This is a genomic window from Streptomyces sp. NPDC018045 (assembly GCF_044327445.1).
GTDB lineage: Bacteria > Actinomycetota > Actinomycetes > Streptomycetales > Streptomycetaceae > Streptomyces.
The window spans coordinates 115344-171703 of record NZ_JBIRFL010000008.1 but is presented as its reverse complement, the minus strand read 5'-3'; the positions used below and the strand labels follow the sequence as shown (position 1 = coordinate 171703).

Sequence of the window (56360 nt, the reverse complement as noted above, 5' to 3'; positions counted from 1 at the left end):
ACGGGGCGCTGCTCGGGGACAGTGCGGTCCTTGGGCGGATACGGGCGGCGGCGGCCGCCGGGATGCTGCCGCGCCTGGAGCCGGCCGGTCTGCGCACCGGGCCGCCGGTCGCCCGGATCGGCAAGATCGTGTGCATCGGGCTGAACTACCACGACCACGCGCGCGAGACCGGCGCCGCCGTCCCGGCCGAACCGATCGTCTTCATGAAGGCGCCGGACACGGTCGTCGGGCCCGACGACCCGGTGCTGGTGCCGCGCGGCAGCGTGAAGACGGACTGGGAGGCCGAACTGGCCGTCGTCATCGGCCGTACCGCGCGCTATCTGGAGACCGACGAGGAGGCCCGCGCCGCCGTCGCCGGGTACACCATCGCGCACGACGTCTCCGAACGGGAGTTCCAGATCGAGCGCGGCGGCCAGTGGGACAAGGGCAAGAACTGCGAGACGTTCAACCCGCTGGGTCCGTGGCTGGTGACGGCGGACGAGGTGCCCGACCCGCAGGCGCTGGGCGTACGGCTGTGGGTCAACGGCGCGCTGCGGCAGGACGGCACGACCGCCGAGCAGATCTTCCCGGTGGCCGAAGTGGTCCGGTACGTGAGCCGGTTCATGACCCTGTATCCGGGCGACGTCATCAACACCGGCACCCCGGCGGGCGTGGCGATGGGCTGCCCGGACCCCAAGCCGTATCTGCGCGCCGGTGACGTGGTGGAGCTGGAGATCGATGGTCTGGGGCGGCAGCGGCAGGTGCTGAAGGACGCCTGACGGCCACTCGGGCGCCGGTGCCGGCGGGGTGGCCGGTGGCCGGCTGTCGGCTGGACAGGGGGACTCGCCGTACGGGTGGGTGGGCTGACCGGCTGCCCGGTCCGCCTGTGCACATAGTGCGTATATGCCTGCAAAAAAGACAAAACGGACCCAGGTGGTGGGTGCCGCCGCACTGGGGGCCGTGGCCGCCGTGCTCCTCGGCCTGGTCGCGGCGCTCGGCTTCGCGGCCCCGCTGCCCGGCGGCCTCGGCCCGTGCCGGGGGAGCCAGTGCCCGTCCTCGTACGCCGATCCGAACAACGGGCCGGTGGCCGGGCGGGACGAGAACATCAACATCTTCGTCGGCGGGGACTTCCGCGTCGGCGGCTCGGCCGCCGAGGCCGAGGGCAAGATCGTCACCCTCGGCAGCTTCGACATGAACAAGACCGGCGGCTCCAGCGTCTACAACGTGGGCATCGTCGGCGTCGGCTCCCGGGTGCCCCCGCCCAACGGCTCCGACTTCCTGACCGTGGGCGGTGACGTGACCATCGCCCCCGGCCAGCGGCTGCTCGCCGAGGAAGGCAGCACGCACGGCGTCGTCGCGTACGAAGGCAGGCTGACCGGCACGGTGATCCCCCAGTCGGACCAGCGGCCGGGCGTCGCCGACCCGTACCGCGGGCTGGTGCCCGCCCTGACGGCGAGCAGCCGGTGCTACGCCCGGACCGGCGACGGGCAGCGGCCCGTGACCGGCACCGCCGTCAACCAGGGCTACTCGACGGTCTTCACCGGCGACGGCAGGTCCGCCCTCCAGGTCTTCAACGTCGACTTCGACCTGGTGGGCCGCAACGGCGGCGCCCAGGGCATCACCTTCACGGGCATCCCGGAGGGCGCGACCGTCCTGGTCAACGTGCTCGGCGACGCCCGCACCATCAACACGTACATCGGACACGACCTCCGGCCGCCCGGCCTCCGCGAGCGGCTGCTGTGGAACTTCCCGGACGCGAACACGGTCGAGTTCAAGGGCGGCGCGCAGTTCCAGGGGAGTGTGCTGGTCGGCAAGGAGGGCAGTACGACCACCGTTTCGGTGCCGGGCATGAACGGCCGGTTCTTCACGGTCGGTTCGCTGGTGCACACCTCGACGTCCGGCGCGGAGATGCACAACTACCCGTTCAACGGGGACCTGCCGGACTGCCGCGAGCCCAGCCCGAGCCCCACACCGAGCCCCACGGAGCCGTCACCGAGCCCCACGGAGCCGTCCCCGAGCCCCACGGAGCCGTCCCCGTCGCCCACGGAGCCGTCACCGAGCCCCACGGAGCCGTCCCCGTCGCCCACGGACCCGAGCCCGTCCCCGACCGACCCGAGCCCGTCCCCGACCGACGAGCCGTCACCCACCCCCACGGACCCCACGCCGACCGACGAGCCGTCACCCACCCCCACGGACCCCACGCCGACCGACGAGCCGTCACCGTCACCCACGGACCCGAGCCCGTCGCCGACGGACCCCACGCCGACCCCCACCCCGACGGACCCGACACCGTCCCCGACCGGGCCGACACCGTCCCCGACGCCTTCGCCGACCGAGCCACTGCCGACGCCGACGCCGACGCCGACCGCACCGTCACCGACTCCCACCGACCCGACACGGCCGCCGTCGCCGACACCCCCCGACCCGACCCCGGAACCGACGGAGCCGACGCCCAGCCCGACCGATCCGACCCCGGAACCGACCCGCCCGACCCCGGAGCCGACCGAACCAACTCCGGACCCCACCGACCCGACTCCGGACCCCACCGACCCCACTCCGGAACCGCCCACTCCGGAACCGACCTCCACCGAACCGACCTCACCCCCGTCACCGACCACCACCGTGACCCCGGTTCCGACCCCGGAGCCCACGGACTCCTCCTCCGGTGGCCCCGTGCCCGGTCCGGGGCCGACGGATGACGGGGACCAGTTGGCGCACAGCGGCGGCGCCTTCCGGGATCCGCTGTTCATCGGCGCGGCAGTGGCCGCCGTCGTCAGCGGTGTGGTGCTGGTGCTGATCATCCGCACCCGCCGCCGCTCCGGCTGACCTCCGGGTCAGTCCGCCGGCCGCTGCTCGATGTAGCGCCCCAGGGCGTCGACCACCAGCGCGTGGTCGTCGCCCTGGGGGAGGCCGGAGACCGCGACCGTGCCGACGACTCCCGTACCGCGCAGCCTTACGGGGAAGGCGCCGCCGTGCGCGGCGTAGCGGTCGGGGTCGAGCCGGGACGATTCTTCGAACGTCCGGCCCTTGGCGCGGAAGCGGGCGCCGACGAGGTACGAGGACTCCGCGTACCGCTCGACGACGCGGCACTTGCGCTCGATCCACGCGTCGTTGTCCGCCGACGTTCCCGGCAGGGCGCAGTGGAAGAGCTGCTGCGTGCCGCGCCGGATGTCGACGGTCACGGCCGCGCCGCGTTCGCGCGCCAGGTCCGTCAGCAGGCAGCCGAGCCGCCAGGCGTCCTCGTTGCCGAAGCGGTCCAGGACCAGGCGGCGCTCCTGTTCCTCCAGTTCGCGGACCTGGTGACGGGCCGCCTCGCGCTCGTCCGTCCCGTTCGGTGCAACCGTGCCGTTCACGCCGCTCATGCCGTCTCCTCGATCCGGACCGCGCGGCCCTCGGCCGCCGATGTCCTCGCCGCCTCCAGGACGCGCAGCGAGGCTGCCGCCTCCCTGGCGCTCACCGGCGGCTCGCCGCCGGTACGCAGCGCCTCCGCGACGGCGGCGTAGTACGCGGGGTAGGCGCCGGGCAGGGTCGGCACCGGGTCGCCGCCGCCGGTCGGCGGGGACTCCCCCGAGCCGATCCGGCCCCACGCCGACTCCGGCTCCACGCCCCAGCCGGCCGGGTCGTCGCCCGGCCGGCGCCCCTCGCGCAGCGCCGCTTCCTGCGGGTCCAGGCCGTACTTCACGTAGCCCGCGCGGCTGCCCAGCACCCGGAAGCGCGGGCCGAGTTGGGCGGTGGTCGCGCTCACCCACAGGTGCGAGCGGACGCCGTTCGCGTGGGTGAGGGCGAGGAACGTGTCGTCGTCGGCCTCGGCGCCCGGGCGGCGGACGTCGGCCTCGGCGTAGACCAGGGTGACCGGCCCGAACAGGGCGAGTGCCTGGTCGGCGACGTGGCTGCCGAGGTCGTACAGCAGCCCGCCGATCTCCGCCGGGTCGCCGGACTCGCGCCAGCCGCCTTTCGGCCGCGGCCGCCAGCGTTCGAAGCGTGACTCGAAACGCCGCACATCGCCGAGCGCGCCCTCGGTGACCAGTTGGCGCACCGTACGGAAGTCGTTGTCCCAGCGGCGGTTCTGGAAGACGGAGAGCAGCAGGCCGCGCTCGTCCGCGAGGGCGGCCAGCTCATCGGCCTCGGCGGCCGCCCCGGCGAGCGGCTTGTCGACGACGACCGGCAGCCCGGCCTCCAGCGCGGCCCGGGCGAGCGCGACGTGCGTCTTGTTGGGGGACGCGATGACGACGAGGTCCAGTTCGCCGGCGCGGTCCAGCACCTCGTCGGGGGTGGCGACCGTGCGGACCCGGGGGTGTTCGGCGCGGGCCTGAGCCTGCCGGTCCGGGCTGCCGGTGGAGACGGTGTCCAGCACCAGGCCGTCGGTGGCGGCGATCAGCGGGGCGTGGAAGACCGAGCCGGCCAGGCCGTAGCCGATCAGGCCGACGCGGAGGGGTGTGCCGGGGGAGTCGTTCATGCCACCCACTTAAGCAACGCTGTTGCCAAAGTGCAAGCAATGCGGACAATGGACGGGTGACCAGCAACGACCCCGCTGAACGTGTCGCCGCACCGGCCTTCGCGCCGCCCGGCGGCGGAGCCGGCCTGCCCGCCCTGCGCGGCCACAACACCGCACTGGTGCTCGGCCTGCTGCGGACGGCGGGACCGGCGGGCGTCAGCAGGCTGGAGCTGGCCGCGCACACCGGCCTGACCCCGCAGGCCGTCAGCAAGATCACCGCCCGGCTGCGGGCGGACGGCCTGGTGGCCGAGGCGGGCCGGCGCGCCTCCACCGGCGGCAAACCGCGTACGGTGCTGTGCCTGGTGCCCGGGGCCCGGTACGCGATCGGGCTGCACCTGGACCGCGACGAGCTGACCGCCGTCCTCACCGACCTCGCGGGCCGTACCGTCGCGGAGCGCACCGCCCCGCTCGACCTCGGCGCGGGCGCCCCCGCCGTGCTCGACGCGGTGGCCGGACAGCTCGCGGCGCTGCCGGACGAGGCCCGCTCACCCCGCGTCCTGGGCGTCGGCGCCGCCTGCCCGGGGCCGCTCGACCACGCGGCCGGGGTGCTCCGCCGGGTCACCGGCTTCCCCGACTGGGACGGCTTCCCGCTGCGCGACGCGCTCGCCCACCGGCTCGGCCTTCCCGTCGTCCTCGACAAGGACACCAACGCCGCGGCGCTCGGGCTGGCCCAGCGCGAACCCGGCGGCCGGGGCTCGTTCGGCTATCTGCACCTCGGTACGGGCCTGGGCGCCGGCCTGGTGCTCGGCGGCGCGCTCTACCGGGGGGCCAGGACCGGCGCGGGGGAGTTCGGCCACCAGGTGCTGCACCTGGACGGGCCGCGCTGCGGATGCGGCAAGCGTGGCTGCGTCGAGGCGCTGTGCCTGGACCGGGCGGCGCGCGGCGAGCCCGCCGAGGCGGCGCGCATCCTGGGCGTCGCCGCGGCCAACCTCGTGGAACTGCTCGACATCGACCGCGTCCTGCTCGGCGGCCGTACGGTGCTGGCGTCTCCCGGCACGTACGTACGCGGCGTGGCCGACGCCCTGGCCGAACAGGCCCGCACACGCGGCGACGGCCGTACGCCCGCGGTCCCCGTGGCACTGGCCGAGGGCGGCGCGCGGACGGTCGCGGACGGCGCGGCGCACCTCGTACTGGCACCGCTCTTCGGGTCGCCGGGGACACCATTCGGCGCGGGAGCGGCCCCGGGATCGCGCTGAGCGGCCTCGGGACCGCGTGGGAGCGGCCCCGGAACCGCGCTGAGCCGCCACGAAACCGCGCTGATCGGCCGCGGGACTGCGCAGGAGCGGCCCCGAACCGCGCTGATCGGCCGCGGGACTGCGCTGAATGCGCGGCATTCGGGCGATCAGGCGGCCGCACCGGCGGCGTCGGTGCCACGGCGGCGGTGCCGCATGGCAAGGTCCGAAGCCGACCGGTCATACGAGCGGCAGGAGCGTCCGTGATGTCCGTGCGTCCGCCCCGCGCGTTGCCCCGCGCCACCCTCGCTGCGGCCTTGCTGGCCGCGACCCTCCTGATCGGCACGCCACCGGTGTACGGCGGCCCGGCGACGGCGGCCCGTACGGCGGCCGTCCCCGCCGCTGCCGGCGCGACCGCACCGCGGTCCGAGCCCCGCGCCACCGACGCCCCGGCCCGCCCCGACGCCCCGGCCGCCCGCCTCGACGCCCCGGTCCGCCCCGGCCCCCCTGCCCACCTGGCCGACACCGGTGCGCCGGGGGTGTCCCGCGTCGGGGCCGCCGCCCTGGTGTTCCTGTCCGCCGGCGCGCTGCTCGTGGCGGCGGCCCGCCACCTCCGCCGGCGCTGACCCCGGCGCGAGCGCCCGGCTCCGCCGGTCCGCGCCGTGCCGGGAGGGCGAGGCGCTGCCGACCCGGCCCCGCGCGCGGCCCCGGCCCCCGGGCGCTCGGCGGGGTCAAGATCGTGGCGGCTGACTTAGGCTGGGGGCGTCGGCCATACGTACGAGACGCAGGTCACCCGCAGGGTTGCGCGGCGCGTACGGGACCCGCGACGGCGCGGGCCCGGCCGGCACCCCTGGCAGACACGCACGGCGGGAGACCGGCAGTGGCAGAGCGCAAGCCGATCGAGTCATGGCTGACCGACATGGACGGGGTGCTGATGCACGAGGGCATCCCGGTGCCCGGTGCGGACGCCTTCATCAAGCGGCTGCGCGAATCGGGCAAGCCCTTCCTCGTCCTGACCAACAACTCCATCTACACCCCGCGTGATCTGCACGCCCGGCTGAACCGGATCGGGCTGGACGTGCCCTGGGAGTCCATCTGGACCTCCGCGCTGGCCACCGCCCAGTTCCTGGACGAGCAGCGGCCGTCCGGCACCGCGTACGTCATCGGCGAGGCGGGTCTGACCACCGCGCTGCACGACATCGGCTACGTCCTCACCGACCACGAGCCGGACTACGTCGTGCTCGGCGAGACCCGTACGTACAGCTTCGAGGCGCTCACCAAGGCCATCCGGCTGATCAACGACGGCGCCCGGTTCATCGCCACCAACCCGGACGAGACCGGCCCCTCGGCGCAGGGCGCGCTGCCCGCGACCGGCTCGGTGGCCGCACTGATCACCAAGGCGACGGGTGTGGAGCCGTACTTCGTCGGCAAGCCCAACCCGCTGATGATGCGGCACGGCCTGAACGTCATCGGCGCGCACAGTGAGACCTCCGCGATGATCGGCGACCGGATGGACACCGACGTGCTGGCCGGCCTGGAGGCGGGCATGGAGACGTTCCTGGTGCTGACCGGGCTCACCGGCAAGGGCGACATCGAGCGCCACCCGTTCCGGCCGTCACGGGTCGTCGACTCCATCGCCGACCTCGTCGAACTGGTGTGACCCGGACGGCCGTACGCCGCCTCCGGACCCTCACCCGGACGGCGCAGCCACGGCCCTCACGGGATGCGGGATCCCGCCGCCGGGCGGACCTTCGGAAGTGTTCGGAGGTTCACCATGCGCTCACCGGGATTCACTCTCTGTGCCGCCCTGGCGGTGACGGTGCTGTCTCCGGGGCCCGCGCTCGCGTCCGCCGGCCGGGTACCGGGCGCCACGGCGGGCACGGTCGCGGTCACGCCGTCCGCCCTCGCGCCGGGCACCGAGGCGGCCCTCCAGGTCACCGGCTGCACCGGCCGCGCGGGCCGGGCGACTTCGGACGCGTTCGTCGACGCCGTGCCGCTGGCGCGGGTCGCCGCGGGGATGGTGGGCGACGCGCGGGTGCGCTCCACGGCCGACCCCGGCGCGTACGCCGTCTCCGTCCACTGCGACGGCGAGGACGCGCGTGCCCGAGGCGCCTTCGAGGTCGTCCCGGCCTCCGCGGACAGCGGCGGCGCGGCCGCGGAGCCGGCGGACGGCACCGGGGCCCAGGACGCGGACCCGCCCGGGGAAGCCGCCGGGCCCGCGCCTACCGGCCCCCTCTCCGCACCGGCGTCCGGCAGCCCCGGCCCGCCCGCCTCCCCCTCCGCCCCGGTACGGGCCGGGGGCGGCTGGACGGCGGCCCACCCGCACCCGGCCGCGGGACACCGCGCCGGGGCGCCCGCCGAGGCGTCGCGCACCGCCCTGGCGCGGACGGCGGCCGTACGGACGGCCGCGAGCCACGAGGGCGACGGGGCCTACGCGGTGGGCCTGGTGCTGGCGGGAGGCGCGCTCCTCGCGCTCACCGGGCAGGCGCTGCGGATGCGGCGCCGGCGCAAGGGGCCGGGCGATGGCGATGCGGGCTGACGACCACCCGGTGGCGGACCGCCGCCCGTACGGCCCCGGCAGCGGCCGGATGGCCGTCGGCGTCGCCTGGGCGGTCCTGCTGCTCGGACTGTGGCTGTGGGGCCGGGACCTGACCGACGGCGGGGACCTGGCGAAGGCGCCGACCACCGGCGACGTCGCGGCCGTCGGCCGCCCGCTGGACCAGGACCTGCCCGCCGCCCACGCGCCCCTGGCCACCTCCCCGGGCGGCCGCCCGACCGAGGTCGCGGTCGGCGCGCTGGACGTACGGGCCGGTGTCACGGAGACCGGACTGGACGCCACCGGCGCCGTGGACACGCCGCCCTACCGCACACCCGGGGTCGTCGGATGGTACGCGAAGGGGCCGCAGCCGGGCACGGCGGGCGCCGCGGTGCTGGTCGGGCACGTCGACACGACCAGCGGCCGCGCGGTCTTCCACCGCCTCGGCAGCCTCAAGCCGGGGCAGCCGGTGGACGTCCGCAGGGAGGACGGCGGCACCGCGCGGTTCACCGTCGAGGACGTCAAGATCTACGACCGCGGGAACTTCGTACCGCGCAAGGTCTACGGCGCCCACCTGCCGGGCCGCGCGGAACTGCGCCTGATCACCTGCGCCGGCACCTACGACAGCGCGCGGGACGCCTACACCGCCAACGTCGTCGTGCACGCCTACCTGACGAAGGTCACGCCAGCGCCGGAGAGTTGACGCCACCGCGAACGGACGGGGCGGGGACGCCGGGCCGGCCGGTCCCGGGCGGGGCGGGACGGCGTAACAGGTTGTCCACAGCCCGGCCTGCGGTTGAGGGGCCTGTGCCAGGATGGGGCGGACCGGTCCTGTCCCGTGCTCCGAGGGGGGAGTGGATGTACGGCAATGTTCGGGGATCCGGGGGCGGTTCCCCGGGTGGGCGCCGCGCCGCGCGCCGGCGCGGTGTGTCCGGCGCGGCATCGGCGTTGGGGGCGCTGCTGCTGGTGACGGGGTGCTTCTCGTCGTCCGGCGACGGCGACGGCGAGCGGGACGACGGGAAGGCCGGGGCCAAGCCCGGGCAGCAGCCCAGGTCCACGGTGCCGTACTGGGTCAACCCGGAAGGCAAGGCGGCCCGGCAGGCCGCCGCGTACGCCAAGAGCGACAAGTCCGACGACGCCCGGCTGATCGACAAGATAGCGGAGCAGCCCGTCGCCGAGTGGATCGGCGTCGAGGACCCGCAGGGGGAGGCCCGAGGCTTCACGGAGGCGGCGGCCGAGGCCGGCCGCGAGGCGCTGCTCGTCCTGTACAACATCCCGCACCGCGACTGCGGCAGTTACTCCAAGGGCGGCGCGGCGGACGGCAACGCCTACCGGGCGTGGCTGGACGGTGTGCTCAAGGGCATCGGCGACCGCCCCACGACCGTCGTCCTGGAGCCGGACGCCCTGCCGCACATCGCGGACAAGTGCACCCCCGAGCAGTTCCACGAGGAGCGCTACGCCCTGCTGACGGAGGCCGTCGGCAAGCTCAAGGCGCTGCCGCACACCAAGGTCTACCTGGACGCCGGCAACCCGCACTGGATCAAGGACCCCGGCCGCATGGTGGAGCCCCTGAAGCGGGCCGGCCTCGACCGGGCCGACGGCTTCGCGCTGAACATCTCCAACTTCCAGACCACCGAGGAGAACACGGAGTACGGCAAGCGGCTCTCCGGGATGGTCGGCGGCAAGCACTTCGTCATCGACACCAGCCGCAACGGCAACGGCCCCGCGCCCGGCGGTGACGACCCGGAGAACTGGTGCAACCCGCGCGGCCGCGCCCTCGGCGCGACACCGACGACCCGGACCGGCGACCCCCTGGTGGACGCCTATCTGTGGATCAAGCGGCCCGGCGAGTCCGACGGGACGTGCAAGGGCGGTCCCAAGGCGGGCGACTGGTGGCCGGAGTACGCGCTGGAGCTGGCCCGCAACACGAAGTAGCCGACAGTGGACCGGCGCGGGGGCTCCGGGCTCCGGAGCCCCCCCGCGCCGTCACCGGCTCAGTTCAGGCCCAGCCCCTTCAGCTCGGCCTTCGACGCCGTCGGCACCTTCACCCAGACCGCCTTGGACGGCGTGCCCTGGTCGTCCACGGCGGTGAGCATGTACCAGCCGGGCGGCACCAGCGTCGGGTCCTTCGGCAGCGTGACCGTCACACCGTCCTCGGTCTTCGTGAAGTCCAGCGCGACCGACCGCTGTTCGATGTTGGTGACGTGCGTGAACGACCCCGGCCGCAGCAGCCGCATCTTCTTGACGGACGACGCCTGCCGGGTCCGGTACGTGGCCCGGCCGCCCAGCTCGACCGTCTTCGGCCCGGGGTCCGCCAGCTCCGGCCGCGCGTCCCGGTGGAGGTACGGCGGCGTCCAGATGTCGATCTGCTGCTGGAAGACGCCGGGCTTGGTGTTGTCCTTGTCGGCGAAGAGCGAGTCGGAGCCGAACGTCATCACCCGGCCGTCCGGCAGCAGCAGCGCGCCGGAGTGGTAGTTGCGCCCCACCAGCGGATCGGCCACCGGGCGCGAGGTGTTGGCCTTCGGGTCGTACAGCTCGGCCTTCAGGACGTTGCTGTCGCTGCGCCCCCGGTAGTCGCCGGAGCCGTTGGTGGTGAGCACCGTGTCGTCGGGCAGGATCACGCTGCTGGGGTAGCGCGCCTTCGCGTACAGCGGGGGGCCGTCCTTGAAGCGCGGCCGACCGGCGTGCAGGTCCACCAGCCGGGTCTTGTCGGTCGCCTTGGGGTCCTCGCCGACTCCGCCGCCGCCCAGCACCATGTAGCGCTGGTCCTGCGCGGGCGGCAGCAGCACGGACATCGAGGTCTCCAGCACGTCCGGGTCGCTCATCCCGGGGATGACCTGGAACTTGTTGGTCTTCAGGTCCCAGATGCCGGGGGTGCGCCCGACGTTGTCGGGCCCGTACCCGGCGTTGGAACCGGTGTAGAGCAGCCGTCCCTTGTCGGTGAGGAAGAGGGCGGGGTAGGTCGGGAAGAAGCGCTGCTTGGGCAGGTAGGTCCACTTCTTCGTCTTCGGGTCGTAGATCTCCTGCTTGCCCGGGACGACCTGGCCGATCTCGTCGAGCCCGGAGGTGGACAGCACCTTGCCGTCCTCCAGGCTGGTCAGGGTCGGGTACCAGCGGGCCTCGTTCATCGGGTCGACCGGGAGGTAGCGCTCGGCCACCGGGTCGAACTCGAACGAGTCCTTGATCCCCTGGAAGTCCTTCTTGTCGAAGGAGAGCTTCTGCGCGATGCCGTAGAGGTTGCGGGCATCGGCGCCGGTCAGGCCGTGGATGCGGTAGTTGTCCTGGGCGCCGGTCGAGTACTGGCGGCCTTCCTTGAGCGCTTCCACGTACACGCGGGCCTCGCTGTGGGTGACCGTGACCTTGCCGGTCCTCGGGTCCGTCTTCTTCTTGGCGCGCGGGACGACGACGGGGTCCTTGGACGCGAAGGTCTTGCCGTTCTGCTTGCCGGTGAAGAGCGTCCCGGCCGGAAACGTCTTCGGCGCGTCCGGGTTCTCGTTGTAGACGATCATGAGCCCGCCGGCCTTCTTCACGTCGCCGCCGAGCTTCTCGTAGCGCTGGGTGCCGCCGGCCACCAGCAGCTTGCCGTCCGGAAGCTGGGTGTGGCCCGCGCAGAAGAGGTCCTTCGGGGTGGGGATGTTCTTGAAGGTGTTCTTCACCGGGTCCCACAGGACCGTACGGAAGGACTTGGCCGCGAAGTTCTTGGCGTTGTTCCCGGACCCGGCGACCAGCAGCACCTTGCCGGTGTGCAGCAGCGCGGCGTGAATCGTGTTGATCTTGTATTCGGGCGGTACGTCCACCACGTCCCAGTGGCCGTTCTCCGCCTTGTACTCGGGCTGATTGATCTTGTACTGGTGGTACTGCTCCGAGACGAACCCGAACAGGGCCGGGCCGTTCATCCCTGCCAGTGCGAGCACCACCGCCGCACCGATCGCGACTCTGCGGGTGCGCCGGCTCGGACGGTACTTCATGTGTGACGTCCCCCAAGGGCGATCCGCGCGGTCCGGTCGGCGTCGGCCGTACGACGGCCCAGGTCACCCCGGGCGCCGTGGTGCCCGGCCCGGCCGTCCGGCGGCGCCGGGCCCGGTGGCGCGGCGCCGGGCCCGGCGCCGCCGGAGCCGGTGTCACCGTCGGCCGCCCAGCTCGGCTGGCGCTGCGGATGCGGAGCCTGCCGCGGCCCGTCGCCGGACCCCGGCGTGTCCCCCCGCGCCTTCCTGCGCTTGTCCCGCCGGATGCCCCAGCGCCAGGCGAGGACCGGCGCCGCCGTGATCAGCAGGGCCAGCGCGGCCCAGGTGATCATCGCCGGATGGCTGTGCCCGAAGTGGAACGACGCGCCCAGCGAACCCCCGAAGACCAGGATGAAGAACAGGTGCACCCGGAACGTGCCGAAGAGGGTGTCCGGGCTGGAGGAGTCCCCCTTCGGTGTCACCACGAACTTGCTCTTGCGGCGCAGCACCGTGTCGAACAGCGAGCGGGCGTAGATCGGCGCGGACAGTGCGGACATCACCATGCCCGCCACGCCGCCCGAGCCCTCCGGCTCGTGCGGCGAGACGTTGTGCCGGCGGTTCCAGACGTACAGTCCGATCTGGAGCGCCGAGGCGTTGCCGTAGAGCATCATCCACACCGAGGGGTCGATCTGGACGCCCGAGGCGCCCAGCCCCAGGAACAGCGCGCAACTCAGCGCCGCCAGAATCCAGTTCATGGCGGACATCGGGTAGAAGATGACCATCATCGTGTAGTTGAAGAACCTGCCCGGCGGGAGCGTGAAGGGCGCCTTCCAGAACTGCTTGAGGAGGGTCTCGTACGTCCCGCGCGACCAGCGGAGCTGCTGGGTGAAGAAGTCCGTCCAGGCGGTGGGGCCCTCACCGACCGCGAGCACGTCCGGGGTGTAGACCGAGCGCCACTTCTTGCCGGTGTCCGGGTTGCGGTGCCGGTGCATCTCGAAACCGGTCGCCATGTCCTCGGTGATCGAGTCGTACAGGCCGCCGATCTGCTGGAGGGCCCTGATGCGTACGGCGTTGGAGGTGCCGACGAACATGGGCGCGCCGTAGCGGTTGCCGGCCCGCTGGATCAGCGCGTGGAAGAGGAACTGCTGCGACTCGGCCGCCTTGGTGACGAACGTGTCGTAATTGCCGTACACCTGCGGGCCGATGACGAAGCCGACGTCCGGGTCGCGGAAGAAACCGAGCATCCGCTCAAGGTAGTTGGGCAGGGGCACGTGGTCGGTGTCGACGGAGGCGAAATAGTCGTAGGCGTCGCCGTGCGCCTGGAGCCAGGCGTTGTAGTTGCCGTGCTTGGTCCTGGCGCGGTGCGGCCCCTTCCGCTGGTTCCACAGGGGGACGCCCTTGCGGGTGAAGTGGTGGACGCCCAGGCGCTCGCAGACCGCTTTGACGTCGGGGTCGTCGCCCTCGTCGAGGAGCCAGACGTGCAGCAGGCCGCGGTGGCGGATCCTGACGGCCGCCTCCAGCGTCTTGGTCACCATCTCCAACGGCTCCTTGCCGGGCACGAAGGAGGTGAGGAAGGCGACGCGGGTGCCGGTCTCCGGCACGACCGGGATGGGGTCGCGGGCCACCAGGGTGGCGTGCGCGTTGGACAGGACGTTCATGCACCGGAAGAACTCGATCAGTCCGATCGAGACCAGCATCACGGTGTCCAGCACCGGCAGGAAGTCGTAGGCGGGGTGGTCGCGTTCGGTCCAGTGGGCCGGCTGCATCAGCCAGGCGAGCAGGCCGAGTGAGACCAGGGGAGCGGCGCCGAGCAGTAACGCCGCGCGTATTCGGTGTGGTTCGTCCGCCAGCAGGCTGCGGTAGCGCACCTTGTAGGGCTTGTCCGGGTCCGGCTGGGTGAGCGGCCCGGCGAGGCGGCTGTAGTGCTCGTAGTCGTAGCGCGGCAGCGGCTTGCGCTGTGGCCGGCGCGGCCAGTGCTGGCGCGGCACGCGCAGGCGGGTCGTCGCGGACGGGTCGTACTGGTGCTCCTGCCGGGCGCCGGTAGGCGGCGACGTCATGAGTCCATCCCCCCGGCACGCATGCTGGCTGCGTGCCCTTCTTCTCATGGCCCGAGCCTTCGGTCCCCCTCGACCGACCCGGGCGCAAGTGGTGTCGGCCGCCTATGGCGTAGACGTGGGACGGCCGCCTTCCGGTTGCATGATTCCCGCCGGAATCCGCGTCCCGTGCGGAGGGGCCCCCACACCCCACTCATCGCAACCGGTACGTCACCCAACTTGAGCGCGCACAAGCTCAGTTGGTCTCCGGTATCCCGTCAGGGTCCCGAACCTCATATCTTGATCGCAAGGGTGAAACGAGGAGTTTACCGGACATGCGAGTGCATTGGTGGACGGGTCAGGTCGGAGAGGGCATTACTTCGGACCTGAACTGCGCAGCCGTAGGCGGATGTTGTCGAAATGGCGGCGTACGGCCCGCTCGGCCCGCTGCGCGTCACCGTCGCGTACCGCCGCGAGGATCTCCGCGTGCCGGCGGTGGGTGACCCGCGGGTCGGCCCCCGGCCCGGCCAGGTCCGTGCGTACGCGGTGGAACGCCTCCCAGAACGCGTCCAGCACCTCGCTCAGCAGACGGTTGCCCAGCCCCCGGTACAGCGCGGCGTGGAAGGCCCGGTCGGTGTCGGCCCGCACCGCCCCTTCGGCGGCCTCCGCCGCCATTCGCTCCACCAGCCCGTCCAGCTCCGCGAGCGCCGCCTGCGGCACCTGACCCGCCAGCCGCGCGATCAGCCCGGTCTCCACCGCCTCGCGCAGCTCCAGCAACTGGAGCAGGCTGTCCTCGCCCCGGTAGTGGCCGGCCACCGTGCGGAAGGCCAGGCCCTCGGTCATCGGGGCCATCGACATCGGCCCGACGTACGTGCCGAAGCCGTGCCGGATCTCCACGATGCCCATCGCCTGCAACGCCTTGAGCGCCTCGCGGACGGAGTTCCGGCTGACCCCGAGCAGCTCCATCAGGTCCGTCTCGGTGGGCAGCGGCGCCCCGGGGGCCAGCCGCCGGTCGATGATGAGCTTCTTGATCCGCTCCTGGATGTCGCGCGCCATTGTGCGACTGTGCACCCCGATCACCGTTTTGACCAGCGATACACCGGCTCGGCGCCGGGAAAACGGGGGCGACCCGGAGGCCGGGAAAAGCACTGAGACCCCCTCGTGGCTACGAGGGGGTCTCAGTGTGACGTGCGCCGCCAGGGACTCGAACCCCGGACCCGCTGATTAAGAGTCAGCTGCTCTAACCAACTGAGCTAGCGGCGCGCGCTGACGTGGAAAACTTTACACGAACTCCAGGGGTGCTCCCGACCACCTGCCCGGCCGCATGGTCCCGCCGAATGTGTGACCTGCGTCACCCGCTTTTGCGTCCGTCCGGGGAGTGTTGGTGCCCGCCGGATTCCGCGGGCCGGTGGGGCGAAAGTCCCGTGATCTCGGGACCTTCGTCGAGCCGGATGACCGATTTGGTCTGTGAGTATGCTTTCGTAATGGATGATCATCAGTTGCCCCGTCAACATGCGATATCTCCTACCAGTTGAGACGCTGTGGCAGGTGCGACGGCGAACGGGAACGGAATCAGCCTGGAGGGGAACGGAAATGGCAGTGCCGGGATTCGTGGAATTCGACCCCGCGGGCGGCTGCCCCTGCGGGGGCTGCGCCCAGGAGCGGCGCGCACTCCAGCACGCGCTCGCGGTCCGGGACGGCGGGCACCCCGCCGCGCACGGCGCCCGCCGCGCGCTGGTCCTCGTGGCGACCGCCGGAACGGTCCTGAGCAGCGGCGTTTCCGGTTCCGGGGTGGCCGCCGGCCTCGGCGCCGGGGCCGGTACGGGCGCGCCGGGCGGCCGCGAGCGGACCCTGCCCGCCCTCGCCGCGGCGCACGGCCCCGGTCACCCGCGGACCGCCGGGCCGGGCGTCCCGGCCCTCTCCCTGACCTCGGGAGCGACCCCTCAAGGGCAGGTCGGCGGCCTGTACGGGGGGACGGGCAGCGGCCGGGCGGTGGCGGTCACCACGCCCCGGCCCCTCACCCGGGAGCAGATCATCGAGCGGGCCCAGCGCTGGGTCAGCGCCCAGGTCCCGTACAACATGCATCGCTTCTGGTCGGACGGTTACCGCCAGGACTGCTCCGGATTCATCTCGATGGCCTGGGGCCTCGGCCGCAGCCAGTGGACCGGAAGCCTGGCCCAGTACGGCATCCGTATAACGAAAAGCGAACTGCGGCCCGGCGACATGCTGCTCTTCCACAACCCGGGAAATCCGGGCGCCGGGTCCCACGCCACCATTTTCGGCGGCTGGGCCGACTCCTCCCGTACGCGCTACATCGCGTACGAGCAGACCCGGCCGCACGCGGTGAAACGGTCCACGCCGTACGCCTATTGGAGCAATTCCACGCGGTACGTCGCCTACCGCTACCGCGGGCTGGCCGGGGACGGCGATCCGGGCGGGGACCCGGGCAGCGGCACATCGGCCTTTCCCGGCGCTGGGGTATTCGGGCCGGGCGCGGACAACGCGTACGTCACCCGGCTGGGCCGGATGCTGGTGGAACGCGGCGGCGGCCGGTTCTACATGTCGGGGCCCGGCCCGCGCTGGACCGAGGCGGACCGCAGGGCCACCGAGGCGTTCCAGCGGGCCCAGGGCTGGACCGGCGCGGAGGCGGACGGTATCCCGGGCCCGGCGACCTGGTCGTACCTGGTCAACGGCGTGGGCCGGGACATCGGCGGCTCCGGCGGGGGCGGCGCCACGGCGTTTCCCGGCCGGGGCTGGTTCCGGCCCGGCCAGGTGAACGGGTACATCACCGGCCTCGGAGAGCAACTGGTGAGCAAGGGTTTCGGCAAGTACTACAGCTCCGGCCCCGGACCCCGGTGGACGGAGGCGGACCGCCGCAACGTCGAGGCGTTCCAGCGGGCCCAGGGCTGGACCGGCCGGGACGCCGACGGCTACCCCGGCCCCGAGACATGGCGGCGACTCTTCCGATGACGGAGCGCACGATGACGGAGCGCACGATGGCGACGAAGACCGAGACAGCGGACAAGAAGAACGCGACGACGCCTACGAGCGCGGCGCCGGGGGCGGGCGGGACGGCCGGGGCGGTGGGGGAGCCGGGAGCGGAGTCCGGCCGGGCGGGGGAGGACGCGCTGGGGACAGTGGCTGATGGCTCATCAGGCCGCGCGCGTGCCGACGGCACTGACGAGCCCTCAGCGCGCACTGAGCCGGAAGCGGGGGCGCCGGAGACAGGGGGCCCGGAAGCGGGAACACCGGAAACAGGGGCTCCGGAAGCAGGCGCCCCGGACCCAGCCGTACCGTCCGGCCCTCCCCTCTGGTCCGCTCGGCTGCGGTCCCGCGGGCACGGCGACAGCATCCCCATGGACATGCTGTTCCGCGCCGAACCGGACACCGGCACCGCCCGGCCGCCCGGGGCCGCCGGCGCGCCGGAGCTGGACTTCACCAAGGGACCGCGCCGCCCGGACGGCGGCACACCGCCCCCGGGCGGCCCGGCCGCCACGGGTAGCCGACGGGACGCCGCCAAGGCCGCGTCCTCCAGGGCCGCGTCCGCCAAAGCCGCGTCCACCGGGGCATCGTCCACCGTGGCCGCGTCCGCCGACGCCGACACCACCGAGCAGCCGCGGGTGGCCGTACCGCCGACGGCTCCGGAACCCGCCCGCACCACCCCCGCCGACGCCGCCGTGGCCGGTATCACCGCCGCGACCGACCTGCTGGACACCGCGGAACGCGCCGCGCTCGACGGCGCCCTCGGGGTGGTCGACGCGGGCAGCCGCTCCCGTACGGAGGGCGGCCCCGCCACCCGCGGCGGCCGGGACGCGGATAGCGGTACGACCGCGGGCGGCCACCCCTCCTGGTTCCGCGAACTCCCCGGGCCCACCGTGCGTCTGACCCCCGAGGAAGCCTCCGGCCTGGCCGAGCGGCGCGGCTTCTCGCTGTCCGGCTGGCTGGCCCTGTTCGTCGGCCTGCTGGCGATCGCCGGTTCCGTGGCGTTCCTGTGGTGGCGCGGGATGCTGCCCGCCTCGGTGGTGCGGGCCCTGGGCGTGGAGATCGCCGTCCGGCCCTCGCCGCACCTGTGGGAGTGGGCCGTGGCCGGCCTCGGCGGCGTGGTGGCGGTGTGCGCGTTCGGCGGACTGGCCCGCGGGCGGGTCGGCAGCGCCTGGGTGCTCAGCCTCTTCGGCCGCTACCGCGGCAGCGTGCGCCGGACCGGCCTGGTGTGGATCAGCCCGCTGGTGCTGCGCCGCCGGGTGGACGTACGGCTGCGGCACTGGCGCAGCGAGGCGATGCCGGCGGTCGACGCGGAGGGCCTCCAGCTCCGCGTCGTGGTGCTCGTCGTATGGCGGGTCAGGGACACCGCCCGGGCCCTGCTGACCGTGCGCGACCACACCGCCTACCTGCGCGAACAGGTGGAATCGGCGATGGCGCGGGTGCTCTCCCAGCTCCCGGCGGACGCGTTCCACGAGGAGGCGCCGACGCTGCGCGACGCGCAGGCGGTCGGCGAGGCCCTCACCCAGGTGCTGTCCGCGGACTGCCGGCCGGTCGGCATCGAGGTCTTCTCCGTCCAGCCGACCCGGATCGAGTACGCGCCGGAGGTGGCGGCGGCCATGCAGCGCCGGCAGATCGCGGTGATCGACGCCAAGCACCGCGACAGCGTGCTGACCTCGGTCGTGGACGCGGTCGACGACACCGTCCGCCGGCTGACCAGCAGAGGGCTGGTGGAGCTGGACGACTACGAGCGAAAAGCCCTGGTCAAAGATCTGACCGTGGCCTTCTACACGGCGCGCGGCAGCGCCGCCGGCAAGAACTGACACAGCGGAGAGGCAGGCAGTGGGATGGGGACACCGGTGTTCTTCGAGGTCGTCGGGGCCGACTGCGGATGCGCCTTCTGCGGCGGGGCCGCGGTCGAGTCCGCGGCGCGCCACGGCGGCAGCCGGGCGCGGTGCACGGTGCGCGGCGCGCTCGCGGCGGCGGTGGGGGCGGTGACGCTCGTCGGCGCGGCGGCCGGTGCGGCGGGTGCCGAGCCGGCGCCTCGCCACGCGGGCTGGGACGGCGCGAAGTACTGGTACCGGGACGCCACCGGCTGGTGGCGCTGGACCAGCCACTACGAGAAGTACGCGCGGCACGCGGGCGGTCCCGGCAGCAGGTCCGGCACGGCGTCCTCCGCGCCTTCGCCGGCCGGCACGGACGCGCGCGGCCACAACCCCGACCCCACCTTCCGGGGCCGGTCCGGCTGGGACGCCGTCGACCGGGTGTACTGGTACCAGCAGGGCGGTAGCTGGTGGTGGACCAGCCACCGGGACCGCTACGAGGCCCGTACCGGCAGGCCGGGCGGCCCGGGCGACGACACGCCCACCGGCACGGGCGTCGACACCGATTCCGGTTCCGACTCCGGTGCGCCGAACGGCGGGAGCGGCAAGGGCACCCCCGTCCGGCACGGCACCGAGGCCGCGATCCGGTGGGCGATGGCGCAGATCGGCAAGCCCTACGCGTGGGGCGGCAACGGCCCGTCCGCGTTCGACTGCTCCGGCCTGGTCCAGCAGGCGTACCAGCGTGCGGGCATCTCGCTGCCCCGGGTCGCCGACGCGCAGTACCGCGCCGCCGAACCGATCACCCGGTCCCAGTTGCGCCGCGGCGACCTGGTCTTCTGGTCGTCCAACGGCTCCTCGTCCGGCGTCCATCACGTGGCGATCTATCTCGGCGGCGGCCAGTACCTGGAGGCGCCGCGATCCGGCCGGTCGGTCCGGATCTCGTCCTTCGCCTCCTACCGCCCCACCTTGTACGGGCGGGTCGGCTGACCCCGCAGGCCACCCTCCGCCGCCCGCCGCCGTGCGGGCCTGCCCTTGAAGAGAGGTCGACCGCCATGGCGCCGACAGCGCCCACCGCCCTGCCCCCCACGTCCGACGAACCGTCCGCGGGCCCCGTCCCCGCGATATCCGACTCCGTGACGTCCGACCCTGCGATATCCGGCCCCGCGATACTCGGCCCTGCGACATCCGGCCCCGCGATACTCGGCCCTGCGACATCCGGCCCCGCGACGCCCGATCCCGCGACGCCCGGCCCCACCCCACCCGGCCTCGCCCCCGCCGTGCCCGCCACCGCTTCGACCGTGCGGATGCCCGACCCCGGGGCGCACGGCTTCCTGCCCGAGCGGCCGCCCGTACGGACCATGACCGGCACCTGGACGCGGCTGACCGAACTGGCCGCCGCGGCCGCCACCGCGCCGGACCCGGACACCGCCCGTGACCTGGTCGCCCGGGCGGGACGGGACGGCGACCTGACGGAGCTGCGGCAGCGTGTCTCGCGGCTGTCGCTCCGCAACGCCGACGCCGCGTCCGTGCGGGTGGCGGTGATCGCGGCGGCCTGCGGCTGGAGCGCCCTGGACCCGCTCGCCCCCGCCTCCCCGCGCACCGCCGACACCGCCTTCCTCGACCTGTGGTCGGCCGTCGCGCACCGCGTGGACCACCAGTTCGTGGGGCTGTCCACGCTCGCCCTGCTGAACTGGGCACCCGAGCGCAAGCCGCGCCGCCATGTGCCCATCGACCAGCTCGCCCGTGCGGAGGCGCTGGTCCCCGTCGTGCGCTGGTCGCCGCCGGAGCAGCCGCTCGGCAGGCTGGACCGGCTGATGCTGGCCACCACCCGGTTGGAGGCGCACGGCATCTGGCTGTTCCGGCTGGCCGGGACGCTCGCCGGGCGCGCCCCCGGGGACGCGTCCACCGGTACGGCGCTGCGCCGCCTGATCCGTATCCAGCACGCGCTGCGCGCGCAGCTCCGCGGCGAGGCGGCGGAGCTGCGGGCGGCCCCGGGCTCCGCGCGGCAGGGCGCGGTGCTCGCCGCGCTCGCGGCGCAGGGGGCGCTGGAGCCGCCGGTGTTCCTGGCGGCCGACGCGGTGCTCGGCACGGGCGGCCGCCGGGCGGGGGAGGTGAGCCGGCACCAGCTACGCCGTCATCTGCCGACCGCGCACCGCGCCTGGCTGACCGCCATGGAGAGGCACTGCGCGCCCGTACGGACCCTCGCGCACCGCGGCGGTCCGGAGGCCGCCGTCTACCGCGAGGCACAGGAATCCCTGATCGCGCTGCGGCGTACGTACGCGGGGCTGGTGCGGTGTGCCGCGGGGCTGGGGGAGAACGACCGGATACCGGTGCGGCCGTGTGGTCGCGACGACCGGCCGTCCGCTGCTCATTGGTCTGGACATGTCCATGCGGTGTCACTACGCTGAACTTGGTCTAGACCGCGCGGTACGCATGTCAGCAGCTCATGGAACACCCCCCTCGTTCTTCAGGAGCACACCTATGCGTAAGAAGCTCAGCGCTGCCGTGGTCGGTCTCGGCATCGCCGGAGTGTCCCTGTTCGCCACGGGCAGCGCTTCCAGCCACGGCTACAGCGACCAGCCCCCCAGCCGCCAGGCGCTCTGTGCCAAGGGCACCGTCAAGAACTGCGGCGCGATCCAGTACGAGCCGCAGAGCGTCGAAGGCCCCAAGGGCTTCCCGGCCGCGGGCCCCGCCGACGGGAAGATATGTTCCGGCGGCAACAGCGGGTTCAAGGAACTGGACGACCCGCGCGGCGGCCAGTGGCCCGCCACCCGGCTCAAGGGCGGCCAGGGCTACACCTTCCAGTGGCGCCTGACGGCCCGGCACGCCACCACCGACTTCCGGTACTACATCACCAAGGACGGCTACGACCCGCGCAAGCCGCTCACCCGGGCGGACCTCGAACCCGAGCCGTTCGTGACGGTGCCGATGGGCGGGCGGCAGCCGGCCGCGACCGTGCAGCACCAGGGCACGGTGCCCACCCAGAAGTCCGGCCACCACATCATCCTGGGCGTCTGGAACATCGCCGACACCGGTAACGCGTTCTACGCCTGCTCCGACGTCACCCTGTCGTAACCGGCGCCGGAGCCTTCGACGGGCCTCCCCGCCCTTCCTCCGGGGAGGCCCCCTCCGACCGAGCGCCGCGCCGGCGCCCGCCCCGGAGGGGACGCCCGCCCTGCCGGGGAGGCCCTGTCCGCACCGCCCCGGCACGGCCCGCCCCCGCACGGCCCGCTCCCTCGCGGCCCTTCCGCATTCGTCCGGCCGCCGCCCCTAGGCAGTACCGACCGGCGGGAATATTCTGCTGGTTGGTCTGGACCGCAGTGCACTCGGCTCGCAGGAAACCCCCCTCATGTTCCGGGAGCGACACATGCGCAAAAGGATCAGTGCGGCCGTCATCGGCCTGGGCGTCATCGGCGTGTCCGTCCTGTCGGCGAGCGGCGCGACCAGCCACGGCTACACCGACGCCCCCATCAGCAGACAGAAACTGTGTGCCAACGGCACCGTGAAGAACTGCGGCGCGATCCAGTGGGAGCCGCAGAGCGTCGAGGGCCCCAAAGGCTTCCCGAACGGCGGCCCCGCCGACGGCAAGATCTGCTCCGGCGGCAACGGCCGCTTCAAGGAGCTGGACGACCCACGCGGCGGCCAGTGGCCCGCCACCGGCGTGAGCGCGGGCTCGTACACCTTCCGCTGGCGCTTCACCGCCCCGCACCGCACCACGGACTTCCGCTACTACATGACCAGGAACGGCTGGGACCCCAGCCGCCCGCTGACCCGGGCGGACCTGGAACTCACCCCGTTCCTGACGGTCCCCTACAACGGTCAGCAGCCGCCGACCACGTACACGCACCAGGGCACGCTGCCCGGCGGGAAGACCGGCCGGCACCTGATCGTCGGCGTCTGGACGATCGCCGACACCGGCAACGCGTTCTATGCCTGCTCGGACGTGCAGTACTGAGCGGCACGGTGTGGCCCGGCTCACGGCGGACGCCGTGACCGGCACGGAAAACACGAGTGGGCCTCTCGAAGCTGTGCTCCGAGAGGCCCACTCCCAGGTGCGCCGCCAGGGACTCGAACCCCGGACCCGCTGATTAAGAGTCAGCTGCTCTAACCAACTGAGCTAGCGGCGCGCGCTGACAAAAGAAATACTACCTGGTCCGCGGGGGTGCTTCCGACCACCGCACCGACCGCCCCCGCTGGAGGGCCGGACCCCCGGAATCACAGCGTCAGTGACAGCAGCACCGGGGCCGCCCGCCGGTTCAGCGCGTCGGCGGCCTGCCGCAGCCGGTGGGCGTGCTCCAGCGGCAGCGACAGGGCCAGGCAGCCGACCGTGGAACCCGCCGTGATCGGTACGGCCGCGCAGACCGTGCCGACCGCGTACTCCTGGAGGTCCAGCATCGGGACCGTCGGCGGCTGGCTGTCCAGTTTGTGGAAGAGCACCTTCTCGTTGGTGATCGTGCGGGAGGTCAGCCGGGCGGTCTTGTGGCGGGAGAGGTGATCCATCCGGCCGTCGTGGTCCAACTGCGCCAGCAGGCACTTGCCGACCGCGCTGGCATGTGCCGTGCGGCGGAATTCCGCCCACTCGTTGACCTTGGGGGCCCGCGGGCCGTCGGCGTAGTGCAGGATCTTGACCTCGCCGTCGATGTAGCGGCTGATGTAGACCGCCGCGCCCACCGAGTCCCGCAGCTCGACGAGGGTGCGCTGGAGCTTGTCGCGCAGCGCCTCCGCACGGCCGCCGCCCGAACCGAGCAGGACGAGCGACTCGCCGACGACGTACGCACCGTCGGCGACCTGCGCGACATAGCCCTCGCGGCGCAGCATCGCCAGCATGTGGGCGAGGTGTCCGGCCGGCAGGCCGGTCTCGCGGGCGATCTGGACGTCCGACACGCCGCCGGCGTGCCGGGCGACGGTTTCGAGCACGCGGAGGGCGTACTGCACCGAGTGGAACGGCGCGGTCGGCTCGGGCTTCAGCGCCACGGTGTCCCCCTAGCAGGTTGTGACCGTTTGCGTCGCTGCCGTCGCCGGCGGTCACGACCGTCGAACATTACCGGCCGTTCCCGGGCAGCGAGGCACGTACCACGATAGCGGTCAAAGCCGCCCTCTGGAGGGGGTCTTGACCGAAAAGGGGGCACGGCCACGCACCTGTACTGGGGCGAGGTCCCGCGGCATATGCCGACGTCATTCCGGGCGGAGCGGAGACCGGCTACGCCGCCCGGCGGGCGCCCGGAACACGGCCGCGGCCGCTCCCGGGCACCGCGCCGCGCCCGGCCGTGCCTCGGAAAACAGTGCTACAGAGGCCCGAGCGCCTCAGAGGACCGCGCTCAGGAACTCCCGCGTGCGGTCGTTCTCCGGCTCGCTGAAGATCTTCTCCGGCGACCCGAACTCGATCACCCGCCCCTGGTCGAACATCATCACGCAGTCGGAGATGTCCCGCGCGAAGTTCATCTCGTGGGTCACACAGAGCATGGTGATGTCGGTGGTGTGGGCGATGTCGCGCAGTACGTCCAGGACGCCGGCCACCAGCTCCGGGTCGAGCGCGCTGGTCACCTCGTCCAGCAGCAGCACCTGCGGCCGCATGGCCAGGGCCCGCGCGATGGCGACCCGCTGCTGCTGGCCGCCGGAGAGCTGGGACGGGTACTTGTCGATGTGCTGGGTCAGGCCCACCAGGTCCAGCAGACCGCGGGCCCGTTCCTCGGCGGCGTCCTTGCCCAGGCCCAGCACGTGCACCGGTGCCTCGGTGATGTTGCGGAGCACCTTCATGTTGGGAAAGAGGTTGAACTGCTGGAAGACCATCCCGATGTTCTTCCGCACCTCCCGGCAGTGCCTCTCGCCCGCCGGGACGAGCCTGCCGTTCTTCTCCTCGTGGGTGAGGTAGGCGTCACCGACCTTGATCTTTCCCTCCTCCGGCTTCAGCAGCGTCATCAGCAGCCGCAGGATCGTGGTCTTGCCGGACCCGGAGGGGCCGATCAGTGTCACGTGCTTGCCGGAGTAGACCGTCATGTCCAGCGAGTCCAGGACGGTGTGTGCGCCGAAGCGCTTGGTGACCCGGTCGAAGCGGACCAGCTCGGGGCCGTCCTCCTCGGTTCCGACCGTGGGCGGCGTGGGCTGCGCGGGGGTGCTGTCAGCGGACAAGGCGACGCTCCAGGACTCGCAGGAGAAGAGAGGTGGGGTAGGAGATCACGACGAACAGGACGCCGACGACCGTGATCGGCTCCATGTAGTCGAAGGTGGTCGCGCTGATGCTGTTCGCCTGGAAGAGCAGGTCCGCGACCGTGATGGCGGCCAGCATCGGGGTGTCCTTGAACATCGCGATGACGTAGTTGCCGAGCGCCGGGACCACGCGGCGGAACGCCTGCGGCAGGATCACCGCGGTCCAGGTGCGCCCGCGCGGCAGGCTCAGCGCCGTCGCCGCCTCCCACTGGCCATCCGGGACGCCGTCGATGCCCGCCCGGTAGACCTCGGCGGTGTACGTCGAGTAGTGCAGCCCCAGTCCGATGACGCCGGTGGTCAGCGGGTTGAAGGTCAGGCCCCAGCCCGGCAGGACGAAGAATAGGAAGAAGAGCTGGACCAGCAGCGGCGTGTTCCGTACGAACTCCACGACGACGCTGACCGGCCACGTCACCCAGCGGGTGCCGGAGCGCAGCGCCAGGGCCCACACCAGGCCGAGCGCGAACGCCACCAGCGAGCCGAGCAGCGTCGCCAGCAAGGTGATCCGCAGGCCGGCGAGCAGGTCGGGCAGGATGTCGCCGACGTACGCCCATGACCAGTTGTTCATGGCTTGCCTCCGGGGGCGGTGATCGCCTGGGGACCCTGCTCGCCGATCGGCAGCCGCCGCGAGAACCAGCCGGACCTCTCCGGCGCGCGGCCGATCGACGCCTTGGCCCGGCGCTCCAGGAGGCGCATGACCCGGGTCACCACGAACGCGATCACGAAGTAGAGGACCAGGATGATCCCGTAGACCTGGGCGCTCTGGCCCGTGGAGAGCCGGGCCAGCTTGGCCTGGAAGGTCAGCTCCCCGATCGACAGCAGCGAGGCCAGGGCGGTGCCCTTGAGCAGCTCGATCAGCAGGTTGTTGAACGGCGGCATCATCTCCGGCACCGCCTGCGGCAGGATGACCTTGCGCATCCGCTGCCACGGCGTGAAGCTCAGCGCGATCGCCGCCTCACGCTGGGCGGGCGCCACCGCCTGGAGGGAGCCGCGCACCACCTCGGAGCCGTACGCCCCGTAGGACAGGCCGAGCGCCAGGGTGCCCGCCCAGAGGCCGGCGAGCTGCCAGCCCAGCAGCGGCAGCGCGAAGAACAGCCAGAACATCAGGACCAGCGCCGAGGTGCCGCGGAAGAACTCCACGTAGACACCGGACAGGAAGCGGACGATCCACAGCCGTGACGTGCGGGCCATGCCGATGCCGAAGGCGACGGCGGCGGCCAGCACGGCGCTGTAGACCATGAGCTGTACGGTGATCCACACCCCTTCGAAGAACAGTTCCCACAACGCTCCGGTCACCGGGCACAGAGCTCCTTCGCCGTGAGGTCGGTCATGAACTCCTCGGTGAACCCGAAGGGCCGGGCGATGCGCAGGAGTTCGCCACTCTTCTTCATCGTGTGCAGCTCGCGGTTGAAGGCGTCCCGCAGCACGGTCTCGCCGATGCGGAAGCCGTAACCGCCGCCGTCCCGCTGGGGTTTGCCGTCCACCTCCGGCGTGAAGGGGCGGGTCATCTCCACCTTGGGGTGCTTGCCGGTCTTCAGCGCCTCCATCATGGTCAGCGCGGTGCCGGCGAAGCAGTCGATGCGGCCCGCCTCCAGCGCCTCCAGCCCGGCGATCTGGTCGCCGTACGTCTGGATCCGCCCCTTGGCGACGCCGTTGCCGACCGCGTAGTCGATCTCCGCGTACCCGATGCCGGTGCCCATCCGGAAGCCGCCCCGGGCCACGTCCTCATACGAGTTGATCTTCTTCGGGTTGCCCTTCGGCACGAGGAAGCCGTCCTTCGACTCGTAGTCCGGGTCGGAGAAGAGCACGGCCTGGCAGCGGGCCTTGTTGATGAACATGCCGGCCACGATCACGTCGTACTGGAAGGAGTGCAGTCCGGGCACGAGTGCCTGGAACTCCACCGGCACCGGATCGAAGCGGCGTATTCCCAGCCGTTTGAAGACGGCCCGGGCGACGGCGGGTGCCTCGCCGGTCAGTTCACCCTGGCTGTTGATCGACGCGTACGGCGGCTCACTGGCGATGCCCATCCGTACGACTTTCCTGCTGCGAAGATCGTCGAGTAGGTGTCCCCCGTCCGTAGCTCCGGTGATGTCCACTCGCGAGCAACCGGTGGTCGCTCCCAGTGTCCCGGTCAAACCCAGCGCCGCCGCCCCTGCGAGCAGTGAGCGGCGGCGGAACCCTGATGCGGTGTTTCCTGAGCTGTTCCCCTGTGGTGGAGCCATGGGCGCGCGGCTACCCGCGCTCGTTGAAAATATGCCAATCGTTTCCGGCCCTTGATGCAAGCGGTGCGGGGCCGTGGCGCGGGTCGGTCATGCGCGCACACGACACCTGTGCGGAGGCCGGAACTCCGCTACGTGCGCGACGTGTTGACGACGGCCGTCAGGCGGCGCGCGCCGCGGGGGAAGCGCCGCGTACCGCGTCCGGGGTTCCCGTGTGCATCGCGCCCCCCACTGGTCCACCATGGAGCCGCAAAGCACCGTTAGGAGGCACAATGGTCGACCGTTTCCTCGAAGTCTCCCTCGACAAGCGGGGCGTGAGCTGCACGGCCAAGCTGCTCGACGACCGCGCGCCGGTCACCTGCAAGGCCGTCTGGGACGCACTGCCGCTCGGCGGCGACGTCTACCACGCCAAGTACGCCCGCAACGAGATCTACGCCCTCGTCCCGCCGTTCGCCCCGGAGGAACCCCCGCTGGAGAACCCGACCATCACGCCCATCCCCGGCGACCTGTGCTACTTCACCTTCACCGACACCCAGTTGGGCACCGCCTCGTACGGCTACGAGAGCCAGGCCAAGCACCAGGGCCGCGCCACCGTCGTCGACCTCGCGCTGTTCTACGAGCGCAACAACCTGCTGATCAACGGTGACGCGGGCTGGGTGCCGGGCATCGTGTGGGGCTCGGTGGTGGACGGCCTGGACCGGATGGCCGACGCCTGTCAGGACCTGTGGCGGGCCGGCGCCCTGGGGGAGACCCTCAGCTTCCGCCGGGCGTAGGCGGCGCGGGGATGCCCGCGGCGCCCGAGGTGTAGAGGGCGTGCGCGGCGCGCAGCACCAGCGCGTCCGCGTGCCGCGCACCCACCAGTTGCACCCCGATCGGCAACCCGTCCCCGTCCGTGCCGCACGGCACGGTCGCGGCGGGCTGCTGCGTCATGTTGAACGGGTACGTGAACGGCGTCCAGCCCGTCCAGCGGGTGAGCCCGGACCCGGCCGGCACCTCGGCCCCCGCCTCGAAGGCGGTGATCGGCTCGGTCGGCGTCACCAGCAGGTCGTACGTGCTGTGGAAGCGGCCCATGGCCAGGCCCAGCGCCATCCGCACGTCCACCGCCGCCAGGTAGTCCAGCGCGCTGCGCCGCGCGCCCTCCGCGCAGATCTCCCGCAGCCCCGGGTCGAGCAGCTCCCGCTGCGCGTGGCTCAGGTGCTGCACCACCCGCGCCGCGCCGCTGAACCACAGGGTGTGGAACTCCTCCACCGGGTCCGCGATGCCCGGGTCGGCCTCTTCCACGTGCGCGCCCAGCTCCGCGAGCCGGTCCACCACGCGCCGCACCGCGGCGGCGACCTCCGGGCGTACCGGCACGTCCCGGCCCAGCGACGGGCTGTAGGCCACCCGCAGCCCGGCCACCGGCCCCGCCAGCTCCTCGCGGAACGACCCGGCGGGAGGCGCGAGCTGTGACCAGTCCCGCCAGTCGGCCCCGGTGATCACGTCCATCAGCAGGGCCGCGTCGGCCGCGTCCCGGGTCATCGGCCCGACGTGCGCCAGCGTCCCGAACGGACTCGCCGGGTACAGCGGCACCCGCCCGTACGTCGGCTTCAGCGCGAAGATCCCGCAGAAGGAGCCGGGGATGCGCACCGACCCGCCGCCGTCCGTGCCCAGGCTCAGCGGCCCCGCGCCGAGCGCCACGGCCGCCGCGCTGCCGCCGCTGGAGCCGCCCGCCGTACGGGACGGGTCGTACGGATTGCCCGTCACCCCGTGCCGCGGGCTGTCCGTGACGCCCTTCCACCCGAACTCGGGCGTGGTGGTCTTGCCCACGAACACCGCGCCGTGCTCGCGCAGCCGCGCCACCGACGGCGCGTCCGCGTCCCAGGTCCCGCCCTCCTCGCGCACCGTGTGCGAGCCGCGCAACGTCGGCGCCCCGCGGGTCAGCAGCAGGTCCTTGACCGTGGCGGGCACCCCGTCCACCAGCCCGGCGGGCCGCCCGGACCGCCACCGCTCCTCGGACTCCTTCGCCGCGGCCAGCGCCTCGTCCGCGTCGATCCGGGTGAACGCGTTCACCCGGCGCTGCGCCCACGCGGCGCGCTCGATCACCGCCTGCACCGCTTCGACCGGCGAGAACTCGCCCGCCGCGTACCCGGCGACCAGCCGCGCCGCCGAGCAGTCGGCCAGATCCGTCACCTCAGCCATCCCGACCTCCCTCCACGAACACTCCGCCTCCACGCTCTCCACGGTCCCGGAAGATCAGGAGCCCGGTACGTAGCCCAGCCGCTTGTCCACCACATTGGTGAGCGGCTCGCCCGCCGCCCACCGGTCGAAGTTGTCCGCGAACTGCTCCGCCAGCGCGTCCCGCCAGCCCAGCGTGTCGCCGCTCATGTGCGGGGAGACGATCAGGTGCGGCACGTCCCACAGCGCGCTGTCCGAGGTCAGCGGCTCGTGCTCGAAGACGTCCAGGGCCGCCGCCGCGATCCGCCACTCCCGCAGCGCCGCCACCAGGTCGTCCTCGACGACGAGCGCCCCGCGGGCCACGTTGATGAAGCGGGCCCGCTGCCGCATCCGGCCGAAGGCGGCCCGGTCGAACATGCCGCGTGTCCCGTCCGTCAGCGGCGCCGCGCACACCACCCAGTCGGCCGTGCCCAGCAGACCGTTCAGCGCGCCGCTCGGATGCACCCGGCCGAAGTCGGGATCGTCCGTATGTTCCCGCCGCCCGACCAGATCCACCCTGACACCCAGTGCCAGCAGCGTCCGGCCGATGGCCCGGCCGATGGGCCCGGAGCCCACCACGACCGCCCGGCTGCCCGCCACCCGCAGTGTCTCCCGGTGCCGCCACCGGCGCTGCCGCTGGAGCTCCCAACTTCCGTAGAAGTCCTTGGCCATGGCGATCACCAGTCCGGCCACGTACTCGGCGATCGGCTGCTCGAAGACGCCGCGCGCGTTGGTCACCAGGGTCGCGTCCGCGGCGAGCTCCGGGCACATCAGCCGGTCCACGCCCGCGCTCGCGGTGTGCACCCAGGCGGGTCGCGGGCCGCCGCCTGGCCAGGCGTCCCGGATCGCGTCGGAGGTGAAGTCCCAGGCCAACACCACGTCCGCGGTCGGCAATTGCTCGGCGAAGGTCTTGTCGTCGGCATGCACCAGCCGGGCCCGGCCGGCTAGCCGGTCCAGCTTCGGAGGCGGGTCGGAACCAAGGACAAGGACGGTGCTTTCGGACATAGGCCAGAAACCGTTCTGAAACGTGAGCCCCTTTGAATGAAAGGAGGCGCCGACAGATGCCTGAGATGCGAGGATTGACCACGCTAAGAAGTCGTAACTACCGTGTCAACAACGGCTCTGTCCCGACGTCCCCGGCTCGTGCCGGTCGCACCACGATCCCTGGCCAAGGGCCTTGCCCTTACCAGCCCTTCGCTCTTCTGGGGGCATCATGGACGTCTCATTTCTGGGGGGACCGAAGCCTCAGCTCGGTGTGGGTGTCGTCGCTCCGTTCGACTTCGCCCTGGACCGCGAGCTGTGGCGCTGGATCCCCGACGATGTGTCCCTCCACCTCACCCGAACCCCTTTCGTGCCCGTCGAGGTGAGCCTCGACCTGGCCCGCCTCGTCAGTGAACACGAGACCCTGCACGCCGCCGTCCAGGCGCTGTGCGCCGTCTCCCCGCAGGTCGTTTCCTACGCCTGCACCTCGGGCAGCTTCGTCGGCGGCGTGGCGGGCGAGCGCGCCATGTGCGCGGCCATGACCCGGGCGGGGGAGCAGCTCCCGGCGCTCACCACCTCCGGGGCGCTCCTCGAAGCGCTGCGCGAGATCGGCGCGCGGCGGATCGCGGTCGTCACCCCCTACACCAAATCCGTGACCGACTCCCTGGAGGAGTATCTGAGGGAGGCCGGCGTCACCGTCACCGGCCGCGCCTACCTGGGCCTGACCCGGCACATCTGGAAGGTGGCGTACCGGGACGTCGTCGACATGGCCCGCCAGGCCGTCGTCGGCGCCGCGGACGCCCTGTTCATCAGTTGTACGAACCTGCCGACGTACGACGTCATCCCGCAGTTGGAGGCCGAGCTGCGGATGCCGGTCCTGTCGGCCAACCAGGTCACGATGTGGGCCTCGCTGCGGGCCATCGGAGCCGAGGCCGTCGGCCCCTACCAGGCCCTGGTGGACCCGGTCGCCAGACGTGGACCGGCCTCCATGACCGCCTCCTGGGCCCCGGAGGGAGGGGCCGGGATACCGCGGCGCGGCGGCCTGACCGAAGCGGCGTTCGCCGGGTCGGCGGTCCCGTCCGCCGAGGCGGAACCGTCCGACGGGCTGGACGCGCCGCCCTTTCATCCCCCCGAGGAGCCCGGCCCGCCGGCACCGGTCTGACGCGTACGGGCGGCGCCCCGCCGGCGCCCGCCCCCCCCCGCGCACGTACGCCCGGGGCGGCGCGCGCACCGCAGTACACACCCCCACACGCATCCCCCCACCCCGACAGGAGACGTGCATGGCATCCACGGTCGGCTTCCTCTACCCCGGCCACTCCGCCGAGGACGACTATCCCCGCCTCGAAGCCCTCCTCGGCAACGGCCTGAGCCTGCCGCTCGTCCACACCGACATCGGCGAGGACGCCCACCGCGTCGACGCGCTGCTGGAGATGGGCTCCGCCGCCCGGCTCGCCGCCGGCGTCGCCGAGCTGAGGAGCCGCGGCGCCGAGGCCGTCGTCTGGGCCTGCACCAGTGCCAGCTTCGTCTTCGGCTGGGAGGGCGCCCACGAGCAGGTACGCGAGCTGTCGGCCACCGCCGGGCTGCCCGCTTCCAGCACCTCCTTCGCCTTCGCGCACGCCGTACGGGCCCTGGGCGCCGAGCGGGTGGCCATCGCCGCGACCTACCCCGACGACGTCGCCGCATGCTTCCGCGCCTTCCTGAAGGCCGCGGGCACCGACGTGGTCTCGACGCGCGGCAGCGGGATCATCACCGCCGCCGAGGTCGGGACCTGGGGCCTGGACGAGGTCCTGCTGCTCGCCCGCACGGGGGACCACCCCGACGCCGAGGCCGTGCTGCTGCCCGACACGGCCCTGCACACCGCCGGGTACGTGCCCGCCATCGAGGCGGAGCTGCGCAAACCGGTGCTCACCGCCAACCAGGTCACCGCCTGGGAGGGGCTGCGGCTGCTGGACCGCACGGTCGCCTGCCCGGCGCTGGGCACGCTGTTCGCGGGGGCGCCGGTGCCGTCCGCGGCGGGGTAGCGGCGGCGGGTCCGCCACCGGACCGCCCTCCTCGTCCGCCCGGGAATAACCGGAGAAGTGCTCCGGTTATTCTCCGGGCAGACCAGCGACGCGAGGAGGGCCCGCACCGTGAGCGGCGACCACGACGAGATCCGGGACCACGACGGAACCCGGGCCGATGACCGAGTCGGGGACGGCGACGGCATCCGGGGCACCGCCCCGGGCACCGCGCCCGTGCCCCTGTCCGTACTCGACCTGGTGACCGTGGGCGCCGGGCACACCGCCTCCGAGGCCGTACGGACCGCCGTCGGCATCGCCCGCACGGCCGAGCGCCGCGGCTTCCACCGCTACTGGGTCGCCGAGCACCACTCGATGCCCGGTGTGGCGTCCTCGTCGCCCGCGGTCCTGCTGGCGCACCTCGCCGCGCACACCGACCGCATCCGGCTCGGCTCCGGCGGCGTCATGCTGCCCAACCACGCGCCGCTGGTGATCGCCGAGCAGTTCGGCACCCTGGAGGCGATGGCCCCCGGCCGCGTCGACCTCGGCCTCGGCCGCGCGCCCGGCACCGACGGCGCCACCGCCGCCGCGCTGCGCCGTACCGAGCGGCTGCACGAGGGTGCCGACGAGTTTCCGCAGCAGCTCGCCGAACTGACCCGCTTCCTGGACGACGACTTCCCCGACGGGCACCCGTACAGCCGTATCCACGCGGTGCCCGGGCCGGTCCAGTCGACCTCCCCGGGCGGCGTCCAGTCGCCGCACCGGCCGCCGCTGTGGCTGCTCGGCTCCTCCGGCTTCAGCGCCCAGCTCGCGGGCCGCCTGGGCCTGCCGTTCGCCTTCGCCCACCACTTCTCGGCGGCGAACACCATCCCCGCCCTGGACCTGTACCGCGAGTCCTTCCGCCCCTCCGCCGTCCTGGACGCGCCGTACGCGCTGATCGGCGCCGCCGCGCTGGCCGCCGAGGACGAGAAGGAGGCGCACCGCCAGATCCTCACCGGCGCGCTGTCCATGGTCCGGCTGCGCACCGGGCGCCCCGGGCTGGTGCCCAGCCCCGAGGAGGCGGCGGCGTACGCGTTCAGCGGCATGGAGCGGGACTTCGTCGACAGTTGGCTGTCCAACATCATTCACGGCACGCCCGACGCGGTACGCGCCGGCCTGGACGACCTCGCCAAGCGCACCGGCGCGGACGAGCTGATGATCACGGCCAACGCGCACAGCGGTGCCGTCCGGCTGCGTTCGTACGAGCTGATCGCGGACGCGTACGGGCTGCCGACGGCGTAGCACCGGCCGCCACGGGGGCCGGCGGGGCGCCGGAGCGACCGGCACACCGGAGCGGCCGGCCTGGAGCGAGCGGGCGCATCACAGCGACCGGTCTGCCGGGGCGAGCGGATGCATCGGGGCGGGCGGGGGAGCGCGCCGCTCCGTCCGCTCCCCGGGCCGCCGCTACGCGCCCGCCTGTCCCGCCGCACCGATCAGCTCGCAGACCCGGTCCGGGGGCACCGGGCGGGAGTAGAGCCATCCCTGCCCGGTGTCGCAGCCGATACGGCGCAACCGTTCCGCCTGTTCGGCGCTCTCCACGCACTCCGCCGTGACCGTCAGGCCCAGCCGGTGGGCGAGCGCCACCAGCGCCTCCACGATCGTCTCGTCCGCCGGGTTCGGGTGCTCCTGCGAACGGAAGCCCCGGACGAAGGAGCCGTCCAGCTTCAGTACGGACACCGGCAGCCGACTGAGGTACGCGAGGTTGGAGTAGCCGGTCCCGAAGTCGTCGATGGCGATCCGTACGCCCATCTCGCTCAGCGCCTGGAGCGCCTGGAGCGGGCGCCCGGCCGACCCCATCACGGCCGACTCGGTCAGCTCCAGTTGGAGCAGGGCCGGCGGCAGCCCGGTCTCGGCGAGGATGCCCGCCACGTCCGCGACCAGGTCGGAGTCCCACACCTGCCGTACGGCGACGTTCACGCTGACGAACAGCGGCTCGGCGCCGGGCCGCGCCAGTTGCCAGGCGCGGGCCTGGTGGCAGGCGCGGGCCAGCACCCAGCGGCCCAGTTCGACGATCGAGCCGTTCTCCTCCGCCAATCCGATGAACCGATTCGGCGACAGTGTGCCGAACTGCGGATGCCGCCAGCGCACCAGCGCCTCGACACCCTGCGCCCGCCCGTCGCCGAGCCCGACCAGCGGCTGGTACTCCAGCGTGAACTCACCGCGGTCCACCGCGGGCCGCAGCGTGCTGGACAGCGCCTGGCGGGTCATCCGGTGCGCGTTGCGCTCGGGGTCGAAGAGCGTCCAGCGGGCCTTGCCGTCCTCCTTGGCCCAGTACAGCGTGGTGTCCGCGGCCTGCATCAGGCCGGTCGCGGTGGTGCCGGTCGCCGCGCGTTCCACGACGCCGATGCTCGCCGAGACCGACAGCCGCTGCCCGGCCAGGTCGAACGGCCGCTGCAGCGCGTCCAGGACACGCTGCGCCAGTTCGGCGAGCTGTTCGGTCCCGGCCGAGTCCTCCACCAGGAGCGCGAACTCGTCGCCGCCCAGCCGCGCCACCAGGTGGCCGCTGCCGCCGCGTACCCCGCCGCGCTCGGCCAGGTTCTCGGCGCAGTGCGTCAGACGCTGGGCCACCGCGCTCAGCAGCCGGTCGCCGACCCGGTGCCCGAGGGTGTCGTTGACGGCCTTGAAGCCGTCCAGGTCGAGGTAGCACAGGCCGACCCGGCCCGTACCGTGCTGCTCGAAGGCGGCCGTCTCCAGCGCGCCCGCCAGCCGCTCGAAGAACAGCGCGCGGTTGGGCAGCCGGGTCACCGGGTCGTGCATCTGGAGGTGGCGCAGCCGGGCCAGCAGGTCGTGCCGGTCGCTGATGTCCGAGACGGACAGCAGGACGCAGTCCTCGTCCGGCAGCGGCTCGACCGTCACCTCGGCCCACAGGAACTGCCCGTCGGGATGTTTCAGCCGTCGGGTGCACCGCAGCCGTTCGCTGTGGCCGCGCAGCACCTCCCGGTAGGCGGCCCAGATGCGCGGGTCGGTGCCCAGCTCGGTCAGGTCGGCGGCGGTGGCCGCGACCAGGTCGTCCGGCGCCGCGCCGACCAGTTCGCCGAAGGCCGGGTTGGCGGCGAGGACCAGGCCGTCGCGGTTCAGCACGGCCAGCGGGGTGTGGGCGGCCCGGAAGGCGGCGCGGTAGTCGCGCAGCGAGGCCGCCGAGCCGTCGTCGGCGTCGGGCTCGCCGCGGGCGGCCGTCCCCGGCTCGCCGGGCGTGCCGGGCGTGCCGGGCCGGGTCCGTCCGTCGGCCGCGGTGGGGCCGTCGGTGGGTGCCGGGCCGGAGGCGTCGTCCGCTCCTCCGGTGGTTTCGTTGGTCGGTTCTTTACGCTCCGTCACCGCGGAGAGCGTCGTTCCGGGCGCGCGGCCCGTGCCGCCGGGGTATCCGCTCACTGCTCGCTCCCGCATGGCGCTTGTCTCGTGATGGAGGGGGGAATCCGCGCTGGAAAGTGTGGCGATCATAGAGGCTGCTGCAAGGGCCTATCCAGCGACGTAACCGTGATCATCGGCACCCGTGGCGGAAGTTTGGCCATTTCCGTCCGGCTGTGTTCGTGCGTATCCGGTCAACGATCGATAGTGACTTTCCGTTACGGGGTGGGGAGTTGGGCCGGTCACTCATCTGGGGCCCCGGAACAGGACGGAAACCGGCAAATCCGCACAAGGTGGTGATGGTGCTCCGAATCCGTACCGGGAGGTCGATGTGCCACGCGCCCAGCCACCTCCGGAGGTGGACCGTCAGGTGCTGCGCCGGGTGGCCGCGGTGGCCACCTCGCTCAGCGCGGTCATAGCCACCTCCGTCATCTCGGGCCCCGCCACCGCGTCCGAAGGGGCGCTGCCCTGCGCCCTGGCCCGCACCGACGCCCACCACTCCGAGGGCCTGGACACCTGGAACCGCGCCTACCCGCGTCCGGTGCGCACTCTTGACGCCGTCATGGTCTTCCTGTCCTTCCCCGACTCCGAGCCGGTCGCCGACCCCCGGGAACTGGCCGCCGACTATTTCCCGGCCACTTCCCGCTTCTTCGAGCGCGCGTCCTACGGCCGCTTCACCCTGCGACCCGACATCCAGCGCCGCTGGGTGCGGATGCCGCAGGCCTCCAGCACCTACGGCATACGCCGGGACTGGGACGCCGGCCGCCGCGGCGCCTACCTCCGCGACGCGGTCGCCGCCGCCGACGGCTCGGTGGACTTCAGCCGCTACGACGTCGTCTACCTCGTCGCCGACCCGGACGCCGCCGGGGTCGACTCCGACGCCACCAAGGTCGTCAACCTCGACCGGCCGCTGCACGCCGACAACGCCGATCTCAGCCGGTTCGTCACCGTCTTCGAGCAGAGCCCGCCGGACCGCAACGTGCTGGCCCACGAGACCGGCCACGTCTTCGACCTGCCGGACCTCTACCACCGCCCCCAGGACGGCAAGGGCGACTGGGACACCTACGTGGGCGACTGGGACCTCATGGGAAGCCAGTTCGGACTGGCTCCCGACCCCTTCGGCTGGCACAAGTGGAAGGTCGGCTGGCTCGGCGACCGTCAGGTGTCGTGTGTCGCCCTCTCCCGGGAGCGGCGCACCTCCGTGCACGTCCTCCGGCCGCTGTCGGCCCCCATGGCGCCCGGCGACGAGCGGCGGGCGCGGCTGCTGGTCGTCCGCACCGGTCCGCGCAGCGCGCTGGCCGTCGAGGCGCGCGGCGCGGTGGGCAACGATCACGACGTCTGCGCCGAGGGCGTCCTGGTCTACCGGGTGCACAGCGAGACCGCGTCCGGGAGCGGCCCGGTGGAGGTGCTGGACGGCCACCCCGGTACCGAGGCGTGTTGGGGGACTTCCGTATTTCCCCGGCTTGCGGATGCGCCGCTCGGCGAAGGCGAAAGCATGGACGACGTCCAGGACGGGGTGCGGGTACAGGTGTACGGGCGGTCGTCCTCGGGGGACTGGACGGTCAAGGTGGAACGGAGCGGCTGAGGGCCGGTGGCCGGGCCGGGTGCCGTCCGCCGGCGCACGAAGAAGGCCCCCACCGAGGTGGGGGCCTTCTTCTGTCGGTGCGCCGCCAGGGACTCGAACCCCGGACCCGCTGATTAAGAGTCAGCTGCTCTAACCAACTGAGCTAGCGGCGCCTGCTGACGTGGAAAACATTAGCATCCTGATCGGGCGGCGCAAAAATCGATTCCGCGGGGCCGCTCCCCGGCGGCGGGATGCAGGCCCGGAGCCCTTGGCGGGGCTGGGCTCCGGGGGTGTCTGGGCGGCGGTGGCTCTGGTCACGGCGGTGGAGCGGCGGGAGCCGGGCCCGGCGGCCGGGGCGGGGCTTGGCCCGGGGACGTTCCGGTGGCGCGGCGGGCGGCCCGTATGCAGGCCCACAGGAGGGCGCCCGGGCCGGGGAGCCAGGGGCGGCGCACGTCCGGGGCCACCAGCCAGCGGGAGGCGGCGAGGTCCGGGGTGCCGTCCGCGGGGGCGGCGACGCCTGCCTTGAAGCCGTGGGTGGCGTACTGGGCGGAACGGGTGCCCTGGGGCGGTTCCGGCGGTGGCGGCCGGTGCGGGAAGAGGGGCGGGACGGTCACCGCGTCGCCCGGCCCGTGGCAGAGCAGCGGCGGCACCGCGCCGGACCACTCCTCCCAGTCGAGCAGGGCGGGCAGCCGCCGGGCGGTGCCCGGCTCGGCGAACAGCAGGACGCGGCCGCGGTGGGTGGCGACGGGCCCGGACCCGGGCCCCGCGGTCCACAAGCGGTCCACCAGGTCGCGGCCGAAGAGCGCGGGCGCGTTGATCACGTCGAAGACCGTGCCGCACGGCAGCGTGCTCGGCGCGTCCGGACAGGACGCCCACCGGGCGTGCACGCTCTCCGGGCACGGATCGGCGGAGGCGAGCCAGTCGGCGCCGGCGAGGGTGACGTACGCCGCGGTGGGGAACGTGGCGGGGGCGGGTCGACGAGGGGGCTCGGAGGGCCAGTCGCTCATGGGCCCCGGTTTACCGGTACCAGGTGTTCCGTTTCTGCGGAATGGCTGAAATCAGGACAGGACGGGGCGGCGTGGAGTATGTTTCCGCGCCCGCATATGCCAGCGGCCCATGATCAACAAGCGTGATCATGGGCCGGGTGATGGATCGGGGGCGGTGCTGAGCCGTTCAGTCCGTGGCGTCGAGGCGGCTGCCGCCGCCGTCGCGCAGCAGGCCGCGGCCGAATTCGACCATCTTCGCCGCGTAGTCCTCGGTCCAGTCGGCACGCTCCGCGATCGCGGAGAGCGGCAGCCGGTCGAAGCGCCGGGGATCGGCGAGGTGGGCCGCCGCCATCGCCTGGAATTCCGTGGCCCGGTCCGCCGCCGCGCGGAAGGCGAGCGTCAGCTCGGTGGAACGGGTGAGCAGCTCCTTGGGGTCCTCGATGGATTCCAGGTCGAAGAAGTGCTCGGGATCGGACGTGGCCTCCGGAGGCTCGAAGAGCAGCGGAGCCGGTTTCAGGCGCCGGGGCGCGGCGGCGGCTCCGCGCGGGTCGGAAGCCGGTTGCGGCTCGGACATGTACGTACCTCCTGGATCGTGTGCCGCGTTCCATTGTCCCGCGCCGCGCAAGTGCGCCTGGGGACGCGCTCTTACGGGGGCTCGCCCGCCCGCCGGAGAACGGCGCGCCGCGTGCCGCGCGCCCCTCTTCCACGCCCGCACCGCCACCGTACGACCACACGCCGCGCGCGACGGCACGAGTGCGCTGCGCCGGGCGGGGCGCGCCCCCCGTCGGCCTTCGTGCACGGCGGCGATTGGTGTGGGGGTCCCGCGGCGGCCGCTGGGGGGCTGTCGCGCGGCGGGGCTGCGGTGGACTCGGGCTGGCGCTCCTGGTGGTCTGCCGATCCTCCGGGTGGCTTGTGGCTCGTGGCTTGCGGCTCGTGGCTTGCGGCCTCTGGTGGGCTGTCGGCGGCCTGGCGGACCCTGGTGGTCTGGCGGCGAGCCGGTGGCGGCCTGGCGCGGTACTCGTCGTTCCCGGCTGCCCCGTCACCCGGCCGGGCGTACGCCGGCAGCCGGGTAGGGCTCCCACGTCACCCGGTGTTCGTTCAGGTGGGCCGGGGCCGTGTGGTTCGTCTCCCGGCCGTCCGGGGTTGTGGCCATGGGTCGCCTCTGGGGGGGCGGGTCCGGTCCGGTGGATTGGATGGTGCCGCGTCGATCGTCCCGGCGGGCAGAGGCCGGAGGGGGCAGAGGTGCCAGGGCCCTCGGGATTCGTTCAGGTGGGCCGGGGCCGTGTGGTTCATCTCGCGGCCGTCCGGGGTGGTGACCATGGGGCCCCTCTGGCGACCCGCCGAATGTGGTCCGGCGGATTGGGGGCGCCGCATCGACGATCGCCGTCCGGGCAGGCACCGGAGGCGTGGTCAGGGGCGCCAGATGACCCGGTGTTCGTTCAGGTGGGCCAGGACCGCGTGGTTCGCTTCCCAGCCGTCCGGGAATTTGACCGTGACGCCCAGTTGTACGGGCTCCGCCGACGGGTGCTCGTCCAGCAGCTCCGGTACGCCCGCCCGGCAGACCACGATGCAGGCATGCCGATGGCGCGAGGCCAGCACGCACAGCCGGCCCGTCTCCAGGTGGAAGGCGGTCGCGTCGGGGCGGCCGGAGAGCGGGTGCAGGAAGACCGTGACGTCGAACTCCCGTCCCTGGAGGCGGTTGGCGGTGTCCACCGCGACCCCGCCGACGCCGAGCCCGGCCAACGCGGCCCGTACCGCCGCCGCCTGGTCACGGTGGGCCGTGCCGACCGCGATCCGGTCGGCCGTCAGCGGCGCGGGGCCGGGGGAACGCTCGCTGGTCGCCGCGCCGCCCCGGTCGAGCAGCCGCCGCACCACTTGCGCGATGGCGTGCACCGCCTCCGGGTCCGTACGCGGGGTGTGGCGGGCGGGCAGTTCGAGCAGGCCCCAGCCGGACTCGGCGGCCTCGTCCAGGACGCGGTCCACCCCCGAGCCGTCGGCGGGCACCCCGAAGGCGAGCCGCCGGTCGCCGTGGTCCGTACCGCTGCGGAACGGCGTGTACGGGTAGAACGCGTCGGAGACCAGCCGGGCGGCGGAGGCGGGCAGCCGCCACGACACCGGCAGCCGGTGCTGCGGCAGGCCGGGGTTGTGCGCGAGCAGGGTGGTCACGGCGCTGGCCGACGGGTCGTAGGCGAGCCCGGCCCACTGGTCGGCGCCGACCACGCTGAACGGGTCCAACTGCCCCGGGTCGCCCACGAACAGCGCCCGCTCGAACAGGCCGCCGACAGCGAGCAGCGCGTCCGAGCGCATCTGGTACGCCTCGTCCACGATGGCGTGCTGCCACGGTTCGTCGACCTTCGTGTACGCCCACTTGGCGGCCGTCGAGACGACGATGTCCAGTCCGGCCAGGTCGGTGACCTTCGACGACGTACGGACGGCGGGCAGTTCGGCGAGCGCCGGGTCGAACGCGCCCGGCTCGCTGCTGTGCAGCCGGCCGACCGGCAGTTCGGGGTCCTTCTCGGCGATCCGCAGCACCAGGTCGTCGACCTGCGCGTTGGTCTGCGCGACGATCATCAACCGGCGCCCGGCCGCGGCCAGTTCGCGGGCCGCCCGCACCACCAGCGTGGACTTGCCCGCCCCTGGCGGCGAGTCGACGACGACACCGCGGTGCGCGCCGTGCAGCGTGCTGTGCACGATCGCGTCGGTGGCCTCGGCCGCCGCCGCGGCGGGGTCGAAGGGCGCTGCTCCGGGGGCGGCGGGGGCTGCGCCGTCCGGCCGCCGGGCGGGGGGCAGGTCGGGGTGCGAAGGCGCATCCGGGTGCGCGGGCGGATCGGGGTATGGGGGCGTGTCGGGGCGTGCGGGCGCATCCGGGTGCGGGGGAGCGTCGGGATGCGCGGGCAGGCCGGGGTGCGGGGGCAGGTCGGAGTGCGCGGGGCGGGCCTCGGTCACAGGAAGTCCTCCGCGGTGACGGGATCGGGCTGGTCCACGGGCGGTACGGCGGCGTCGGCCGCGGGCGGCCCGCCGTGCGTCCACGGCGTGTCCTCGGGATCGGGCAGCTCCGGGCCGCCGCGCGGCTGGTGCTCGAACAGGGTCCAGCACACCCGGTCGCCGGGCTCGGGGACCGAACCGGGCTCGGGGACCTTCCCCCGCCCCATCCCGCCGGTCAGCCGGACGACCAGCCCGCCCGGCCCGTCCGCCGTGTACTCGACGAACTCGGCGGGCTGGCTCTTCCCGTCCGGCAGCGGGCGGTACAGCTTGCCGCCCTCGACGAGCTGCGGCCGGTCGTCCGTCCGCAGCGTCACCAGCGGGCGCGGCATCGGCCGCTTGCCCAGCGAATACGCCGTCTCCACCCCGGTCACCTCGCCGGCCAGGGCCTCTCCGGTGAGCCGGCGGCCCGCCATGACCAGCGGGTCGTCCAGCGCTTCCTGCGCGTCGAGCTGCGCCTGGGCGGTCTCCCGGGAGGCGAGCTTCTGCGCGGCCGTGATCGCGTCGTCCCGCTTCGGCTGCGGTGGCTCACCGGCCCGTACCCGGTCGCGGTGCGCGGTGTACGACCAGCGGTCGCGCTTCCACCGGTCGGCCACCCGGGAGCCTTCCGGCAGGGCCCGCAGCAGGTCGATGCCGTGCCACACGGCGTCCCAGGTGGGGCGGAGCTGCCGCTCGACCAGCTCGCGGATCTCGTCCTCGGCGCCGGGCAGCCCCGCGTCGTAACGGGCCATCGCCGGAGCGAGCCGCTTGTTGTCGAAGGCCGGGTCCGTGGCCGGGCCGGCCGGCGGGCACAGCAACTGGCCGTCCGCGTCCCGTGCCGTCTCCGCGCGCTGGGCGGCCGTCGCGCCGTGCTCGCCCCCGGGAGGGTCTATCCAGGCGAGCAGCGCACCCAGGTGCTGGTCCTCCAGGTTGCTCTGGCCGGTCGCCCAGTGGCGGGCGAGCAGCCCGGTCATCGGCAGCAGCAGACTCGCGCCCGGCACCCGGGCCCGCTCGCCGAAATGCGTGAACCAGCGGCCCAGCAGGGGCACGTGCGGGGGCGCCGGGTGCGGGGTGTCCGGTTCCTGCTCGGCGGTCCGCCGGAACCGCATGGACCGGCCCAGCAGCCGTACGTACTCCACGCCGGCCGCGCTCGGCACGATGACCTGCGGCGCGTCCGCGCACAGCTCGACCTCGACCGTGACCTTCTTGCCCGTCTCCGGGTCGGTCTCCTTTCGCTCCGCCGGCTCGACGGTGTCCGCGTACCCGTCCACGTACGGCAGGACGGTCTCGGCCAGCTCGGCGAGGAAGGCGAACCGCAGGTCACGGTCGCGCGGCTGGGGTACGGCGAGCAGCAGCGGCTTCTCGCGGTCCGTACCGACCAGCGCGCCCAGCGGGGCGCCCGCCTCACCCGCGGTCGTCAACGGGACGAACACGAGCGGGTGCGCGGACAGATGCCGGTGCCGGACGGTCGCCAGCGGCTGCGCACGGCCCGCCGCCACGGCCTCCATCCTGGCGAGCACCTCGATCAACGACATGCCGAAACCCCCTTGCCGCCGTCGGCCGGTCCCTCGGCCTGGGCCTCGGCCCATTCCCCGGCCTGGTTCTCGGCCTGGCCCCCGGTCCGCTTTCCGGCCCGGCTCTCGGCCTGGTTTCCGGGGTGGTCCCCGGTCCGGCCCCCGGTCCGGCGCCCGGCCCGGTGCCCGGGCTGGTCCGCCGCGTCGAGGGTGCCGTGCCCGGCCGTGGCCAGTGCCTCGGCGCGCAGGGTCGCCGCTCGGCGCAGCGCTTCGGCGGCGGGGGCATCGGTGAAGTCGGGGGAGGGAGCGGGCGCGTCCGCCGAGGCGGCCGCCGCCCCCGGAGGGCGGCCCGCCGCGTCCGCCGCGCTCTCCGTCCGCGCTGCCGCCAGCACCTCCTCGACCGTGCGCAGGCCGCCCAGCTCCCCGCGCACCCCGCGGCCCAGCGACTCCACGGCGCCCGCCGCGCGCGCCCGCTCCCGGCAGTGGAACGCCAGCTCGCAGGCGGACAGGCACTCCGGGGCATAGGCGGCGTCGACGGACTCGACCGCCTCGGTCAGCTCGGCGGCGGGCCGGGTCACCGTCTTCCCGTCGTCCGCGAGCCGGAGGTCGAAGGTCGTGCCGGGCGGGAGCTGTCCGGCGATCTCCTCGACGGTGGTGAGGCGCTGCAACTGACGGTGGGTGGTCGCCAGTTGTTTACGGATGTCGACGGCCTCGGCGGTGGGGACGTTCGCGAAGTCCTTCGGGCAGACCAGCAGGAACTGGTCCCGCACCGTCACCGCGCGGCCCGTACTGGCGAGCACCTGCCCGGCCACCCGCCGCAACGCCAGCGCATACACCGCCGCCTGCCGGGCCGCCGCGCCCACCTTGGCCGGGTCGGCGGAACCGTCGATCATCGGGAAGGACTTGATCTCCACGACCGTCCAGCCGCCGTCCGGATGCACCACGACCGCGTCCGGCTCCAGGTAGGCGGGCGAACCGGCCACGTCCAGGGTGATCAGGGGATGGTCCAGCAGCGTCCAGCCGCCGGTGGCGGTCGCCTCGCGCAGCGCCAGGGCCGTACGGGCGGCACGCCCCTCGGGGCCGGCGGCGGACAGGTCCGGTGCGGCGACCCGGCCGGGCTCGGGGGCCTCCGCGCCGTCGCCCATGCGCGCGTGCACCAGCCGCATCAGGTCCGCGCCGTCGTCCGCCTTGACGCGGGCCTCGAAGGAATTGCCCCGGGCCAGCGCGAACTGCGACTGCCCGAAGGCCGCGGGGGACCCGAGGGCGCCCGCGAGCGCCGCCTTGTCGACCCCCGCGCCGTCCAGCAGCGCGCGGCGGCGGCAGCCGGGGTTGGCGGCCAGCGCGGCGAGCGCACGGGCGTCCAGCGGCCGCGGCCGTACGCCGGGACCGCGCAGCTCACTGAGCCGCTGTCGCAGCCCCGTCGTCGGCTGCGGCAGCGGAGACGGCGCGGGCGGCCGGTCGGCCGCGGCGGGTCGGCTGTCGCGGAAAACGTTCACCCGCGGAAGTCTGGCATCCGCCACTGACATCCGCGTGCGTCCCCGGCGCCCCAGCAGCCGACAGACCGCGCGCCGCACCCGCGAGAGCGCTGCTCCTCGCACTCGCGGCGGGGCTGCCCGCACTCGCGGCGGGGCCGCCCACGCCCACGACGGGGTGGCTCGTGCCTGCGAAGGGGCCGTCCACGACCGGACTGCCCGCGATGGGGCCGCCGGCGACGGAGCCGCCCACGAGGGGGCTGTCCGCACCCGCCGACCGGCTGTCCGTGCCCGGGACCGGGCCGTCCGCCCGGAACCGCCGCCGCACGCCGTCCGCGAGCCGCAGCGCCGGGCGGGTCAGCAGCAGGCCCAGCCCCATCACGGCCGTACCCGCCAGCGCGTCGAGCAGGTAGTGATTGGCGGTGCCCATCACCACCAGCACGATCAGCAGCGGATACGCCACCCCCAGGGCCCGCGTCGCCCGGGACCGGCCGTGCCGCCACAGGACCGCACCGCACCACAGCGCCCACCCCACGTGAAGGCTGGGCATCGCCGCGAACTGGTTCGTCATGCCGCCGAGCCCGCGCGGCGCGCTCGCGTCGTCGCCCCACCACCCGTAGGACGAGAACTGCGCCATGGTGTCCGCGAACCCGCTGCCCGCCTCCAGCAGGCGCGGCGGCGCGGTCGGCAGCAGCGTGAAGCCGACCAGCCCGATCAGGGTGGCCAGCATGAGCCACGTACGGAGCGCGCGGTAGTGAGCGGGGCGCCGGTTCCACAGCCAGACGAGGACCACGGGCGTGATGACGTAGTGCAGCGCGGCGTACGCGAAGTCGGCGGGGACGCCGAAGGCGGGAGTAGCGGTGAAGAAACGATTCAGCGCCCGCTCCGGGTCGAGCCGCAACAGCTCTTCCCACCGCAGAATCGTCTGTCCGTGCCCCATGGCGGTGTGGACGTCACCACGGGCCACGAGGCGGCCCGCGGAGTACGCCACGTACACGAGGGCCAGCAGTGGCAGTTCCGTCCACCACCGGAGCCGGCTGCCGGCTGCCGCGGTGCGGCGCGCTACGGCGTCCATCCTGGTCGTTCTCCAACGTGCGTGGCCCGTGGCGGATCGGTCGCGGGCCTGGTGCGAGGGGTGCGGCGCGGTGCGGCACCCGCCGGCGCGGAAAAACGCCGACCCTCCACCGTACGCCGTATGACGCGATGGTCCCGGCAAGGAGGGGCCCACCCCGGCGAACCAGGGCGATGCGCGATGATGGAACGGTCGGCGACCGCCGGAAGGCGACGAGAGCCGGACGCAGACGAGCACAATCGAGCACCAGACGAGCAGCATCAGCCCCGAAGCGGGCTCCGAAGACGGAAGAGCCGAGCAATCGGCCAGAGGTATTCCCCATGGCACCGCGCATTCTGCTGGCCCGGCACGGGCAGACGGAGTGGTCCCTGTCCGGCAAGCACACCGGCCGTACGGACATTCCGCTCCTGGAGGAGGGCCGCCGCGGCGCCAAGCTCCTGGGGGAGCGGCTGCACCGCGCGCCCTGGGACGGCCTGCCGGACGTCGAGGTCCGCACCAGCCCCCTGGTGCGCGCGAAGGAGACCTGCGAGCTGGCCGGCTTCGGCGACCGGGCGCAGGACTGGGACGCGCTGATGGAGGTCGACTACGGCGCCTACGAGGGCCTGACGCCGTCCGACATCAAGGCCGGGCGTCCGGACTGGTTCATCTGGCGCGACGGCGTCCCCGAGGGTGAGACGCTCGCCGAGGTCGCGGCCCGGGCCGACGAGGTCGTCCAGTGGGCGCGCTCGGCCGACCGCGACGTCCTGATCTTCGCGCACGGCCACATCCTGCGCTCCCTGGGCGCCCGCTGGCTCGGCCTGGACGTCTCCTTCGCCGCCCGCATCCGCCTGGAGCCGACGTCCCTGTCGGTGCTGGGCTGGGCGTACGGCGAACCGGCCATCGAGCGCTGGAACGACACCGGCCACCTGGGCTGAGCCTGCCGACCGGCCCGGACGCTTCCGGCGGCCCCGGGCGCCCTGACGGCCCCGGGGCACCGCCACGGTCCCGACGGGGCTCCCGGGCTGGCCGCGAAGCCCGGCGGCCCTGAGTGCCCCTGCCCTGTCGGTTCCGAGCGCCCTCACGGTCCCGGAGCCCCGCCACGATGCCCGGCGGCCCCGGAGCCCGGCCGCGAAACCAGCGGCCTCTGAAGTCCCGTCGCGAAGCCCGGCGCCCCTGAAGAGCCTGAGGCCCCTGAAGCCCCACCGCGCAGCCCGCCCCGCCCCGCCCCGCCTCCTGGAACCCCGGCCCCAAGGCGCGCCTCCCGCCCGGAGCCCGATCGCCCCGTAGACGCTCCCGGCCGAGTCCGGCCACCCCGTAGGCGCACCCGGCCGAGCCCGCCCACCCCGTATGCACACCCGGCCGCCCCCGCTCACCCCGTAGGCGCCCCCGTCTGCTCCCCCGGCCGCGTGCCGGGCGCCGTCCGCCGTCTGCCCCTCCTGGCCGGGGGCCGGGCCGGTGACCGGGAGGCGGCGTGCCGGTCCAGGAACGCGCCGACCTCGTCGCCCGCCCTCCCCGCGCCGTCGCGGTACCGCCGGAGTGCCCGCGCCGTCGAGTCCAGCATCGTGCGGATACGGGCCGACCGGACGTCCTTCAGGAGGATCAGCGCCCGCGTACCGGCCGTCGCCGCCTCCTCCGGCGCGTGGCTGAGCGCGAGATCGCCCGCGAGTTCCGCGGTGAACAGGGCGATGTTCCGGGTGAAGTGCGGGTCCTGGAGCGCCACCGCCCGGCGCGCGTGCGTCACCGCGCGCCCCTGCTCGCCCAGTGCGGACCAGCACTGGGCCTCCAGCCCCGCCAATTCGGCCTCCCCGTAGAAGGACATCCACTCCGGATCGCCGTCGGACGGCCCTTGGGCGAAGAGCCGCTGGGCCCGCAGGAGCGCCTGCTCACAGCTTCTGCGGTCGCCCAGCCCCGCCCAGCCGCCCGCCTCGCGCAGTGCCAGAAGGGACAGCAGGCGCGCCGACCCCAGGTTCCTCGCGGCCTGTTGGGCGGCCTGTGCGGCACGTACGGCCTCCCGGGGGCGGTGCGCGTCGCGCGCCAGGAAGGCGGTGTTGCAGAACGCGTGCGCCTCCAGGGCGGCGTCCCCGGCGACACGGGCGGTGGCCAGTGCTTCGGCGTAGTGCGACCGGGCGTCGCCGAAGCGGCCCGAGTCGTGCGCCAGCCAGCCGACGGAGATGGCCAGTTCGCCCGCGCCCGCGTGCAGACGGTCGCTGACGGAGCCGCGGTGCACTCCGGCGTCCAGCAGTTCGTACGCGCTCCGCAGCGGCTTCGCGGCGCGCCGGTAGAGGCCCTCGGCGCCGTGCCGGTCGTCCAGCAGTCGGATGCGGCGTACCGCCTCCTCCACGGCCGCCGCCTCGGAGGCACCGGCCCGCCCGGGACCGTCCGCCGGCAACGGGCTCGATACGCGCGTCGTCGCCTCCGGCACGCCGGGCCCGGCCACCGCCTCCGGGACGAACGGTGGCAGGGCGGTGAGCCCCAGCGCGGCGGCCGGGCCGCCCGTGATGAACGCGCGACGCAGCACGTCGCTCTCCTTGCCGGTCTGGATGTCCGTATCGGGATGCCCCGGCCCGCCCCCGGCCCCCTCCGGGGGCCCGGCAGCCGGCCCGGTGCCGGCCCGCGGTCCGGGCAGCGTCCCGGTGCCGGGGCCCGCCTCCGTTCCCCCGCCTCCCCGGGCCGTACGGGCCCGCCGCCCGCGCACCGTCTCGCGCGGCGCGAACCCCATGTCCGCGAGCGTGAGCCCGGGGAACATGTGCCGGAAGACCCGTTCGTAGGCGTAGTTCGGGCAACGGATCTCTCCGGCCTCGACCCGGCCCACATAACGGGCGTCGCACGCGACCTGCTCCCCGATCTCGCGCGCGGCGCGGCGCACCGACGCCGCGAACTCGCCCGGTGACAGCCGGCCGCGCAACTGCCGGAAGGCGCGGTTGGGCTGGGCGGGAACGTGGTGGGACGACCCTGATCTCGCGGCGGGCGACGCCATGGCAGATCCTCCGTGCCATCTCCGTGGCGGTACCGCGGCCTGGCGGTGCGGCGGGACGACGGTACTAGCTGTGACCGGCCCGCCACACAGGGTTTGGCTACAAACCGGATATCTCATGCACGATCCGCCATGAAGCGCCATTCTTTGCGGCGTCCTTCCGCCGTAGCCGTTGACGTGTCCGGACGTTGAACAGGAAGTAAAGCCAGCGGCGCGTGCAGAGGAGGGGTTTCCGTGCGGGAGACCGGCATGGTCGACGTCAGGACCGCCGTCAGCGGCGAGGCGGGTGCCGGTGGGGTGGCGCACGGAGGTTCCGGACGCGCCGGACGCACGGCGCTCCCCAACGGCCGGCCGGGCGGGCCCGGTTCGCCGGCCGTCGACCGGTGCTGGCCGTCCGCGGAGTGCGGCGCGCTCCCCGAGGCGCCCCGTACCTGCGACCTGGTGACGGTGCCGGCCCGCCAGGGCCTGGAGGCGGTCGACATCCTGCGGCTGCGGGCCGGCGTCGGCCCGGTCCTGCACGACGACGCGTGCGACACCCTCGGCTTCCTCGTGCCGCCGGGCACGGCCGACGGCTGGGACCTGCCGGGCAGCGCCTGTACGCAGACGTACGAGCGTGAGGCGCCCGCAGGGGGCGCGCGGGGCGTCGGCAGCGCCCCCGTCGAGCCGCCCGTCACGGGCACCGACTGGCTGGTGTCCCCGGACGGCGCGTGCGGCACGGCCACCGACCCCGTCGTCCTGCGCGAGGCCCTCGGCGAGGCGGCCCGCACGATCGAGGCCGTCGACCGCTGCCGCTGAGGCCGGCGGGGTCTCGGGGCGGGGGTGCCCCGGGGCCGGTGGTCCTGACCGCTCGCGCTGAGGCCGACGAAGCCTCGGGGTGGGGGGCCTCGGGCCCGGAGCGCCTCGCGGCCGGTGGCCCCGGCCGCTCGGCCGTCTCCCCCTCCCGTCGAGGTCGGCTGCCCGCCGCTTCCGCCGCACGCTCTGACCTGCGGGTACGCGGCATACTGGAGGCATGGCGAAGAGCAGGCGCGGCCGGTCCCGTACGGGGCCCGAGGCCGTGGTGGAAACCGTGGACGGCGGCGTCGCCGAACTGCGTCCCGACCGGGACCGGCCGCGCGGCTGGACGCTGCTCGTCGACGGTGCCCCGCAGTCCCATGTGGACCTGGACGACCCGGCGTACTTGGACTTCGCGTACCAGCGCCGCCTGGGGCACATCGTCGACCTCGCCGCGCCGCCCGGCAAGCCTCTCCAGGTGGTGCACCTGGGCGGCGGGGCGCTGACGATGGCGCGCTACGTCGCGGCCACCCGCCCGCGCTCGACCCAGCAGGCCGTGGAGATCGACGCGCCGCTGGTCCACCTGGTCCGCCGGGAACTCCCGCTGGACAGCGGCTGGCGGATCAGGGTGCGCAACGCGGACGCCCGCGCCGGGCTCGCCCGGATCCCGGACGGCTGGGCCGACCTGGTGATCGCGGACGTGTTCCGCGGCGCTCGCACCCCGGCGCACCTGACCAGCGCCGAGTTCGCGGGCGAGGTCGCGCGGGCGCTGCGGCCCGGCGGCTGGTACGCGGCGAACCTCGCGGACGGCCCGCCGCTGGCCTTCGTACGGGCGCAGGTCGCCACGGTCCGTACGGTCCTCCCCGAACTGTGCCTGACCGCTGACCCGGCCGTCCTCAGAGGCAAGCGCTTCGGGAACGCCGTACTGCTCGCCGCCGCCGGGCCGCTCCCGGTCGCCGAGCTGACCCGGCGGGCCGCGACCGACCCGCAGCAGGGCCGGGTCGAACACGGGCGCGCGCTCCTGGACTTCACCGGGGGAGCGCAGCCGGTGACGGACGCGACCGCGGTGGACTCGCCGTCCCCGCCGCCCGCTGTCTTCACCTGAGCGGCGGGCAGCCCGGCGGTGCGGGGCGACCCACGGTCAACACCTGGTTCACGTCGCGTGGTTGTCCGTCTCGACCGTCGGCGGGTGGCCGTTCCAGGCGCAGATGACCGATGTGTGCCCCGGGCCGCCCCTGAAGTCGACCCGCAGCCACTGGTCCTGCTGCCACACCTGCATCTGCCAGCCCGTGCCCGGGGTGGCCGACACCAACTGGGCGGAGCGGGTGCCCAGGTCGATGACGACCCGGCCGCCCGCGGTGGAGAAACTTTTCACCGTGCCACCCGTGGCGGGCGAGGAGGCGCCGCCGGGCGGCGGGTGCGGGCCGCCGCCCGTGTGTTGTCCGTCCTCGCCGGACGGGCCGCCGCCTGCCTCCCTGGGCAGCTCGTTCGCTTTCGCGGACTGTCCGGGGCGGGGGGAGGCCGGCGCGGACGGCTTGGGCCGGTGTGTGGAGGAGGCACGGGGCGAGACCCCGCCGCCGGTTCCGGTGTGCGGTGATGGCGCGTTGTCGGACAGCGGGAGCGCGCGCGGCGGGTCGTACGCCGTGCCGGCCAGCACGGTGTGCACACCGAACCACGACAGCGTGACGGCGGCACCCGTCGCCAGCGTCCAGGCCGCCGTGTGAACCAGTCCTCTGTGCATCTGGCTCATCCTGCACCACGTAACGGGCCGGGGCGGTGGGCCGGAAAGCCCGGAGCGGCCGGGACGAAGACGGTATGGCGGGAGGTTCCGGGGCGGAACGGAATGGGAGCACAACATCCGTCGGAACAGGGGTGGAAGGCCCGCCCCACGGTGTCAACCTCGGGTAAAGAAGTGCACTCGAATGGCGTACGGTGCCGCCCATGGCAAGTGTGCTCGTGGTCGAGGACGACCAGTTCGTGCGCTCGGCCCTCATCCGGCATCTGACCGAGGCGTCCCACACGGTGCGCAGCGTCGGTACGGCCCTGGAGGCGCTGCGCGAGGTGGCCCACGTCGGCTTCGACGTCGTCATCCTGGATCTCGGTCTGCCCGACCTGGACGGGGCGGAGGCCCTGAAGATGCTGCGCGGGATCACCGATGTACCCGTGATCATCGCCACCGCGCGGGACGACGAGGCCGAGATCGTCCGGCTGCTGAACGACGGGGCCGACGACTACCTGACCAAGCCGTTCTCGGTGGAACACCTCTCCGCCCGGATGGCCGCCGTGCTGCGCCGCTCCCGGGGCGCCGCGGCGGGCGGCGAGCCGCCGTCCCGGGTGCTCCAGGTGGGCGGCCTGAGCATCGACCCATTGCGCCGCCAGGCCGAACTGGACGGTGCGGCGCTCGACCTGACCCGCCGCGAGTTCGATCTGCTCGCTTTCCTCGCCGGCCGCCCGGGCGTCGTCGTGCCCCGCAAGGAACTTCTCGCCGAGGTCTGGCAGCAGTCGTACGGCGACGACCAGACCATCGATGTCCACCTCTCCTGGTTGCGCCGCAAACTGGGCGAAACGGCCGCGCGGCCACGGTATCTGCACACCCTGCGCGGGGTCGGCGTGAAACTGGAGCCACCGCTGTGACGCCCGCGCGGGCCCGGCGCCGAGGGGCGTGCGCGCCGGAGCCGCCCGCGCGGACCGGGCCCCTCCCGGCGCCCCCGCCGGAGCCGTCGCCGTGAGATGGGCCCTGGTCAAGGTGTGCCTGGCCGTCACCGCGATGGTCGTGGTGGCCTTCGCCGTACCGCTCGGGCTCGTCGTCAAGGAGATGGCCAAGGACCGCGCGTTCTCCAATGCCGAGCGGCAGGCGGCCACCATCGGCCCCGTCCTGGCCATCACCACCGACCACGCGCAGTTGGAGCGCGCCGTCGCCAGCGCCGAGAGCGGGCCCGGCGGGCACATCGGCGTCCATGTGCCGGCGGGCGGCAAGGGTGGCGAGCCCGCCGAGATCGGCTCCCGGCGCGCCAGGCCCGAGGACGTCGACGCCGCGGTCGACCTCGGCCGCGCCTCCATCGCGCCGGTACGCGGCGGCTCGGTGCTGCTCCAGCCCACCGCCGTGGCCGCGGGCATCGCGGTGGTCGAGGTGTACGTGCCGGACGCCGCGCTGACCAATGGCGTCACCACCTCATGGGTCCTGCTGGCGGGTGTCGGTCTCGCGCTGATCGTCGGCTCGGTCGCCGTCGCCGACCGCCTCGGCACCCGTATGGTGCGGCCCGCCGAGCGGCTGGCCGGCGCCGCCCACGACCTGGGCAAGGGCAGGCTGGGCGTACGGGTACGGGAGGAGGGCCCCAGGGAGCTGCGCGCGGCGGCGGCCGCCTTCAACGCGATGGCGGACCAGGTCGTCCAGCTCCTGGCCCACGAACGCGAGCTGGCCGCCGACCTCTCCCACCGCCTGCGCACCCCGCTGACCGTGCTGCGCCTGAACACCGCCTCGCTCGGCGAGGGGCCGGCGGCCGACCAGACCCGCGAGGCGGTCGCCCAACTGGAGCGCGAGGTCGACCAGATCATTCGTACCGCGCGGCAGCAGAAGGCGCACACCCAGCAGGTGGCCGCCGCGGCGAGCTGCGACGCGGCCGAGGTGATCCGGGAGCGGATGGACTTCTGGTCGGCGCTCGCGGAGGACGAGGGGCGCACGGTGCGCGTCGCGGGCGCGGACCGGCCCGTACGCATCCCCGTCGCGCGCCCCGACCTCGCCGCGGCGCTGGACGCGATGCTCGGCAACGTCTTCCGGCACACCCCCGAGGGCACCGCCTTCGCGGTGGACGTGCACAACGCCGAGGACGCGGTGATCGTGCTGGTCTCGGACGCCGGCCCGGGCATCGACGACCCGGACGCGGCCCTGCGGCGTGGCCACGGGGACGGCGGGGACGGATCCACCGGGCTCGGCCTGGACATCGTGCGGCGGCTCGCGGAGACGACCGGCGGGGACGTCCGCATCGGCCGGTCCGTGCTGGGCGGCACCGAGGTACGGGTCTGGCTGGCGCTCGACGGCGTACGACGGGCGGACGCGGGACGCCGTCGGCGCCCGGGGCACCGTCTGCGGCGGCGGCTGGGAAGGCGCCTGGGCCGGTCGCGGGGGCGGCGGGCCGTCGGCCGGACACCGGCCGGTCCCGGCGGGGAGTGAGCGGCCCGGGCCGGGCCGTCGGCGGGCCGGCCGGTCCTCGGGCGGGCCGGTCGGCCGCTGTGCTTAACCGGTCCCTTTCGGTCCCTTAAGAGCGCCATAAGGCTTCCATCTGCCGCACTGAAACCGGCTTTTGTCCGTTTCCTGATCGCTAGCGTGCGGGACGCACCACCGCACCACCGTCCCCCACGACGAACAGGCAGGCACGACATGAGTTCCTCGGCACACCGCCGCCGCAAGAGCCGCAAGAGCCGCAAGGCCAGGCTGATCGGTACGGCAGCGGCGGCCGCGCTGGCGGCGGGCGGCGCCTTCGCCGTCGCCGGTTCGGCGCTGGCCACCAAGGCTCCGGAGGCCGCTCCGGCGGCCAAGGCCGGCGGCGCCTTCTCCCCGTACATCGACACCTCCCTGTACCCCGCGTACGACATGGCCGACACCGCGAAGAAGACCGGGGTGAAGACCTTCAACCTCGCCTTCGTCACCTCCGGCGGCGGCTGCGCACCGAAGTGGGGCGGCTCGGGCGCGCTGGGCGACGACGCGGTGGCCGGGCAGATACCGGCACTGCGCAGGGCCGGCGGCGACGTACGGGTCTCCTTCGGCGGCGCCAACGGCTCCGAGCTGGGCCTGGCCTGCAAGACCGCGAACGAGCTGGCCGGCGCCTACGGCAAGGTCATCGACCGGTTCGCGCTCAAGAAGGTCGACTTCGACATCGAGGGCGGCGCGCTGCCGGACACCGCCGCCAACACCCGCAGGGCACAGGCCATCGCCCGGCTCCAGAAGAAGCACCCGGGCCTGGACGTCTCCTTCACCCTGCCGGTCATGCCCGAGGGGCTGACGCAGGACGGCGTGAACCTGGTCGCCGACGCGAGGAAGAACGGTGTGCGGATCTCCGCCGTCAACATCATGGCGATGGACTACGGCGCCTCGTACGACGGCGACATGGGCGCGTACGCCGTCCAGGCCGCCACCGCCACCCAGAAGCAGCTCAAGAAGACGCTCGGCCTCGGGGACGCGGCCGCCTGGAAGGCCGTTGCCGTGACCCCGATGATCGGCGTCAACGACGTGCAGAAAGAAATCTTCACGGTCGAGGACGCCAAGGAACTGGTCACGTTCGCACAGTCGAAGCACCTCGGCTGGCTGTCCATGTGGTCCTCGACGCGCGACAAGGCGTGCCCGGGCGAGCCGCAGAACTCCGCGCAGCCGACGTGCAGTTCCCTCGCGCAGAAGCCGTTCGACTTCACCGAGGCGCTCGGCGCCTACCGGAGCTGACCGGCACCACGGAGCCACACCCCCGGGCGGGACACAGCGGCCACCCCCCCACCGCTGTGTCCCGCCGCCCTCATGAGGCGGACACATCGGTGCGCAGTGCGGGCAGTTCGTTGCCGCGGGCCACGTCCGCGTACCAGTGGGCGCTCGACTTGGGCGTACGGTCCTGGGTCGTGAAGTCCACGTACACCGAGCCGAACCGCTTGCTGTAGCCGTACGCCCACTCGAAATTGTCCATCAGTGACCACAGGAAGTAGCCGCGCAGGTCGGCGCCGTCGGTGACCGCGCGGTGGGCGGCGGCGAGGTGGGCGTGGATGTAGGCGATGCGCTCGGGATCGTGCACCGCGCCCTCGGCGCCGGGCAGGTCGTCGTAGGCCGCGCCGTTCTCGGTGACGAACAGCGGCAGCCCCGGCGCCTCCCGGTGAAAGCGCATGAGCAGGTCGTAGAGGCCGCTCGGATCCACCGACCAGCCCATCGCCGTGCGCTCACCCGGCGGTTGGTGGAAAGCCACCCGGTCGGCGCCCGGCCAGGGCGAACGGGCGCCGGCGCCGTGCCCGTCGTGCCGGGGCAGGGGGGCGTTGTCAGTGCCGCCTGATACCACTGTGGGTGTGTAGTAATTGATGCCCAGCGCGTCGAGGGGGTGCTTGATGACGGCGAGATCGCCATCGCGGACGAAGGTCCAGTCGGTGATGCGCGCGGTGTCCGCGAGGAGGTCCGCGGGATATGCGCCGCGCAGCAGGGGCCCGGTGAAGATACGCGTCGCCAGCGCGTCGACCCGCCGCTGAGCGTCCAGGTCCTCGGGCGCGTCGGAGCGGGCCCGGACGGCCGCCGGATTGAGGCTGATCATGATCCGGCCGCGGGCGGGCAGCGCGGCGCGCAGTGCCTGGGCGGCGAGCCCGTGCGCGAGGTTGAGGTGATGGGCGGCGCGCAGGGCGGCCTCCGGGTCGGTGCGGCCGGGGGCGTGCACCCCTGATCCGTAACCGAGGAACGCGCTGCACCACGGCTCGTTGAGGGTGGTCCACCACTCGACACGGTCACCGAGGGCGTCCGCCACGATCGCCGCGTAGTCGGCGAAGCGCTGCGCGGTGTCCCGGTGCGGCCAGCCGCCTCCCGAGGCGGAGCCGCCGTGGTTGTCGGCCTCCAGTTCCTGCGGCAGGTCCCAGTGGTAGAGCGTGAGGACCGGCCGGATGCCGTGGGCGAGCAGGTCGTCGACGAGCCGGCGGTAGAAGTCGAGGCCGCGCTGTACGGCGGGGCCGCGGCCGGTCGGCTGCACCCGCGGCCAGGAGACGGAGAAGCGGTAGGCACCGAGCCCGAGGGCGGACATCAGCTCCACGTCCTCGTGGCGCCGGTGGAAGTGGTCGACGGCGACATCGCCGGTGTCGCCCCCGGCGACCTTGCCGGGGGTGTGGCTGAAGGTGTCCCAGATCGACGGGGTGCGGCCGCCCTCCCGGGCGGCACCCTCGACCTGATAGGCGGCGGTGGCCGCACCCCAGACGAAGCCGGGCGGAAAACGAAGGGGGCAGGACATGGCGGTACTCCCGTTCACGAGGACGCGGCGCACGGCACGGGCCATGCGTGGCGCGTGGCGCGAGTGGTGCAGGTGGTACGAGTGGTTCGCGGAGGCGGCCCGGCCCGTACGGGACCGCGTACGGGGCCGGGGGAGCGGCGCGGCGGCTCACCGGTCAGCCCTTGACCGC

General features: G+C 73.7%; 47 protein-coding genes, 3 tRNA genes and 1 pseudogene (2 of these 51 cut by a window edge). 25 read left to right on the top strand and 26 right to left on the bottom strand.

Annotated features, from left to right (window positions below; genetic code table 11):
• Both ACH4EB_RS20685 and ACH4EB_RS20680 read left to right on the top strand, forming a co-directional pair.
• A protein-coding gene (locus ACH4EB_RS20685; RefSeq protein WP_398348989.1) for a fumarylacetoacetate hydrolase family protein crosses the window boundary here: on the top strand, positions 1-758 show its 3' portion. The gene continues 100 nt to the left of window position 1, outside the view; 758 of the gene's 858 nt are visible here — the last part of the coding sequence; its start codon lies beyond the left edge, outside the window; the stop codon is at positions 756-758.
• 124 nt (positions 759-882) lie between these two features.
• Entirely contained in the window at positions 883-2805 is a 1923-nt protein-coding gene (locus ACH4EB_RS20680) for a choice-of-anchor A family protein (RefSeq protein ID WP_398348988.1), read from the top strand.
• 8 nt (positions 2806-2813) lie between these two features.
• Here the strand turns inward: ACH4EB_RS20680 and ACH4EB_RS20675 are convergent, their stop codons facing one another.
• Positions 2814-3341 (bottom strand): heme-degrading domain-containing protein, encoded by a 528-nt coding sequence (locus ACH4EB_RS20675; RefSeq protein WP_398348987.1) that lies wholly within the window; start codon positions 3339-3341, stop codon positions 2814-2816.
• On the bottom strand, positions 3338-4435 hold the full coding sequence (locus tag ACH4EB_RS20670) for a Gfo/Idh/MocA family oxidoreductase (protein WP_398348986.1): 1098 nt from the start codon (positions 4433-4435) through the stop codon (positions 3338-3340). The genes ACH4EB_RS20675 and ACH4EB_RS20670 overlap by 4 nt, the downstream gene beginning before the upstream one ends.
• A 56-nt stretch (positions 4436-4491) precedes the next feature.
• Here ACH4EB_RS20670 and ACH4EB_RS20665 point away from each other — a divergent pair, with 56 nt between their 5' ends.
• From ACH4EB_RS20665 to ACH4EB_RS20640, 6 genes are all read left to right on the top strand, one after another.
• Complete coding sequence (locus tag ACH4EB_RS20665; protein WP_398348985.1) at positions 4492-5670, top strand: ROK family protein; 1179 nt, start codon at positions 4492-4494, stop codon at positions 5668-5670.
• A 242-nt stretch (positions 5671-5912) separates the two neighbouring features.
• Positions 5913-6272: a hypothetical protein gene (locus ACH4EB_RS20660; protein WP_398348984.1), complete on the top strand. Its 360-nt coding sequence runs from the start codon at positions 5913-5915 to the stop codon at positions 6270-6272.
• A 254-nt stretch (positions 6273-6526) separates the two neighbouring features.
• Positions 6527-7306, top strand: a complete 780-nt coding sequence (locus ACH4EB_RS20655; RefSeq protein WP_398348983.1) for an HAD-IIA family hydrolase — start codon at positions 6527-6529, stop codon at positions 7304-7306.
• Positions 7307-7420: 114 nt separating this feature from the next.
• Positions 7421-8185, top strand: coding sequence for a hypothetical protein (locus ACH4EB_RS20650; protein WP_398348982.1), 765 nt, complete (start codon positions 7421-7423; stop codon positions 8183-8185).
• On the top strand, positions 8169-8885 hold the full coding sequence (locus ACH4EB_RS20645) for a class F sortase (protein ID WP_398348981.1): 717 nt from the start codon (positions 8169-8171) through the stop codon (positions 8883-8885). The genes ACH4EB_RS20650 and ACH4EB_RS20645 overlap by 17 nt, the downstream gene beginning before the upstream one ends.
• Positions 8886-9040: 155 nt before the next feature.
• On the top strand, positions 9041-10117 hold the full coding sequence (locus ACH4EB_RS20640) for a glycoside hydrolase family 6 protein (RefSeq protein WP_398348980.1): 1077 nt from the start codon (positions 9041-9043) through the stop codon (positions 10115-10117).
• Positions 10118-10176: 59 nt separating this feature from the next.
• On the opposite strand, the gene ACH4EB_RS20635 is transcribed toward ACH4EB_RS20640, so the two are convergent.
• The 4 genes from ACH4EB_RS20635 to ACH4EB_RS20620 form a co-directional block, all read right to left on the bottom strand.
• On the bottom strand, positions 10177-12150 hold the full coding sequence (locus ACH4EB_RS20635; protein WP_398348979.1) for a galactose oxidase-like domain-containing protein: 1974 nt from the start codon (positions 12148-12150) through the stop codon (positions 10177-10179).
• Positions 12147-14183, bottom strand: coding sequence for a glycosyltransferase family 2 protein (locus ACH4EB_RS20630; RefSeq protein WP_398348978.1), 2037 nt, complete (start codon positions 14181-14183; stop codon positions 12147-12149). Before ACH4EB_RS20630 ends, ACH4EB_RS20635 begins: the two co-directional genes overlap by 4 nt.
• A 351-nt stretch (positions 14184-14534) precedes the next feature.
• The gene (locus ACH4EB_RS20625) at positions 14535-15215 is read right to left on the bottom strand and encodes a FadR/GntR family transcriptional regulator (RefSeq protein WP_398348977.1); all 681 of its coding nucleotides are present in this window, start codon (positions 15213-15215) and stop codon (positions 14535-14537) included.
• Between the two features lie 133 nt (positions 15216-15348).
• Positions 15349-15422 (bottom strand) — tRNA-Lys (locus tag ACH4EB_RS20620).
• 330 nt (positions 15423-15752) lie between these two features.
• Here ACH4EB_RS20620 and ACH4EB_RS20615 point away from each other — a divergent pair.
• The 6 genes and pseudogenes from ACH4EB_RS20615 (at position 15753) to ACH4EB_RS20590 (ending at position 22916) form a co-directional block, all read left to right on the top strand.
• Complete coding sequence (locus tag ACH4EB_RS20615) at positions 15753-17129, top strand: peptidoglycan-binding protein (protein WP_398348976.1); 1377 nt, start codon at positions 15753-15755, stop codon at positions 17127-17129.
• A gap of 1142 nt (positions 17130-18271) precedes the next feature.
• Positions 18272-18961 (top strand): annotated as a pseudogene (locus ACH4EB_RS20610) (SPFH domain-containing protein); the annotation flags it as partial.
• Between the two features lie 24 nt (positions 18962-18985).
• Complete coding sequence (locus ACH4EB_RS20605) at positions 18986-19948, top strand: C40 family peptidase (RefSeq protein WP_398348975.1); 963 nt, start codon at positions 18986-18988, stop codon at positions 19946-19948.
• Positions 19949-20265: 317 nt separating this feature from the next.
• Complete coding sequence (locus tag ACH4EB_RS20600; protein WP_398348974.1) at positions 20266-21369, top strand: hypothetical protein; 1104 nt, start codon at positions 20266-20268, stop codon at positions 21367-21369.
• A 73-nt stretch (positions 21370-21442) separates the two neighbouring features.
• Entirely contained in the window at positions 21443-22036 is a 594-nt protein-coding gene (locus ACH4EB_RS20595) for a lytic polysaccharide monooxygenase (RefSeq protein ID WP_398348973.1), read from the top strand.
• Between the two features lie 292 nt (positions 22037-22328).
• Entirely contained in the window at positions 22329-22916 is a 588-nt protein-coding gene (locus tag ACH4EB_RS20590; protein WP_398348972.1) for a lytic polysaccharide monooxygenase, read from the top strand.
• Positions 22917-23014: 98 nt separating this feature from the next.
• Here the strand turns inward: ACH4EB_RS20590 and ACH4EB_RS20585 are convergent.
• The 6 genes from ACH4EB_RS20585 to ehuB all read right to left on the bottom strand — a co-directional run bounded on the left by ACH4EB_RS20585 (position 23015) and on the right by ehuB (position 27387).
• A tRNA-Lys gene (locus ACH4EB_RS20585) sits at positions 23015-23088 on the bottom strand.
• An 88-nt stretch (positions 23089-23176) separates the two neighbouring features.
• Positions 23177-23935, bottom strand: coding sequence for an IclR family transcriptional regulator (locus tag ACH4EB_RS20580; RefSeq protein WP_398348971.1), 759 nt, complete (start codon positions 23933-23935; stop codon positions 23177-23179).
• A gap of 330 nt (positions 23936-24265) precedes the next feature.
• On the bottom strand, positions 24266-25090 hold the full coding sequence (gene ehuA / locus ACH4EB_RS20575) for an ectoine/hydroxyectoine ABC transporter ATP-binding protein EhuA (protein ID WP_398348970.1): 825 nt from the start codon (positions 25088-25090) through the stop codon (positions 24266-24268).
• A complete protein-coding gene (gene ehuD / locus ACH4EB_RS20570; protein WP_398348969.1) occupies positions 25080-25733 on the bottom strand; it encodes an ectoine/hydroxyectoine ABC transporter permease subunit EhuD in 654 nt (217 codons plus the stop codon). Before ehuD ends, ehuA begins: the two co-directional genes overlap by 11 nt.
• Complete coding sequence (ehuC, locus tag ACH4EB_RS20565; RefSeq protein ID WP_398348968.1) at positions 25730-26461, bottom strand: ectoine/hydroxyectoine ABC transporter permease subunit EhuC; 732 nt, start codon at positions 26459-26461, stop codon at positions 25730-25732. Before ehuC ends, ehuD begins: the two co-directional genes overlap by 4 nt.
• A complete protein-coding gene (gene ehuB, locus ACH4EB_RS20560) occupies positions 26458-27387 on the bottom strand; it encodes an ectoine/hydroxyectoine ABC transporter substrate-binding protein EhuB (protein WP_398348967.1) in 930 nt (309 codons plus the stop codon). The genes ehuC and ehuB overlap by 4 nt, the downstream gene beginning before the upstream one ends.
• A gap of 269 nt (positions 27388-27656) precedes the next feature.
• Between ehuB and ACH4EB_RS20555 the strand changes: the two genes are divergently transcribed.
• Positions 27657-28157 carry a DUF3830 family protein gene (locus ACH4EB_RS20555; RefSeq protein WP_365835282.1) on the top strand — a complete coding sequence of 167 codons (501 nt, stop codon included), beginning with the start codon at positions 27657-27659 and terminating at the stop codon, positions 28155-28157.
• On the opposite strand, the gene ACH4EB_RS20550 is transcribed toward ACH4EB_RS20555, so the two are convergent.
• A complete protein-coding gene (locus ACH4EB_RS20550) occupies positions 28138-29562 on the bottom strand; it encodes an amidase (RefSeq protein ID WP_398348966.1) in 1425 nt (474 codons plus the stop codon). The genes ACH4EB_RS20555 and ACH4EB_RS20550 overlap by 20 nt on opposite strands.
• 54 nt (positions 29563-29616) lie before the next feature.
• Complete coding sequence (locus ACH4EB_RS20545; protein WP_398348965.1) at positions 29617-30582, bottom strand: D-2-hydroxyacid dehydrogenase; 966 nt, start codon at positions 30580-30582, stop codon at positions 29617-29619.
• A gap of 208 nt (positions 30583-30790) precedes the next feature.
• Here ACH4EB_RS20545 and ACH4EB_RS20540 point away from each other — a divergent pair, with 208 nt between their 5' ends.
• From ACH4EB_RS20540 to ACH4EB_RS20530, 3 genes are all read left to right on the top strand, one after another.
• Complete coding sequence (locus tag ACH4EB_RS20540; protein ID WP_398348964.1) at positions 30791-31720, top strand: decarboxylase; 930 nt, start codon at positions 30791-30793, stop codon at positions 31718-31720.
• A gap of 118 nt (positions 31721-31838) precedes the next feature.
• Positions 31839-32579, top strand: a complete 741-nt coding sequence (locus tag ACH4EB_RS20535) for a decarboxylase (protein ID WP_398348963.1) — start codon at positions 31839-31841, stop codon at positions 32577-32579.
• Between the two features lie 129 nt (positions 32580-32708).
• Entirely contained in the window at positions 32709-33836 is a 1128-nt protein-coding gene (locus ACH4EB_RS20530) for an LLM class flavin-dependent oxidoreductase (protein WP_398349135.1), read from the top strand.
• A gap of 162 nt (positions 33837-33998) precedes the next feature.
• On the opposite strand, the gene ACH4EB_RS20525 is transcribed toward ACH4EB_RS20530, so the two are convergent.
• Entirely contained in the window at positions 33999-35978 is a 1980-nt protein-coding gene (locus ACH4EB_RS20525; protein WP_398348962.1) for a putative bifunctional diguanylate cyclase/phosphodiesterase, read from the bottom strand.
• Between the two features lie 292 nt (positions 35979-36270).
• Between ACH4EB_RS20525 and ACH4EB_RS20520 the strand changes: the two genes are divergently transcribed.
• A complete protein-coding gene (locus ACH4EB_RS20520) occupies positions 36271-37524 on the top strand; it encodes a M6 family metalloprotease domain-containing protein (protein WP_398348961.1) in 1254 nt (417 codons plus the stop codon).
• Positions 37525-37602: 78 nt separating this feature from the next.
• On the opposite strand, the gene ACH4EB_RS20515 is transcribed toward ACH4EB_RS20520, so the two are convergent.
• The 7 genes from ACH4EB_RS20515 to ACH4EB_RS20485 all read right to left on the bottom strand — a co-directional run bounded on the left by ACH4EB_RS20515 (position 37603) and on the right by ACH4EB_RS20485 (position 45511).
• Positions 37603-37676 (bottom strand) — tRNA-Lys (locus tag ACH4EB_RS20515).
• Between the two features lie 141 nt (positions 37677-37817).
• Complete coding sequence (locus ACH4EB_RS20510) at positions 37818-38510, bottom strand: hypothetical protein (protein WP_398348960.1); 693 nt, start codon at positions 38508-38510, stop codon at positions 37818-37820.
• 166 nt (positions 38511-38676) lie between these two features.
• A complete protein-coding gene (locus tag ACH4EB_RS20505; protein WP_398348959.1) occupies positions 38677-39063 on the bottom strand; it encodes a hypothetical protein in 387 nt (128 codons plus the stop codon).
• 836 nt (positions 39064-39899) lie between these two features.
• Positions 39900-41279 carry an AAA domain-containing protein gene (locus tag ACH4EB_RS20500; RefSeq protein ID WP_398349134.1) on the bottom strand — a complete coding sequence of 460 codons (1380 nt, stop codon included), beginning with the start codon at positions 41277-41279 and terminating at the stop codon, positions 39900-39902.
• 152 nt (positions 41280-41431) lie between these two features.
• Positions 41432-42985 carry a hypothetical protein gene (locus tag ACH4EB_RS20495; RefSeq protein ID WP_398348958.1) on the bottom strand — a complete coding sequence of 518 codons (1554 nt, stop codon included), beginning with the start codon at positions 42983-42985 and terminating at the stop codon, positions 41432-41434.
• Positions 42976-44460 carry a hypothetical protein gene (locus ACH4EB_RS20490; RefSeq protein ID WP_398348957.1) on the bottom strand — a complete coding sequence of 495 codons (1485 nt, stop codon included), beginning with the start codon at positions 44458-44460 and terminating at the stop codon, positions 42976-42978. The genes ACH4EB_RS20495 and ACH4EB_RS20490 overlap by 10 nt, the downstream gene beginning before the upstream one ends.
• Positions 44360-45511 carry a phosphatase PAP2 family protein gene (locus ACH4EB_RS20485; protein ID WP_398348956.1) on the bottom strand — a complete coding sequence of 384 codons (1152 nt, stop codon included), beginning with the start codon at positions 45509-45511 and terminating at the stop codon, positions 44360-44362. The genes ACH4EB_RS20490 and ACH4EB_RS20485 overlap by 101 nt, the downstream gene beginning before the upstream one ends.
• A 317-nt stretch (positions 45512-45828) precedes the next feature.
• Between ACH4EB_RS20485 and ACH4EB_RS20480 the strand changes: the two genes are divergently transcribed.
• Positions 45829-46422, top strand: a complete 594-nt coding sequence (locus ACH4EB_RS20480; protein WP_398348955.1) for a histidine phosphatase family protein — start codon at positions 45829-45831, stop codon at positions 46420-46422.
• Positions 46423-46856: 434 nt separating this feature from the next.
• Here ACH4EB_RS20480 and ACH4EB_RS20475 read toward each other — a convergent pair whose 3' ends face one another.
• Complete coding sequence (locus ACH4EB_RS20475; RefSeq protein WP_398348954.1) at positions 46857-48464, bottom strand: tetratricopeptide repeat protein; 1608 nt, start codon at positions 48462-48464, stop codon at positions 46857-46859.
• Positions 48465-48710: 246 nt separating this feature from the next.
• Here ACH4EB_RS20475 and ACH4EB_RS20470 point away from each other — a divergent pair, with 246 nt between their 5' ends.
• Together ACH4EB_RS20470 and ACH4EB_RS20465 are read left to right on the top strand one after the other, a co-directional pair.
• A complete protein-coding gene (locus ACH4EB_RS20470; RefSeq protein ID WP_398349133.1) occupies positions 48711-49256 on the top strand; it encodes a hypothetical protein in 546 nt (181 codons plus the stop codon).
• A gap of 214 nt (positions 49257-49470) precedes the next feature.
• Entirely contained in the window at positions 49471-50337 is an 867-nt protein-coding gene (locus tag ACH4EB_RS20465; protein WP_398348953.1) for a spermidine synthase, read from the top strand.
• Between the two features lie 48 nt (positions 50338-50385).
• Here the strand turns inward: ACH4EB_RS20465 and ACH4EB_RS20460 are convergent, their stop codons facing one another.
• A complete protein-coding gene (locus tag ACH4EB_RS20460; protein ID WP_398348952.1) occupies positions 50386-50973 on the bottom strand; it encodes a hypothetical protein in 588 nt (195 codons plus the stop codon).
• Between the two features lie 200 nt (positions 50974-51173).
• On the opposite strand from ACH4EB_RS20460, the gene ACH4EB_RS20455 reads away from it, so the two are divergent.
• From ACH4EB_RS20455 to ACH4EB_RS20445, 3 genes are all read left to right on the top strand, one after another.
• Positions 51174-51866: a response regulator transcription factor gene (locus tag ACH4EB_RS20455; RefSeq protein WP_398348951.1), complete on the top strand. Its 693-nt coding sequence runs from the start codon at positions 51174-51176 to the stop codon at positions 51864-51866.
• Positions 51867-51957: 91 nt separating this feature from the next.
• Entirely contained in the window at positions 51958-53403 is a 1446-nt protein-coding gene (locus ACH4EB_RS20450; protein WP_398348950.1) for a sensor histidine kinase, read from the top strand.
• A 207-nt stretch (positions 53404-53610) separates the two neighbouring features.
• The gene (locus ACH4EB_RS20445; RefSeq protein ID WP_398348949.1) at positions 53611-54666 is read left to right on the top strand and encodes a chitinase; all 1056 of its coding nucleotides are present in this window, start codon (positions 53611-53613) and stop codon (positions 54664-54666) included.
• Between the two features lie 70 nt (positions 54667-54736).
• On the opposite strand, the gene ACH4EB_RS20440 is transcribed toward ACH4EB_RS20445, so the two are convergent.
• Positions 54737-56191 (bottom strand): GH1 family beta-glucosidase, encoded by a 1455-nt coding sequence (locus tag ACH4EB_RS20440; RefSeq protein ID WP_398348948.1) that lies wholly within the window; start codon positions 56189-56191, stop codon positions 54737-54739.
• Positions 56192-56345: 154 nt separating this feature from the next.
• A protein-coding gene (locus ACH4EB_RS20435; protein WP_398348947.1) for a carbohydrate ABC transporter permease crosses the window boundary here: on the bottom strand, positions 56346-56360 show its 3' end. The gene runs 828 nt beyond the window's last position; 15 of the gene's 843 nt are visible here — the last part of the coding sequence; its start codon lies off the right edge, out of view — the gene reads right to left on this strand; its stop codon occupies positions 56346-56348.

What these genes read in the sequence shown, in the direction of transcription:
- ACH4EB_RS20680 (WP_398348988.1), top strand. Translation starts at nt 883, where the DNA reads ATGCCTGCAAAAAAGACAAAACGGACCCAGGTGGTGGGTGCCGCCGCA.
- ACH4EB_RS20675 (WP_398348987.1), bottom strand. Translation starts at nt 3,341, where the DNA reads ATGAGCGGCGTGAACGGCACGGTTGCACCGAACGGGACGGACGAGCGC.
- ACH4EB_RS20670 (WP_398348986.1), bottom strand. Translation starts at nt 4,435, where the DNA reads ATGAACGACTCCCCCGGCACACCCCTCCGCGTCGGCCTGATCGGCTAC.
- ACH4EB_RS20660 (WP_398348984.1), top strand. Translation starts at nt 5,913, where the DNA reads ATGTCCGTGCGTCCGCCCCGCGCGTTGCCCCGCGCCACCCTCGCTGCG.
- ACH4EB_RS20650 (WP_398348982.1), top strand. Translation starts at nt 7,421, where the DNA reads ATGCGCTCACCGGGATTCACTCTCTGTGCCGCCCTGGCGGTGACGGTG.
- ACH4EB_RS20645 (WP_398348981.1), top strand. Translation starts at nt 8,169, where the DNA reads ATGGCGATGCGGGCTGACGACCACCCGGTGGCGGACCGCCGCCCGTAC.
- ACH4EB_RS20640 (WP_398348980.1), top strand. Translation starts at nt 9,041, where the DNA reads ATGTACGGCAATGTTCGGGGATCCGGGGGCGGTTCCCCGGGTGGGCGC.
- ACH4EB_RS20635 (WP_398348979.1), bottom strand. Translation starts at nt 12,150, where the DNA reads ATGAAGTACCGTCCGAGCCGGCGCACCCGCAGAGTCGCGATCGGTGCG.
- ACH4EB_RS20630 (WP_398348978.1), bottom strand. Translation starts at nt 14,183, where the DNA reads ATGACGTCGCCGCCTACCGGCGCCCGGCAGGAGCACCAGTACGACCCG.
- ACH4EB_RS20625 (WP_398348977.1), bottom strand. Translation starts at nt 15,215, where the DNA reads ATGGCGCGCGACATCCAGGAGCGGATCAAGAAGCTCATCATCGACCGG.
- ACH4EB_RS20615 (WP_398348976.1), top strand. Translation starts at nt 15,753, where the DNA reads ATGGCAGTGCCGGGATTCGTGGAATTCGACCCCGCGGGCGGCTGCCCC.
- ACH4EB_RS20605 (WP_398348975.1), top strand. Translation starts at nt 18,986, where the DNA reads ATGGGGACACCGGTGTTCTTCGAGGTCGTCGGGGCCGACTGCGGATGC.
- ACH4EB_RS20600 (WP_398348974.1), top strand. Translation starts at nt 20,266, where the DNA reads ATGCCCGACCCCGGGGCGCACGGCTTCCTGCCCGAGCGGCCGCCCGTA.
- ACH4EB_RS20595 (WP_398348973.1), top strand. Translation starts at nt 21,443, where the DNA reads ATGCGTAAGAAGCTCAGCGCTGCCGTGGTCGGTCTCGGCATCGCCGGA.
- ACH4EB_RS20590 (WP_398348972.1), top strand. Translation starts at nt 22,329, where the DNA reads ATGCGCAAAAGGATCAGTGCGGCCGTCATCGGCCTGGGCGTCATCGGC.
- ehuD (WP_398348969.1), bottom strand. Translation starts at nt 25,733, where the DNA reads ATGAACAACTGGTCATGGGCGTACGTCGGCGACATCCTGCCCGACCTG.
- ehuB (WP_398348967.1), bottom strand. Translation starts at nt 27,387, where the DNA reads ATGGCTCCACCACAGGGGAACAGCTCAGGAAACACCGCATCAGGGTTC.
- ACH4EB_RS20555 (WP_365835282.1), top strand. Translation starts at nt 27,657, where the DNA reads ATGGTCGACCGTTTCCTCGAAGTCTCCCTCGACAAGCGGGGCGTGAGC.
- ACH4EB_RS20550 (WP_398348966.1), bottom strand. Translation starts at nt 29,562, where the DNA reads ATGGCTGAGGTGACGGATCTGGCCGACTGCTCGGCGGCGCGGCTGGTC.
- ACH4EB_RS20545 (WP_398348965.1), bottom strand. Translation starts at nt 30,582, where the DNA reads ATGTCCGAAAGCACCGTCCTTGTCCTTGGTTCCGACCCGCCTCCGAAG.
- ACH4EB_RS20540 (WP_398348964.1), top strand. Translation starts at nt 30,791, where the DNA reads ATGGACGTCTCATTTCTGGGGGGACCGAAGCCTCAGCTCGGTGTGGGT.
- ACH4EB_RS20535 (WP_398348963.1), top strand. Translation starts at nt 31,839, where the DNA reads ATGGCATCCACGGTCGGCTTCCTCTACCCCGGCCACTCCGCCGAGGAC.
- ACH4EB_RS20525 (WP_398348962.1), bottom strand. Translation starts at nt 35,978, where the DNA reads ATGCGGGAGCGAGCAGTGAGCGGATACCCCGGCGGCACGGGCCGCGCG.
- ACH4EB_RS20510 (WP_398348960.1), bottom strand. Translation starts at nt 38,510, where the DNA reads ATGAGCGACTGGCCCTCCGAGCCCCCTCGTCGACCCGCCCCCGCCACG.
- ACH4EB_RS20505 (WP_398348959.1), bottom strand. Translation starts at nt 39,063, where the DNA reads ATGTCCGAGCCGCAACCGGCTTCCGACCCGCGCGGAGCCGCCGCCGCG.
- ACH4EB_RS20495 (WP_398348958.1), bottom strand. Translation starts at nt 42,985, where the DNA reads ATGTCGTTGATCGAGGTGCTCGCCAGGATGGAGGCCGTGGCGGCGGGC.
- ACH4EB_RS20485 (WP_398348956.1), bottom strand. Translation starts at nt 45,511, where the DNA reads ATGGACGCCGTAGCGCGCCGCACCGCGGCAGCCGGCAGCCGGCTCCGG.
- ACH4EB_RS20480 (WP_398348955.1), top strand. Translation starts at nt 45,829, where the DNA reads ATGGCACCGCGCATTCTGCTGGCCCGGCACGGGCAGACGGAGTGGTCC.
- ACH4EB_RS20475 (WP_398348954.1), bottom strand. Translation starts at nt 48,464, where the DNA reads ATGGCGTCGCCCGCCGCGAGATCAGGGTCGTCCCACCACGTTCCCGCC.
- ACH4EB_RS20470 (WP_398349133.1), top strand. Translation starts at nt 48,711, where the DNA reads ATGGTCGACGTCAGGACCGCCGTCAGCGGCGAGGCGGGTGCCGGTGGG.
- ACH4EB_RS20465 (WP_398348953.1), top strand. Translation starts at nt 49,471, where the DNA reads ATGGCGAAGAGCAGGCGCGGCCGGTCCCGTACGGGGCCCGAGGCCGTG.
- ACH4EB_RS20460 (WP_398348952.1), bottom strand. Translation starts at nt 50,973, where the DNA reads ATGCACAGAGGACTGGTTCACACGGCGGCCTGGACGCTGGCGACGGGT.
- ACH4EB_RS20455 (WP_398348951.1), top strand. Translation starts at nt 51,174, where the DNA reads ATGGCAAGTGTGCTCGTGGTCGAGGACGACCAGTTCGTGCGCTCGGCC.
- ACH4EB_RS20445 (WP_398348949.1), top strand. Translation starts at nt 53,611, where the DNA reads ATGAGTTCCTCGGCACACCGCCGCCGCAAGAGCCGCAAGAGCCGCAAG.
- ACH4EB_RS20440 (WP_398348948.1), bottom strand. Translation starts at nt 56,191, where the DNA reads ATGTCCTGCCCCCTTCGTTTTCCGCCCGGCTTCGTCTGGGGTGCGGCC.